This window comes from Pseudoalteromonas sp. NC201, assembly GCF_002850255.1.
GTDB lineage: Bacteria > Pseudomonadota > Gammaproteobacteria > Enterobacterales > Alteromonadaceae > Pseudoalteromonas.
Window position 1 is genome coordinate 2,645,416 of the sequence record NZ_CP022522.1, and the last position, 57,671, is coordinate 2,703,086.

Annotated in this window: 60 protein-coding genes (2 of these 60 only partly in view); 22 read left to right on the forward strand and 38 right to left on the reverse strand. The window is 44.0% G+C overall.

Features of this window, described 5'->3' with window-relative positions; genetic code table 11:
- The 9 genes from bamA to rpsB all read right to left on the reverse strand — a co-directional run.
- Positions 1-1,905 carry the 5' portion of an outer membrane protein assembly factor BamA gene (bamA, locus tag PNC201_RS11320; RefSeq protein ID WP_010606775.1) on the reverse strand. 567 nt of this gene lie to the left of the window's left edge, so only the first 1,905 of its 2,472 coding nucleotides appear in the window; the start codon lies at positions 1,903-1,905; the stop codon falls past the left edge of the window.
- Positions 1,906-2,071: 166 nt separating this feature from the next.
- Positions 2,072-3,424: a sigma E protease regulator RseP gene (rseP, locus tag PNC201_RS11325; protein WP_102057108.1), complete on the reverse strand. Its 1,353-nt coding sequence runs from the start codon at positions 3,422-3,424 to the stop codon at positions 2,072-2,074.
- 2 nt (positions 3,425-3,426) lie between these two features.
- Complete coding sequence (gene ispC, locus PNC201_RS11330; RefSeq protein ID WP_102057109.1) at positions 3,427-4,617, reverse strand: 1-deoxy-D-xylulose-5-phosphate reductoisomerase; 1,191 nt, start codon at positions 4,615-4,617, stop codon at positions 3,427-3,429.
- Positions 4,614-5,480, reverse strand: a complete 867-nt coding sequence (locus PNC201_RS11335; RefSeq protein ID WP_017216091.1) for a phosphatidate cytidylyltransferase — start codon at positions 5,478-5,480, stop codon at positions 4,614-4,616. Before PNC201_RS11335 ends, ispC begins: the two co-directional genes overlap by 4 nt.
- Positions 5,481-5,490: 10 nt before the next feature.
- On the reverse strand, positions 5,491-6,264 hold the full coding sequence (locus tag PNC201_RS11340; RefSeq protein ID WP_010606771.1) for an isoprenyl transferase: 774 nt from the start codon (positions 6,262-6,264) through the stop codon (positions 5,491-5,493).
- Between the two features lie 171 nt (positions 6,265-6,435).
- A complete protein-coding gene (gene frr / locus PNC201_RS11345) occupies positions 6,436-6,993 on the reverse strand; it encodes a ribosome recycling factor (protein WP_010371327.1) in 558 nt (185 codons plus the stop codon).
- Positions 6,994-7,085: 92 nt separating this feature from the next.
- The gene (gene pyrH, locus PNC201_RS11350; protein ID WP_010371324.1) at positions 7,086-7,823 is read right to left on the reverse strand and encodes a UMP kinase; all 738 of its coding nucleotides are present in this window, start codon (positions 7,821-7,823) and stop codon (positions 7,086-7,088) included.
- A gap of 139 nt (positions 7,824-7,962) precedes the next feature.
- Positions 7,963-8,814, reverse strand: coding sequence for a translation elongation factor Ts (gene tsf, locus PNC201_RS11355; protein ID WP_102057110.1), 852 nt, complete (start codon positions 8,812-8,814; stop codon positions 7,963-7,965).
- Positions 8,815-9,034: 220 nt separating this feature from the next.
- Positions 9,035-9,763, reverse strand: coding sequence for a 30S ribosomal protein S2 (rpsB, locus tag PNC201_RS11360; protein WP_010371318.1), 729 nt, complete (start codon positions 9,761-9,763; stop codon positions 9,035-9,037).
- A gap of 279 nt (positions 9,764-10,042) precedes the next feature.
- Here rpsB and map point away from each other — a divergent pair, with 279 nt between their 5' ends.
- On the forward strand, positions 10,043-10,828 hold the full coding sequence (map, locus tag PNC201_RS11365; RefSeq protein ID WP_102057111.1) for a type I methionyl aminopeptidase: 786 nt from the start codon (positions 10,043-10,045) through the stop codon (positions 10,826-10,828).
- 406 nt (positions 10,829-11,234) lie between these two features.
- Here map and PNC201_RS11375 read toward each other — a convergent pair whose 3' ends face one another.
- Positions 11,235-11,615 (reverse strand): hypothetical protein, encoded by a 381-nt coding sequence (locus tag PNC201_RS11375; protein WP_102057113.1) that lies wholly within the window; start codon positions 11,613-11,615, stop codon positions 11,235-11,237.
- A gap of 216 nt (positions 11,616-11,831) precedes the next feature.
- Between PNC201_RS11375 and glnD the strand changes: the two genes are divergently transcribed.
- Both glnD and dapD read left to right on the forward strand, forming a co-directional pair.
- On the forward strand, positions 11,832-14,450 hold the full coding sequence (gene glnD, locus PNC201_RS11380) for a [protein-PII] uridylyltransferase (RefSeq protein ID WP_102057114.1): 2,619 nt from the start codon (positions 11,832-11,834) through the stop codon (positions 14,448-14,450).
- A 10-nt stretch (positions 14,451-14,460) separates the two neighbouring features.
- Positions 14,461-15,288: a 2,3,4,5-tetrahydropyridine-2,6-dicarboxylate N-succinyltransferase gene (gene dapD / locus PNC201_RS11385; RefSeq protein WP_102057115.1), complete on the forward strand. Its 828-nt coding sequence runs from the start codon at positions 14,461-14,463 to the stop codon at positions 15,286-15,288.
- 49 nt (positions 15,289-15,337) lie between these two features.
- Here dapD and PNC201_RS11390 read toward each other — a convergent pair whose 3' ends face one another.
- The 11 genes from PNC201_RS11390 to rpoE all read right to left on the reverse strand — a co-directional run bounded on the left by PNC201_RS11390 (position 15,338) and on the right by rpoE (position 25,959).
- On the reverse strand, positions 15,338-17,392 hold the full coding sequence (locus PNC201_RS11390; RefSeq protein ID WP_102057116.1) for a TonB-dependent receptor: 2,055 nt from the start codon (positions 17,390-17,392) through the stop codon (positions 15,338-15,340).
- 81 nt (positions 17,393-17,473) lie between these two features.
- Positions 17,474-18,208: a pyridoxine 5'-phosphate synthase gene (gene pdxJ / locus PNC201_RS11395; RefSeq protein ID WP_102057117.1), complete on the reverse strand. Its 735-nt coding sequence runs from the start codon at positions 18,206-18,208 to the stop codon at positions 17,474-17,476.
- A 93-nt stretch (positions 18,209-18,301) separates the two neighbouring features.
- A complete protein-coding gene (gene recO / locus PNC201_RS11400; RefSeq protein WP_102057118.1) occupies positions 18,302-18,994 on the reverse strand; it encodes a DNA repair protein RecO in 693 nt (230 codons plus the stop codon).
- Positions 18,995-19,894 carry a GTPase Era gene (gene era, locus PNC201_RS11405; protein ID WP_010371295.1) on the reverse strand — a complete coding sequence of 300 codons (900 nt, stop codon included), beginning with the start codon at positions 19,892-19,894 and terminating at the stop codon, positions 18,995-18,997.
- Positions 19,884-20,561 carry a ribonuclease III gene (gene rnc, locus PNC201_RS11410; RefSeq protein ID WP_010371291.1) on the reverse strand — a complete coding sequence of 226 codons (678 nt, stop codon included), beginning with the start codon at positions 20,559-20,561 and terminating at the stop codon, positions 19,884-19,886. The genes era and rnc overlap by 11 nt, the downstream gene beginning before the upstream one ends.
- Before the next feature lie 2 nt (positions 20,562-20,563).
- A complete protein-coding gene (lepB, locus tag PNC201_RS11415) occupies positions 20,564-21,499 on the reverse strand; it encodes a signal peptidase I (RefSeq protein ID WP_010371286.1) in 936 nt (311 codons plus the stop codon).
- 12 nt (positions 21,500-21,511) lie between these two features.
- On the reverse strand, positions 21,512-23,299 hold the full coding sequence (lepA, locus tag PNC201_RS11420) for a translation elongation factor 4 (protein ID WP_010606762.1): 1,788 nt from the start codon (positions 23,297-23,299) through the stop codon (positions 21,512-21,514).
- 59 nt (positions 23,300-23,358) lie between these two features.
- Positions 23,359-23,817, reverse strand: a complete 459-nt coding sequence (locus tag PNC201_RS11425; protein WP_010606761.1) for a SoxR reducing system RseC family protein — start codon at positions 23,815-23,817, stop codon at positions 23,359-23,361.
- On the reverse strand, positions 23,814-24,764 hold the full coding sequence (locus tag PNC201_RS11430) for a MucB/RseB C-terminal domain-containing protein (protein ID WP_010606760.1): 951 nt from the start codon (positions 24,762-24,764) through the stop codon (positions 23,814-23,816). Before PNC201_RS11430 ends, PNC201_RS11425 begins: the two co-directional genes overlap by 4 nt.
- Positions 24,765-25,376, reverse strand: coding sequence for a sigma-E factor negative regulatory protein (locus tag PNC201_RS11435; RefSeq protein ID WP_102057119.1), 612 nt, complete (start codon positions 25,374-25,376; stop codon positions 24,765-24,767).
- A gap of 1 nt (position 25,377) precedes the next feature.
- A complete protein-coding gene (gene rpoE, locus PNC201_RS11440) occupies positions 25,378-25,959 on the reverse strand; it encodes an RNA polymerase sigma factor RpoE (RefSeq protein ID WP_010371267.1) in 582 nt (193 codons plus the stop codon).
- Between the two features lie 297 nt (positions 25,960-26,256).
- Between rpoE and nadB the strand changes: the two genes are divergently transcribed.
- Positions 26,257-27,858, forward strand: a complete 1,602-nt coding sequence (gene nadB / locus PNC201_RS11445) for an L-aspartate oxidase (protein ID WP_102057120.1) — start codon at positions 26,257-26,259, stop codon at positions 27,856-27,858.
- Between the two features lie 57 nt (positions 27,859-27,915).
- Here the strand turns inward: nadB and PNC201_RS11450 are convergent, their stop codons facing one another.
- Together PNC201_RS11450 and PNC201_RS11455 are read right to left on the reverse strand one after the other, a co-directional pair.
- Positions 27,916-28,269: a protein YgfX gene (locus PNC201_RS11450; protein WP_323054427.1), complete on the reverse strand. Its 354-nt coding sequence runs from the start codon at positions 28,267-28,269 to the stop codon at positions 27,916-27,918.
- A 40-nt stretch (positions 28,270-28,309) separates the two neighbouring features.
- A complete protein-coding gene (locus tag PNC201_RS11455; protein WP_010371260.1) occupies positions 28,310-28,561 on the reverse strand; it encodes an FAD assembly factor SdhE in 252 nt (83 codons plus the stop codon).
- Between the two features lie 160 nt (positions 28,562-28,721).
- Here PNC201_RS11455 and ygfZ point away from each other — a divergent pair, with 160 nt between their 5' ends.
- Together ygfZ and PNC201_RS11465 are read left to right on the forward strand one after the other, a co-directional pair.
- On the forward strand, positions 28,722-29,633 hold the full coding sequence (gene ygfZ / locus PNC201_RS11460; protein ID WP_102057121.1) for a tRNA-modifying protein YgfZ: 912 nt from the start codon (positions 28,722-28,724) through the stop codon (positions 29,631-29,633).
- Positions 29,634-29,644: 11 nt separating this feature from the next.
- The gene (locus tag PNC201_RS11465) at positions 29,645-30,130 is read left to right on the forward strand and encodes an FKBP-type peptidyl-prolyl cis-trans isomerase (RefSeq protein WP_010606755.1); all 486 of its coding nucleotides are present in this window, start codon (positions 29,645-29,647) and stop codon (positions 30,128-30,130) included.
- Positions 30,131-30,161: 31 nt separating this feature from the next.
- Here PNC201_RS11465 and PNC201_RS11470 read toward each other — a convergent pair whose 3' ends face one another.
- Genes PNC201_RS11470 through PNC201_RS11480 form a run of 3 tightly spaced genes read right to left on the reverse strand, consistent with a single transcriptional unit; the run spans position 30,162 to position 31,785 of the window.
- Entirely contained in the window at positions 30,162-30,611 is a 450-nt protein-coding gene (locus PNC201_RS11470; RefSeq protein ID WP_010606754.1) for a hypothetical protein, read from the reverse strand.
- Between the two features lie 11 nt (positions 30,612-30,622).
- Entirely contained in the window at positions 30,623-31,450 is an 828-nt protein-coding gene (locus PNC201_RS11475; protein ID WP_102057122.1) for a DUF481 domain-containing protein, read from the reverse strand.
- A 17-nt stretch (positions 31,451-31,467) separates the two neighbouring features.
- Complete coding sequence (locus PNC201_RS11480) at positions 31,468-31,785, reverse strand: DUF440 family protein (RefSeq protein WP_102057123.1); 318 nt, start codon at positions 31,783-31,785, stop codon at positions 31,468-31,470.
- 192 nt (positions 31,786-31,977) lie between these two features.
- Between PNC201_RS11480 and PNC201_RS11485 the strand changes: the two genes are divergently transcribed.
- From PNC201_RS11485 to PNC201_RS11500, 4 genes are all read left to right on the forward strand, one after another.
- Positions 31,978-32,775 carry a crotonase/enoyl-CoA hydratase family protein gene (locus PNC201_RS11485; protein WP_102057124.1) on the forward strand — a complete coding sequence of 266 codons (798 nt, stop codon included), beginning with the start codon at positions 31,978-31,980 and terminating at the stop codon, positions 32,773-32,775.
- A 111-nt stretch (positions 32,776-32,886) separates the two neighbouring features.
- Positions 32,887-33,255, forward strand: coding sequence for a CidA/LrgA family protein (locus PNC201_RS11490; RefSeq protein WP_102057125.1), 369 nt, complete (start codon positions 32,887-32,889; stop codon positions 33,253-33,255).
- A 1-nt stretch (position 33,256) separates the two neighbouring features.
- Positions 33,257-33,937: an LrgB family protein gene (locus tag PNC201_RS11495; RefSeq protein WP_233525251.1), complete on the forward strand. Its 681-nt coding sequence runs from the start codon at positions 33,257-33,259 to the stop codon at positions 33,935-33,937.
- A 17-nt stretch (positions 33,938-33,954) separates the two neighbouring features.
- Positions 33,955-34,776 (forward strand): mechanosensitive ion channel family protein, encoded by an 822-nt coding sequence (locus PNC201_RS11500; protein WP_102057874.1) that lies wholly within the window; start codon positions 33,955-33,957, stop codon positions 34,774-34,776.
- Between the two features lie 42 nt (positions 34,777-34,818).
- Here PNC201_RS11500 and PNC201_RS11505 read toward each other — a convergent pair whose 3' ends face one another.
- A complete protein-coding gene (locus PNC201_RS11505) occupies positions 34,819-35,715 on the reverse strand; it encodes a mechanosensitive ion channel family protein (RefSeq protein WP_069018601.1) in 897 nt (298 codons plus the stop codon).
- Positions 35,716-35,895: 180 nt separating this feature from the next.
- Here PNC201_RS11505 and PNC201_RS11510 point away from each other — a divergent pair, with 180 nt between their 5' ends.
- Complete coding sequence (locus PNC201_RS11510) at positions 35,896-37,419, forward strand: amidase (RefSeq protein WP_102057127.1); 1,524 nt, start codon at positions 35,896-35,898, stop codon at positions 37,417-37,419.
- 89 nt (positions 37,420-37,508) lie between these two features.
- Here PNC201_RS11510 and cysS read toward each other — a convergent pair whose 3' ends face one another.
- Positions 37,509-38,888, reverse strand: coding sequence for a cysteine--tRNA ligase (gene cysS, locus PNC201_RS11515; protein WP_102057128.1), 1,380 nt, complete (start codon positions 38,886-38,888; stop codon positions 37,509-37,511).
- Positions 38,889-39,087: 199 nt separating this feature from the next.
- Here cysS and PNC201_RS11520 point away from each other — a divergent pair, with 199 nt between their 5' ends.
- Positions 39,088-39,582, forward strand: coding sequence for a peptidylprolyl isomerase (locus PNC201_RS11520; protein WP_010371206.1), 495 nt, complete (start codon positions 39,088-39,090; stop codon positions 39,580-39,582).
- A 58-nt stretch (positions 39,583-39,640) separates the two neighbouring features.
- Positions 39,641-40,366, forward strand: a complete 726-nt coding sequence (locus PNC201_RS11525) for a UDP-2,3-diacylglucosamine diphosphatase (RefSeq protein ID WP_102057129.1) — start codon at positions 39,641-39,643, stop codon at positions 40,364-40,366.
- 9 nt (positions 40,367-40,375) lie between these two features.
- Here the strand turns inward: PNC201_RS11525 and miaE are convergent, their stop codons facing one another.
- A complete protein-coding gene (miaE, locus tag PNC201_RS11530) occupies positions 40,376-41,158 on the reverse strand; it encodes a tRNA isopentenyl-2-thiomethyl-A-37 hydroxylase MiaE (protein ID WP_102057130.1) in 783 nt (260 codons plus the stop codon).
- A 209-nt stretch (positions 41,159-41,367) separates the two neighbouring features.
- Here miaE and PNC201_RS11535 point away from each other — a divergent pair, with 209 nt between their 5' ends.
- Positions 41,368-41,967, forward strand: coding sequence for a Yip1 family protein (locus tag PNC201_RS11535; protein WP_010606742.1), 600 nt, complete (start codon positions 41,368-41,370; stop codon positions 41,965-41,967).
- Between the two features lie 195 nt (positions 41,968-42,162).
- On the opposite strand, the gene PNC201_RS11540 is transcribed toward PNC201_RS11535, so the two are convergent.
- From PNC201_RS11540 to pspA, 8 genes are all read right to left on the reverse strand, one after another.
- Entirely contained in the window at positions 42,163-42,507 is a 345-nt protein-coding gene (locus PNC201_RS11540; protein WP_010606741.1) for a 4a-hydroxytetrahydrobiopterin dehydratase, read from the reverse strand.
- Between the two features lie 10 nt (positions 42,508-42,517).
- Positions 42,518-43,315 carry a phenylalanine 4-monooxygenase gene (gene phhA / locus PNC201_RS11545; RefSeq protein WP_039497094.1) on the reverse strand — a complete coding sequence of 266 codons (798 nt, stop codon included), beginning with the start codon at positions 43,313-43,315 and terminating at the stop codon, positions 42,518-42,520.
- A 255-nt stretch (positions 43,316-43,570) separates the two neighbouring features.
- Positions 43,571-44,749: a trans-sulfuration enzyme family protein gene (locus PNC201_RS11550; RefSeq protein WP_010606739.1), complete on the reverse strand. Its 1,179-nt coding sequence runs from the start codon at positions 44,747-44,749 to the stop codon at positions 43,571-43,573.
- Positions 44,750-44,939: 190 nt separating this feature from the next.
- Positions 44,940-45,965, reverse strand: coding sequence for a TIGR01620 family protein (locus tag PNC201_RS11555; protein WP_102057131.1), 1,026 nt, complete (start codon positions 45,963-45,965; stop codon positions 44,940-44,942).
- The gene (locus PNC201_RS11560) at positions 45,962-47,374 is read right to left on the reverse strand and encodes a YcjX family protein (protein ID WP_102057132.1); all 1,413 of its coding nucleotides are present in this window, start codon (positions 47,372-47,374) and stop codon (positions 45,962-45,964) included. Before PNC201_RS11560 ends, PNC201_RS11555 begins: the two co-directional genes overlap by 4 nt.
- A gap of 48 nt (positions 47,375-47,422) precedes the next feature.
- Positions 47,423-47,824, reverse strand: coding sequence for an envelope stress response membrane protein PspC (gene pspC, locus PNC201_RS11565; RefSeq protein WP_010606736.1), 402 nt, complete (start codon positions 47,822-47,824; stop codon positions 47,423-47,425).
- Positions 47,821-48,054 carry an envelope stress response membrane protein PspB gene (gene pspB / locus PNC201_RS11570; RefSeq protein WP_010371190.1) on the reverse strand — a complete coding sequence of 78 codons (234 nt, stop codon included), beginning with the start codon at positions 48,052-48,054 and terminating at the stop codon, positions 47,821-47,823. The genes pspC and pspB overlap by 4 nt, the downstream gene beginning before the upstream one ends.
- 77 nt (positions 48,055-48,131) lie before the next feature.
- Positions 48,132-48,791, reverse strand: coding sequence for a phage shock protein PspA (pspA, locus tag PNC201_RS11575; protein WP_010371188.1), 660 nt, complete (start codon positions 48,789-48,791; stop codon positions 48,132-48,134).
- Positions 48,792-48,973: 182 nt separating this feature from the next.
- On the opposite strand from pspA, the gene pspF reads away from it, so the two are divergent.
- The 8 genes from pspF to PNC201_RS11615 all read left to right on the forward strand — a co-directional run bounded on the left by pspF (position 48,974) and on the right by PNC201_RS11615 (position 57,588).
- Complete coding sequence (gene pspF / locus PNC201_RS11580) at positions 48,974-50,065, forward strand: phage shock protein operon transcriptional activator (protein WP_102057133.1); 1,092 nt, start codon at positions 48,974-48,976, stop codon at positions 50,063-50,065.
- Between the two features lie 2 nt (positions 50,066-50,067).
- Positions 50,068-51,675, forward strand: coding sequence for an ABC transporter substrate-binding protein (locus PNC201_RS11585; RefSeq protein WP_442793307.1), 1,608 nt, complete (start codon positions 50,068-50,070; stop codon positions 51,673-51,675).
- 1 nt (position 51,676) lies between these two features.
- Positions 51,677-52,711: an ABC transporter permease gene (locus PNC201_RS11590; RefSeq protein ID WP_102057135.1), complete on the forward strand. Its 1,035-nt coding sequence runs from the start codon at positions 51,677-51,679 to the stop codon at positions 52,709-52,711.
- Positions 52,698-53,591, forward strand: coding sequence for an ABC transporter permease subunit (locus PNC201_RS11595; RefSeq protein ID WP_010371175.1), 894 nt, complete (start codon positions 52,698-52,700; stop codon positions 53,589-53,591). Before PNC201_RS11590 ends, PNC201_RS11595 begins: the two co-directional genes overlap by 14 nt.
- A complete protein-coding gene (locus PNC201_RS11600) occupies positions 53,591-54,598 on the forward strand; it encodes a peptide ABC transporter ATP-binding protein (protein WP_010606731.1) in 1,008 nt (335 codons plus the stop codon). The genes PNC201_RS11595 and PNC201_RS11600 overlap by 1 nt, the downstream gene beginning before the upstream one ends.
- Positions 54,583-55,344: an ATP-binding cassette domain-containing protein gene (locus PNC201_RS11605; protein ID WP_102057136.1), complete on the forward strand. Its 762-nt coding sequence runs from the start codon at positions 54,583-54,585 to the stop codon at positions 55,342-55,344. Before PNC201_RS11600 ends, PNC201_RS11605 begins: the two co-directional genes overlap by 16 nt.
- 18 nt (positions 55,345-55,362) lie before the next feature.
- Positions 55,363-56,391 (forward strand): helix-turn-helix domain-containing protein, encoded by a 1,029-nt coding sequence (locus PNC201_RS11610; protein WP_102057137.1) that lies wholly within the window; start codon positions 55,363-55,365, stop codon positions 56,389-56,391.
- Positions 56,392-56,460: 69 nt separating this feature from the next.
- Entirely contained in the window at positions 56,461-57,588 is a 1,128-nt protein-coding gene (locus tag PNC201_RS11615; RefSeq protein WP_102057138.1) for a nuclear transport factor 2 family protein, read from the forward strand.
- Between the two features lie 68 nt (positions 57,589-57,656).
- Here the strand turns inward: PNC201_RS11615 and PNC201_RS11620 are convergent, their stop codons facing one another.
- On the reverse strand, positions 57,657-57,671 hold the end of the coding sequence (locus PNC201_RS11620; protein ID WP_102057139.1) for a SurA N-terminal domain-containing protein. 1,896 nt of this gene lie beyond the right edge of the window; only the last 15 of its 1,911 coding nucleotides appear in the window; the start codon falls outside the window, past its right edge; its stop codon occupies positions 57,657-57,659.

The following is a 57,671-nucleotide window of genomic DNA, read 5'->3' on the forward strand; positions in this document are numbered from 1 at the left end:
ATAACCTAAGCCCGCTCTCGCTGAGAATACCCAACGATGGTCGTTACTGATTGGCCAGTAAAAACGTGAATCGTAATTAATCTTGAAGAAATTAAGATCTGAGTTTGGTGTAGTAATACTTAAGTTCAAGCTTTGACGAGAACCTGCGGTTGGGAACATACCACGGTTAACCGTTACACGTGACCAACCTGCGCTTAACTCATATTTGGTAAAGTCATAATCTGCGTTTGGATCGCTTTCGTTTAAGAAGCTCTCACGAAGTACGCGTGTTTGCTCAAAGTCTGAAATTTGCGAAAGGCTTTCTTCAATCCAACGAATACCAAAGTTAACACGGTTAATCGCATTGATTGGGAAACCAAAGTTAGTGCCGATACCGTAGCTCGTCGATTTATAATCTACAATCCCAAACTCACTTGCATCGAACTTACTATAGAAGATACTGCTGCCTTGCGACACACCATCAGGTGTAAAGTACGGATCGGTATAAGATACACTATAACGCTCTGAACCACGCGAAGTGTTAATATTGAAAGCAACTTGGTTACCAGAACCAAGGAAGTTAGACTCACTGACACCGATGTTAAACTGAAGGCCCGCATATGAACCATAAGCAACACCCGCTTGGAAACTGCCTGCAGGCTGTTCTTTTACTTTAAAGTCAACATCAACCTGATCTTCAACCCCTGGAATTGGCTTGACTTCAAACTCTACCGATTCCATATATGGCAAACGTTGAATTTGAAGCTTAGAACGCTCTAAGTTTTGGTTAGACAACCATGCACCTTCAAGCTGCGTCATTTCGCGACGTAACACTTCATCCGCTGTATTCTGGTTACCATTCACTACGATTCGACGCACATACACACGCTTACCAGGGTCTACCGATAGCGTTAGTTGTACTTCTTTATTTTCGTCATCAATTTCAGGGACTGTTCGCACTTCAGCGTTGGCATATCCAAAACGCGCCAAATAACTCTTAATGAAGTCTTCCGTCGCCGTTACAACTGAGCCATTGTAAAGCTCACCAGCGCGAAGTGGCACAATACCTTTAATTAAGTCTTCACGGCCTAGTAAGTCACCAATGAAATCAAATCCTTTAACGGTATACTTTTCACCTTCGGTGATGTTTGCCGTAACATAAACTGATTCACGTTCTGGGCTTACTGAAACTTGCGTTGAATCGATGTTAAAACGTAAATAACCACGGTCTAGGTAAAAACTGCGGATCTTTTCTAAATCGCCTTCAATGGTTTGTTTTTGATAACGGTCATTAGATAGGAAGCGCCACCACGGCAAGTCCTGCTGAGATTCAATTAGGTTAAGAAGTTCTTCGTCCGAGAACAGTTCATTACCAACAAGGTTAATTTGACGTACAGAAGCAGCATCACCCTCTTCAAACTTCAGCATCAACTTCACACGGTTACGTGGCAATTCTACAATGCTCACCTCAACCTTAGCATTGTATTTACCAATACTGTGGAAGAATTCCGTTAAGCCTTTTTCGATACTATCGAGTACCGTTCTGTCTAACGGCTCACCTTGGCGAATATTTTGCTGTTCTAAACTCTCATTTAGCTGCTCGTCTTTGATGTCTTTGTTGCCATCAAATTCGATTGAGCTGATAGTTGGACGTTCTTTAACCTTAAAAATAATCTGATTACCATCACGGAATACCGCAATGTTGTCAAAGTGGCCAGACTTATACAACGCCTTGATTGTGCGTGAAATAGTAAACTGATCGACATTGTCACCAACGTTGATCGGAATATGTGTCAATGCAGCACCTAGTGCAACTCGCTGCAGCCCTTCTACTTTTAAATCTTCTACGATAAAGGAGTTTTGCCCTAAGGCAGCAAAACTAGCGCCCAGTAAACTGGTTACTGCAATGTGTTTTTTTATAGGCATTTTATTATCTTTATCCTTTACAACAATTTTGGCGCGATACGCTAAGGCCCACTACATCACAACATTCAAACGTTACAGCTTTTGTATTATGTTATCCGTTGTATGCTTGAACAAAAATGCAAACATTTAAACTGCATATAATGTGCGCTTTTTAGCACCGCACGGCTTAAAGCCGAGAAACATCATTAAATAGTGCAAAAAACGTTAAGGCAAGAAGAAGCGCTGCTCCAATCTTAAACCCAAACTCTTGTGTCTTTTCAGAGACTGGTTTTCTGCGAATTAGTTCAATTAAGTAATACATTAAATGCCCACCATCTAGGACAGGGAGCGGTAATAAGTTAAAAACTCCTAAATTCACGCTGATAAGCGCTAAGAAGCCTAAAAATGCAACTAACCCGTAACTAACGCTATTTCCGGCACTAACCGCGATCCCCACAGGCCCGCTTAAGTTTTTTACCGAGACTTGGCCCGTGATTAAGTTGCCGATCATGTCGAAACTTAAGGCAATCAAGTCGTAAGTTTTACGAATGCCAAGCACCATACTATCTAGGATGCCATATTGTCTAGTTTCAATATAACCATTTGGCCATTTTTCCATCACAGGCACAACGCCCAAGTAGCCTTGTACGACACCTTCTGATGACGTTTTTGCCCGAGGGGTTACCGTTAGGGTTTGTGGCTTACCATCGCGCAGAATATCAATGCTTATGGCTTGATTTGCCGATTTTTGAACTCGGCTCACCAGCTGTTGCCACGACGCCAATTTGTCACCATTTATCGCAACTAGCGTGTCTTCTACTTGTAAGCCACCTTTGTCGGCAGCCGCACCTTCTTCAATATAACCGAGCTGCAGCGTCAGCGGCGGCCTATATGGCGTAATGCCGACTGAGGTCAGCGGCGCTTCGTCCTGCTTTTCCAGCTTCCATTCACTCAAACGTAGCGTGCGAATTGCTAAGCTACCCTTTTCATCTTGTACTTTGGCAACCAGTGATGGTTCACCTAAATGCGCCATCAATTCAAACGTAACGTCTTGCCATGAGTGCACTAACTCATCATTCAGTGCAATGATGTGGTCGCCTGATTGAAACCCTGCATCCGCCGCGATACTGGTTGGTGTCACAGCTCCAACGACGGGTTTTACTGATTGAACCCCTACCATATACATTGCCGCTAACGTGACAATGGCAAACAAAAAGTTCGCAATGGGGCCTGCAGCTACCACAGCGATACGAGAAAGTACTGGCTTATTATTGAAGGCAAGGTGGCGCTCCTGCTCTGGCACATCGTCGACACGTTCATCGAGCATTTTGACATAACCACCAAGTGGAATTGCGGCGATAACGTATTCGGTTTGGTGTTTGTCATACCACTTAACTAAAGGCTTACCAAAACCGATAGAAAAACGTAAGACCTTAACGCCGGCTTTTCTGGCAACCCAAAAATGGCCATATTCATGAACGGTAACTAAAATCCCTAAAGCAAGAATAAATGAGCCTAAGTGCCAGAAAAATTCAAACATGGTTACCTCAATGTGGCGATAATTTGCTGCGCTCGGTGGCGTGCCGTTCGGTCTGTTTCCATAATAGACTCAACGGATTCTAATACGCTTAGCTCACTGTGCTCAAGCGTTAAGGCATTGACTCGATAGATATCACAAAACCCTATCTTACCCTCTAAAAATGCCGCAACGGCAATTTCATTTGCAGCATTCACTGTTGTTGTTGCGGCCTGACCACTACGACATGCGTCAATCGCTAATTTGAGGTTGGGATAACGGTTAAAATCTGGTTTGGTAAAAGTGAAATCGACAATCTGAGAAAAATCTAATGGCTTGACGCCCGCGTCAATTCTGTCAGGATAGGCAAGCCCATATGCAATCGGCGTTCGCATGTCTGGTTGCCCCATTTGTGCCAGCACCGAGCCATCGCGATACTGCACCATAGAGTGGATCATGCTTTGTGGGTGTATCACCACTTCAATATCGTCAGCTGAACAGTTAAATAACCACTTAGCTTCAATAAACTCTAGCCCTTTATTCATCATGGTCGCAGAGTCGACAGAGATTTTTCTGCCCATAGACCAATTAGGATGTGCAACCGCTTCTTCTACCGTTACTGAAGCTAAGGTAGCCAATGAACGCTGCAAGAAAGGTCCACCTGAACCGGTTAATAAAATCTTACTAACACCGCTGTGGCTTAGATTTGAAGATTGTCCCGTTTGTATAGTCGTTGGTAGGCACTGATAAATGGCATTATGCTCACTGTCAATAGGGAGTAAAGTCGCACCATGCGCTTTTACTTTATCCATAAACAGCTGGCCACTCATTACTAACGACTCTTTGTTCGCCAGCAACACTTTTTTACCCGCTTCGACTGCCGCTAAAGTCGGTAACAACCCAGCTGCACCAACGATTGCAGACATCACGATATCCACATCCACGTGGCGAGCCATCTCAGCCATTGCTTCAACGCCATGGAGTACTTCGGTGGTAGTGTCCGTCAAACGTTGAGAAAGTTGCTGAGCTGCGTGCTCAGAGCTCATAACCGCGTATTTGGGTTGATGATGTAAACAAAGCTCAGCCATCTTTTCCGCGTTTTGCCCTGCGACTAAGGCAAATACACGATATTGTTCTGTATTGCGGCTGACGACGTCTAAGGTTGATAGTCCAATTGAGCCTGTCGCCCCCAGTACTACCAAGTTTCGCTCGCTCATAGCACTACCGTCCAAGCGTAGCAAAAAGCAAAAATGGGTGCTGCAGCCGTTAAGCTATCAATGCGATCTAGGATACCGCCGTGACCTGGCAAACAACGGCCTGAATCTTTAAGGCCTACTTCGCGTTTAAACATACTTTCAAGCAAATCACCAACGGCGGAAAATAGCGCGATAATAATGGTCATTGCAGCGTAAATTGGCCACATATTGAGATCAATCGCAGCGAAGTGACAAAACACCAAAACAAAAACAACCGCGGTGATCACACCACCAACTAGGCCTTCAATCGTTTTATTAGGGCTCACTTTAGGCATGAGCTTGTGCTTACCTAAATTCTTTCCAGCGAAGTAGGCGCCAATGTCTGCGCTCCACACTATACCCAATACCACCATGATAAGAACCGAACCTATGTGTTCGCCATCTTCGTATCCGGCACTACGCATCACGTTTAACGCAAGCCACAGCGGTACTAGTGTCAGTACACCAGCGATGGAGCGCATCATGATCCCTTCATTCCAAGCACGAGCTGCTCGTGGATATTTAACTACCAAGAAAGTAGCAACCAGCCACCACGCAAAAGCGAGCGTAAATACATAATTAGCATCAGCGACTAAGCGCCCTTGCTGCCATAAATCCTGTATTGGCCAGTGGGTGTTAAGCAATAGAATTAACACCGCCATGACGCCAACGAAAGTAAAACGCTGACGCTTTTGACATAGGCCCGCAAGCGCCGACCACTCCCATGCACCAAGCAAAACGATTAGTGCGGCAATCGTACTAAACATTGCCAGCGGTGTATAAAACACCAAAAGTAGAGCCAGAGGTGCAAGCACCGCTGACGTTAGAATACGTTGTTTTAACAAATTTGAACCCTTAACTTGTTGCGTCTTTCTCTGCGAGGAGCTGCTTTATCTGCTCTCCTGTGCATCCGAAGCGTCGCTCTCTAGACACGTAACAAGCAATGGCTTCAGAGAATGCTTGCTCGTCAAAATCAGGCCAAAGCGTGTCGGTAAAATAGAGTTCGGCATACGCAGCTTGCCATAGCAAGAAGTTACTGATGCGGAAGTCGCCTCCCGTTCTGATCAGCAAGTCGAGATTCGCTTGATCGGCCATCGTCATCTGCTCTGTCAAGGCATCTTCGGTTATATCACTTGGTTGCAATTCACCCGCTGCAACTTGTTTTGCGAGGTGTTGTGCTGCCTGTGTGATATCCCAACGTCCACCGTAATTTGCTGCAATGTTTAAGTTAAGCCCTGTATTGTCCTGGGTCAATGTTTGAGCTTCATGAACACGCTTTTGGAGGCTGTCAGGAAAACGAGAAAGTTCGCCAATAATGGTTAGCTTTACGTTGTTCTTATGTAATTTTTTAACTTCTTTAGTCAGCACATAAATAAATAATTCCATTAACGTGCTGACTTCATCTTCTGGCCTACGCCAGTTTTCACTACTAAAGGCAAATAGCGTCAGAGACTCTATACCTAACTTGGAACAGAATTGTACAGCACTACGAACAGAATCTACGCCCTTCTTGTGTCCGAAGGCGCGTGGACGCCTGCGAGCTTGAGCCCAACGACCGTTGCCATCCATTATTATCGCAACATGTTTTGGCAATGATTGCTGCGAAATAACCTCTGCTTTTAAAACCATAATTCCAATTTAAGTGAAAAAAAACGCCGCCTAGTATACCTTAGGCGGCGCTTCAAACCTAATAAATTTGTCAGTGTACCTAGCCCAAAAAAACCTAACTGCTCAGAAACAAAGCAGAATTTTCTGCAATACGTAAACAGTGCGTAAATATAAACGCTAGGATAAAGACATTTAGATTTCCATCAACTCTGCTTCTTTCGCGCTTAGTTGAGTATCCATTTCTTTGATGAACTTGTCAGTCAGTTTTTGGATATCATCTTCAGCTTGACGCGCTTCGTCTTCAGAAATTTCTTTGTCTTTTAGCAATGATTTAATATCACCGTTTGCATCACGGCGAATGTTACGTACTGCAACACGACCACCTTCAACCTCACCACGTACGATCTTGATGAGATCTTTACGACGCTCTTCAGTTAGTGGAGGAAGTGGAACACGGATCACAGTACCTGCTGACATTGGGTTTAGGCCTAAGTCAGAAGACATAATTGCTTTTTCTACCGCTTGTGCAAGTGACTTGTCGAATACGCTGATAGCCAGCGTACGAGAGTCTTCCGTCGTTACGTTTGCTACTTGGTTTAGCGGTGTATCTGCACCGTAGTATGAAACAGAGATACCATCTAGTAGTGCTGGGTGTGCACGACCTGTGCGGATTTTAGAAAGCTGGCTTCCAAGTGCCGCCACACTTTTTTTCATGCGCTCTTGAGCGTCTTTTTTAATATCTTCGATCACAATACTTTCCTAGTCTGTTCTTGTTATGCCAGATTATACTCGCAATTTAGAGATTCGCTACTTAACTGCGAGTTGCTGAAATAGTCGTCAGATTATTCTGCTGCTTGAGAAGAGATAAGGGTACCTTCCTCTTCACCCATGATGACATTTTTCAATGCACCCGGTTTATTCATGTTGAATACGCTGATTGGCATATTGTGGTCACGTGCCAATGTAAATGCAGCTAAATCCATCACTTTCAATTCTTTATCGATCACTTCGTTGTAAGTCAACGTGCGGTATAGCGTAGCATCTGGGTTTTTCACCGGATCGTCACTAAATACCCCTTCAACCTTAGTGGCTTTAATCACGGTATCCGCTTCAATCTCTATACCGCGCAAACATGCTGCTGAGTCTGTAGTAAAGAAAGGATTGCCCGTACCTGCTGAGAAAATAACAACACGGCCAGATTTTAATAGGCTAATTGCTTCTGCCCAATTGTACGCATCACACACACCATTTAGCGGGATAGCAGACATCAAACGTGCGTTTACAAAAGCACGGTGCAGCGCATCACGCATCGCAAGGCCATTCATGACGGTCGCCAGCATGCCCATGTGGTCGCCCACCACTCGGTTCATGCCCGCTTCTGCAAGTGAACCACCACGTAAGAAGTTACCGCCACCGATAACCAAACCCACTTCTACGTCGAGCTCTACTAACTCTTTGATTTCTTGTGCCATACGATCCAATACTTTTGGATCGATACCAAAGCCTTCATCTCCCATTAAAGCTTCACCACTAAGCTTTAAAAGAACGCGTCTAAAAACAGGTTTTTTATTGATAGTCATAATATCCGGGCCAATTAAAAGTGAGGTAAAAAATAACCGCGCTTATGCTAGACATAAATGCGCGGTTATTTTAGAGAATTTTCAGCAATGACGCAAAGCTAATGTCAGCTTTTACGTCATTAGGCATCACAATAAGTGATTACTGACCTTTTGCTGCAGCGATTTGTGCTGCAACTTCTGCTGCGAAATCTTCTTCTTTCTTCTCGATACCTTCACCTACCTCTAGGCGAACGAATGAAGAAACAGATGCATTCTTCTCTTTAAGGTAGTCACCCACTGATTTCTTAGGTTCCATGATGAAAGCTTGACCAGTAAGAGAGATCTCACCAGTGAACTTCTTCATACGACCAACAACCATTTTCTCAGCGATTTCAGCTGGCTTACCTTCGTTCATTGCGATTTCAACTTGAACCGCTTTTTCTTTTTCAACTACTTCAGCAGGTACGTCTTCTGGGTTTAGGTAGTCTGGCTTAGAAGCAGCAACGTGCATTGCAACGTGCTTAAGTGTTTCTTCGTCAGCATCACCAGCTACAACAACACCGATACGCTCGCCGTGACGGTAAGCAACTAGCTTGTCACCTTGAATGTAAGAAACACGACGGATGTTCATGTTCTCACCGATTTTAGCTACTAGTGCAACACGAGTCTCTTCAAACTTAGCTTGTAAGTCTTCGATAGTTAGTTGCTCAGCTACAGCTGCGTCAGCAATTTCGTTAGCAAATGCAAGGAAGCTTGCATCTTTTGCTACGAAGTCAGTTTGACAGTTAACTTCTACTAGTGCAGCAAAACCTTCGCCTTGCTTGATGATGATTGTACCTTCAGCAGCGATGTTGCCTGCTTTTTTAGCAGCTTTAGCAGCACCACTTTTGCGCATGTTTTCGATTGCTTGATCGATATCACCGCCAGTTTCTGTCAGTGCTTTTTTACAATCCATCATACCAGCGCCAGTGCGGTCACGAAGTTCTTTTACTAGGGCAGCAGTTACAGCCATTAGAATATCCTCAAATCTGAATTCAGTTCTTGATAAAACCAACCTTAGGTTGGCTGAATATCAAATCAAGTACAGCTCGCCTCAATTTGATAAAAATCCGTTATCTTTCAAGGTCTGCTTGGCAAACAACGGGATAAGCAGTTAATCACTTATAAAGAATATCAAGTCTTCATCAATAATTTGATGAAGACTTGATGACAGCTAATACCTAATCAGGTAATTACTCAGCTTCAACGAAGTCGTCGTTTTCTGCTTGAGCAACGATGTTGCTTTCACGACCTTCAGTGATAGCAGTCGCTACTGCACCAGTGTATAGCTGGATTGCACGGATAGCGTCGTCGTTACCAGGGATGATGAAATCAACACCATCTGGGTTAGAGTTAGTATCAACAACAGATACTACTGGGATACCTAGGTTGTTAGCTTCACGGATAGCGATGTGCTCGTGGTCAGCGTCGATAACGAAGATAGCGTCAGGAAGACCGCCCATATCTTTGATACCGCCAAGGCCTTTTTCAAGCTTTTGCATTTCACGAGTAAGCATTAGCGCTTCTTTCTTAGTAAGCTTCTCGAAAGTACCGTCTTGGCTTTGAGTCTCAAGCTCTTTAAGACGCTTGATTGATTGACGAACTGTTTTCCAGTTAGTCAACATACCACCTAACCAACGGTGATTTACGTAGAACTGCTCACTTTGGATAGCCGCTTCTTTAACTGCTTCGCTTGCAGCGCGCTTAGTACCTACGAAAAGGATTTTGCCTTTGTTAGATGCTACGTTCTGTAAGAACTTAAGAGCATCGTTGAACATAGGAACAGTTTTTTCTAGGTTGATGATATGAACGCGGTTACGTGCACCGAAGATGAACGGCTTCATCTTAGGGTTCCAGTAACGTGCTTGGTGACCGAAGTGAACACCAGCTTGAAGCATATCGCGCATTGAAACGTTTGCCATTGTATATTTCCTCTAAAAGTTAGGGTTAGGCCTCCACATATCCCATAGCACCAACACGAAGTTTTTATAACTGCATGCACCCAAGTGTATGTGTCGATATGTGTGTGTGTTAATATTAATAAGTGTGTTGTCTTAACTACAAACATTCATTCTCATCGTGTGAGGAAGAATTATTTGTAAAAAGACGGCGCGCTTTATACCATATATAAAGAATTAACTCAATCTTATGCGTAAAATTTGTGCATAATAAATGTTCATCTAAATTGACTTGGAGTCTAAATGAGTGCTGTGATCAAAACCCCTGAAGAAATCGAAAAAATGCGTGTTGCCGGGCGTTTAGCCGCGGAAGTACTGGAAATGATCGAGCCGTATGTTAAGCCAGGGGTGACCACCGACGAATTAAACACCATTTGTCACAACTACATTGTTGATGAGCAAGGTGCCATTCCTGCACCGCTAAATTATCACGGCTTTCCGAAGTCTATTTGTACCTCAGTTAACCACGTTATCTGTCACGGAATCCCGAACGATAAACCGCTAAAAGAAGGCGACATTATCAATATCGACATCACTGTGATCAAAGATGGGTATCATGGTGATACGTCAAAAATGTTTTATGTTGGTACACCAACGATCCAAGGTAAGCGCTTAAGCGAAATCACGCAAGAAAGCCTATACCTTGCGATAAAAATGGTAAAACCGGGCGTGCGTTTGGGTGATATTGGCGCTGCAATTCAAAAGTATGCAGAAGGCTTTAACTACTCTATCGTGCGTGAATATTGTGGTCACGGTATCGGTAAAGAGTTCCATGAAGAGCCGCAGGTAATGCACTATGGCAAACCAGGTACTGGCGAAGTGCTCAAAGCTGGCATGTGTTTGACTATCGAGCCTATGGTTAACGCCGGTAAGCGCCAATGTAAGCTACTAAAAGACGATTGGACTGTTGTTACCAAAGACCGCAGTCTTTCAGCACAGTGGGAACACACGCTGCTTGTCACCGATAATGGCGTTGAGATCTTAACGCTACGTAGTGATGAAACAATAGACAGAATCATCGAACATTAAACACAATTATTTAAAAAGAATGCCAAGTAATACTAGGGCCTGTTGATCTTTCAAGTTTGTTTTTGCAGCAGTGTGATTGGTATTTATACAAGGCAGAGCCAGCGTAGCATAGTCATTCTATGTAAGTCTGGCGATAACACAGTAGAAATGCTAATCAAGCGCTGCCCTTTGGGTTCATCTGAGTGCGCTTTGCTCATTGTTGCTCAACTTTTGCCTAGATTACTAGGCGGAAAGTCGAGCGTCGCGACCAAAACACACTCAGAAGAACAAAAATCAAACAGCAAAGGTCAACAGGCCCTAGCTGAATTCGTTTGAAGCGAACAAACGTGATACTTGGCATCTTTCAAGCTAAGGTTTCATATTTCAGTAGCTACTTTGAGTTGATCTAAATAGCTTTGAAACTGGTTTATATTCGGCCCCAAGCAGTACATTGCCAACCTGGACCTATACCAATGTAATCACAGCTCACAGATGGAACTCTTGAAGATCCGGTTCTTGATTGCCATGCAGCAACCGCATTTGCTGCGCCATTCGTTTCTGAATACCCGTATGCGGACACCCTCACGATTGTACCGCCTGTAGAAAGAAGCCTGCCAGTACACTGCCATGGCGCTCCCATTTGTAACCTACTACAGGTGATCGAAGCAGCTCGACCATTAGCCCAATTAAGCACAGCTTGCCGAGCCTCAAGTTCCGTAGAGCCATAAGCGCTGTATGTTGTCGATGCGCTGGCCAAAGATGAAATCAGCAACGTGCTTGCTATTGCTATTCCGGTACTTATGTTCATTTTTCCGTCTCCTTGATTAAAGTAGTGTTTAATAATTACTCACACCATAGGGAGAAGTAAACTGCCGAGACTTGAATAATATTCACCTTTTAGTACCTTGATAGTGCTCGCTAAATGTTCGAGTGATGGGATGTTCAACGGCGTCACTCGCAATTCTTATTTATTTAGTGTAAAACAGGACTCTACTGTTTTTGCGCGCATGACACAGGATCCTAAGTGGCATTACCGAACAAAGTGAAGACGCTTCTTGACGAAGCACAAGAACTTACCGATTACCGTGATTGTCTTGCTTTTTTCTACAAATGGTTAAGCAATCAATTTGCCAAGCAACCCGTTAGAAATCTAATTAACTCTCGAGCCGAATTTATCGATCGATTGTTGATTAAATTGTTTAATGAAACTGGGCTAGCGCACCAACCAGACTTGTCGTTAATCGCCATTGGTGGTTATGGCCGTGGTGAGTTACACCCGTTCTCTGATATCGATTTTTTGGTGCTGACCAAATCCGTTCCCTGTGAAGAAGTGACCAGCTGCTTAGAGCGTTTTGTCACTTATTTATGGGACTTAGGTCTAGATATTGGTCATAGCGTAAGAACCCATGAACAAGTCCTAGAACAAAAACAAAATGACGTTCACTTTGCCACAAGCCTGCTGGAAAGCCGCCTCATTTGTGGTAACCATATTGAATATGAACGCCTCAAACGACATATTGTTGAAACCCCAATTTGGCAATCTAGTGACTTTTTTATCGCTAAGGTCAATGAGCAGAATATTCGCCATAAAAAATGCCATGGTACCGCCTACAACCTTGAGCCTAATATTAAAGAAAACCCCGGTGGCCTGCGCGACCTGCAAACCATTTTTTGGGTCGCTAAAAAACACTTCCGCGCTGAAACTTTGGAAGAGTTAATCAATCACGGTTATTTGACCCATGAAGAATATCAAGAGCTGTTAGAGTGCATCGAAAACCTGTGGAACATTCGCTTTGCGCTGCACTTAGCCGCTGGTCGCAGTGAGAACCGCTTACTGTTTGACCATCAACCACATGCCGCAGAGCTCCTCGGTTTTGGCTCTGAAGGTAAAGCCTCGGTCGAGCGTATGATGAAACGCTTATTTAGGATCATGAGCCGAGTGCGCGAAATGAACCAGATGCTGCTTTCCTATTTCGAACAAAGTATTCTTCCTGAGCAGTTGGAACAAGAAGCCGTGCCACTTGACAGAAACTTTGAGCGTATTGGCAATAAAATTCGCGTTAAAAACCCCTCGGTCTTTTTCCGTCGAGAGAATTTGTTTGTCCTCTTTGAACATATTGCAGACAACCCTAAAATTAATCAGATTGACCCCAGTACCATACGTACTATGCGCCAAGTCAGACGCCGTTTATTAGGCGATTTGCAAGATTACGCAGGCTGTCGTGACGCTTTTTTAAGGTTATTGAAACACCCTAATGGCATGGGACGAGCGTTTACTCTGATGCACAAACACGGGATCATCGCTGCCTATTTACCGCAGTGGCGTAATATTTTTGGACAAATGCAGTTCGATCTGTTTCACGCCTACACGGTAGATGAGCATACCCATAAACTCATCAATAACATCTACCGCTATTTCGATAAAGAGCATATTAGTGAATTCCCGATTTGTTCTGAGATTGTTGCCCGCATGGACAAACCAGAGCTACTCTACTTGGCTGGGATCTTTCACGATATTGCCAAAGGTCGAGGTGGCGACCATTCCGAGCTTGGTGCCGTTGACGCCATGGCATTTACCAAAATGCACGGTTTTACCGCTTCCGACGCTAAATTGGTAGCTTGGCTGGTGCAAAATCACCTCCTGATGTCTGTCACAGCCCAGCGTAAAGATATTAACGACCCCGATGTTATTGCAGAATTTGCACAAAAAGTGAAAAACGAACGTCAGCTAGATTATCTCTATTGCTTAACGGTTGCCGACATTCGTGCCACCAACGACAACCTCTGGAACGACTGGAAAAACACCCTCTTACGCGAGCTATATCTACATACTCAACGGGCATTGCGCTTGGGTCTTGAAAACCCAATGGATATGCGCGACCAGATCCGTGATAAGAAACGCCAAGCCAAGCAACGACTGATTAATTTGGGCTACTTCGAAGAGTACATTGACCTTATTTGGTCACGCTTTAAGGCCAATTATTTTACTGCCTTTAGTGAACAGCAGATCTCTTGGCATACTGAGCACCTATTACAGTCTGATGATTTAAGTCAGCCAAGCGTGATCGTCTCTAACAAGCCCATGCATGGCGGGACGCAAGTATTCGTATACAGTCCTTATGAGTCGGCGCTATTCGCCAAACTAGTCAGTGTAATTGGTTCTAAAAAAGCACAAATCCAGCATGCTCAGGTCATGACCACAAAAGATGGCTATGTTGTCTTTAGTTTTGTTATCCTAGAAGTGAATGGCGACCCACTCAGCACCAGTCGTGCAGCGGGGATCAGGAGAGGCTTAGAGACACTCTTAAAAGACCCAAAAAAGAAAATCAGAGTCAAAAAGAATCGCTCACAGAAGTTTAAAGATTTTAATATTAGGCCAAAAATTATCTTGCGCCCTCATGCTAGAGCAAACCGTAGCCTTATTGAAATTCAGGCCATTGATATTCCGGGGTTACTGACTAAAATTGCTGAGGTATTTCAGGCCTATTCACTACATATTCATGCCGCACGCATTACAACCGTCGGCGAACGCGCAGAAGACTTTTTCGTCGTCTCAAACAAAGATTACAAGGCACTAGATGAAGTACAAAAAGCTGAGCTTCATCGCGCCCTACTCAAAAAATTAAATGCTGAAACAGATTAACGAGGAATTTATGTCTGATTTAAAAACGACTATTGAAACCGCGTGGGAAAACCGCGATACCATTACTCCAACCACGGTATCAGACGAAGTAAAACAAGCGATTGTCAACGCATTGGAAATGCTAGATTCAGGTGCAGCGCGTGTTGCTGAAAAAATTAGTGGTGAGTGGGTTGTACATCAATGGTTGAAAAAGGCGGTACTCCTGTCTTTTAGAATTCGTGACAACCAACCAATGAACGATGGCGTTAACCAGTTTTACGACAAAGTACCATTAAAATTCTCAGACTATACGCCAGAGCAGTTCCAACAAGGTGGTATGCGAGTAGTACCAAACGCGGTAGCGCGTCAAGGCAGCTTTGTCGGTAAGAACGTGGTACTTATGCCGTCTTACGTTAATATTGGTGCTTACGTCGACGAAGGCACCATGGTAGACACTTGGGCGACCGTAGGCTCGTGTGCACAGATCGGTAAAAACGTACATCTATCTGGTGGTGTGGGCATTGGTGGCGTTTTAGAGCCGCTACAAGCCAATCCAACGATTATTGAAGACAACTGTTTTATCGGCGCACGTTCTGAAATCGTAGAAGGTGTGATTGTTGAAGAAGGTGCCGTCATCTCCATGGGTGTCTATATTTCACAAAGTACTCGTATTTACGACCGTGAAACAGGCGAAACCCATTATGGCCGCGTACCAGCCGGTGCAGTGGTAGTACCAGGATCGCTACCAAGTAAAGATGGCTCTCATAGCCTGTATGCAGCAATTATTGTGAAAAAAGTAGATCAGCAAACCCGCGAAAAAGTTGGGATCAATGCACTACTTCGCTCACTAGACGATTAATTGTCACGATAGTTTCACAAAGGGAGCTTTCTGCTCCCTTTTTCATGTATTACCAACGGTAGTCCAGTGACACTAGAATGTTTCTTGGTCTTCCTGGAAAATACCTTTCACCACTAAATGAAGTGTAATCGGCACGCTCAGCATAACGTTCGTCGGTTAGATTTTTCACTCTCATCGTCAACGCCAAATGCGGATTTACCTGCCACTTTCCTCGTAAACTCAGCAAATCGTGACCAGAATAACGATGAAGATTTTCGGGGTCAGTAAAATACTCTCCTACATGGTGCCAAGCTAAAGACCAACTGAGATTATCCCGTGCTTGCCAGTGTAATTGGGCGTTAATGACGCTCCTTGGTGCTGAATCTAGATCGTTGCCGTTAATATTGATGCCACCAAGAATATTATCTTGTTCATAGGTATGCTTAGCACGCGTTGCGGCAAGATCTAGTTGCCAATGTGCTGAGAATGAGTAACTCAGCTCCAACTCCACACCTCGGTGTCTTGAGCGACCATCGTTGATATAGAAAAAGTCACTATCTCGGAAGAGCAAATTTTCTTTTTCCATGTCATAAATCGCGACCTGATAGCCAAGACTATCTGCACTCCCTTTTAGGCCAAGCTCGATATTGTCCGCCTTTTCTTCCTCTAGCGATGCTTTTACCTGCTCTCGCTGCAATTGGTAAAGCTCGGCAGTTTGTGGTGCGCGATAGCCTTGAGACACGTTAGCATAGGCAATATTTCGCTCAGTGAACACATAGCTTAGGCCAAATTTTGGTGAAAAATAAGCAAAGCTATCTCTGCCACTGGCTGGGCGACTATAACGACATCCTCCCATTGCACACACCGAGCCATCTTCTTTGGTGCGCCCAGTAGGCAAAAAGTTGCGATAATCGTACTTCATTGACTCAAAACGAGCGCCCAGTTCAACTAACCAGTTACCCTGTCGCCAACTGAGATTTGCAAAAGGCGCGAGTTGCCTTGCATCTACTTCATAGTCGTAATGCTTTCCTGTAGGAATAGTTAAGCGCAAAAATGCAGAGCCTTCAGTCGGCGTAGGCTGATACTGCAACATCTCGCCTTGGGTATATTCCGCATCCATTCCCCAATCTAGTTGTATTGAGTCACTTAATTCAGTGTGTATAAGCGTTTGCAGCCCCACACCAGTTTGACCATTTTCTTCAAACGGCTTACCCGGCAAGAAATGCTTAACAAATTCCATCTCTTGCCAGCGTACATAAGGTTTTATCAGTACGGTGTTACTATCATCAAAGTGCCCGGTTATTTCTGTCCAAGCTCTAAATGACTCTGCCTTTCTAAATGCTTCAGGGTTTTCGTTTTGCTTTGCCAATTGCTTATTTTTATAGCTGTCCACTCCGGTTACATAACCCGCAGTTTGCTGATCTAAGTGGGTGTATGTCATTCCAGATACGACACCAACCTTCTCACCTTCATATTGGTGTTTGACGCTCAACTTTTGTTGCTCAACGCTTTCATCCTCACGATAACCCGTATCTTTTGTAAGGGTTAACGCTGCGCCCAAGCCAAGGGCTTTATCGCCAGCTTGTATCCGAGTTCGGCTATAACCATAGGAGCCGATATCTAATGCAATCCTAGGTGTCTTTTGAATGCTGTTTGAAGTAATCACATTAACCACTCCATGCACCGCATTAGAGCCATACAATACGCTGTTTGGCCCTTTTAGCACTTCTATACGCTCAGCCGCTTCAAAGTGCGATTCAAAGAGTTCATTAATATTACAAAAGCCTGCGGCTCTGAGTGCAATACCATCTTCAGCCATTAAAATGCCGCCACATGCGCCTGCACCAGAGAGCACTTGTGAGCGCAATGCAGGTAGATACTCTTGACCATTACCATGTTGTACATTTGCGCCAGCAACGAGCCTCAACGCCTTTTCGATATGCGTGACGCCTGTATCATCTAATTGAGCTTCTGTTAGCAAAGAGAGGCTTACAGGACGCTCTCCTGCCGTCTCAGCCAATCTGGATGCCGTAGTAGTGATGATTTCAAATTCGTTGTTCTCTGTCGCTTCGCTAAGTTGTGGTGCAAGGGCACAACTTGCAAAGACCAACACCATTTTTTTCATTTTGATACCAACTGTATTAACTCGATTACAAGGCAAAAAGAAAGGGCTACACAGCCCTTTCGTTTTCTTTACCACTAAACGTTATGCTTGTCTCGCCTCTAACATCAAACGCTTCATATCTCGTACTGCCTTTTCCAGCCCATCAATTGCCGCTCGAGCAATAATGGCATGACCAATGTTAAGTTCGTAGATTTCTGGCATTTGTGCAATCAGTTTAACGTTATGGTAATGCAAACCATGACCAGCGTTAACGATAAGACCTAGGCCATGGGCATACTGAACGCCTTCACGAATGCGTTCAAGCTCAGCGCTCATTTCGATGTCGTTCTCAGCATCAGCATAAGCACCAGTGTGGATTTCAATGTAAGGCGCACCGCTTTGCTTTGCGGCATCTAGCTGCTTTTTATCTGCGTCGATGAACAAGCTTACTTTAATACCCGCATCAGCTAGGCGCTGAGTTGCCGCTGTGATCCTATCAAGATTACCCGCAACGTCTAAGCCACCTTCCGTGGTTAACTCTTCGCGCTTTTCTGGCACTAGGCAAACATATTCAGGTTTTACTTCGCAAGCAATGTCGAGCATTTCGTCAGTTACTGCGATTTCTAGATTCATACGTGTTTGGATGGTTTTTGCCATCACGTAAACATCGCGATCTTGAATGTGGCGACGGTCTTCACGTAAGTGAATAGTAATGCCGTCGGCACCTGCGTGCTCAGCTACTGCAGCTGCATGTGCTGGATCAGGATAGCTAGTGCCACGCGCCTGACGAAGCGTTGCAATATGGTCTACGTTGACGCCAAGTAAAATATCTTTCATCGTTTATCCCTTGATAATATGACGTAGCAAGTGGATCACCCACCTATTACTGCGATACCAATTTACCGATTTATACTTTTGATTAAATTGGTATTATTTCTTTGAAATAAATAGTTCTCTACTTTTCAGCCCTTGCTTACCAACCAGCGGCGCCATTAATTTTCGTGTTAATAGCTTAGCCGCTCTTCTCACGGCAAGGTCTTGGAAATCTTGATTGGCAATGGCCAATAACATACTGCCCGGTATCGTATCAGGTTCACGACCGACTGCAATAAAACCGTACTCAGATACGTACTTATACGCGGCTTTTGGCCGCACTGGATTACCTTCAGCGTCAAATTCCAGTTCCACCCCGAAACCCAGCTCACCTAACAATTGCAACTCAAAGCTACGTAAGATAGGTTCCACATCTTCATCTTGGGCCAAACGCATTAAATGTAGCTGATAGAGCGCAAAGATCTGCTCTAGCGGTTCGTTGGTTGGTACCACGCGTTGCGTTAATTCATTGAGATACAAACCACAATATAGCTGCCGCCCAACGAGTTGGATTTGGTTGTCTGTGGGTTCAAAACGGTTTAGGTATTTAAAATCGTATCTGCCTGCATATTGCAGTAAAAGTAATGAAAATGGCCGCAGCTGGGCATTATGTTTGAGGGATTGCTTGCCCTTGACTCGGGCAAGCATTTTAAGTTGTCCAATGCCTTCGACCAGCACGTCAAGCAGTACCTGAGAATCGCTGTAAGGTCTGCGATGTAACAGATAGGCCTGTCGAAAGTCGCTATCCAATCAGTCTTCTCCGTACCCTAAGCTACGAAGAGCACGTTCGTCGTCTGCCCAGCCAGATTTCACTTTAACCCAGCATTCGAGATAGACCTTGTTGTCTAGCATGTTCTCAAGATCTTTACGCGCTTCGCGACCGATAACTTTGAGCTTTTCGCCTTTGTTGCCGATCACCATGCGTTTTTGCGATTCGCGCTCAACAAGGATCAACGCGTTGATCTGCCAAACGCCGTTGTCTTGCCACTTAAACTGTTCGATCTCTACCGTCACCGAGTACGGTAACTCATCGCCCATAAAGCGCATCAACTTTTCACGCACGATCTCTGCCGCCATAAAACGCATCGAGCGATCGGTAACATAATCTTCAGGGAAATAGAATTCACACGCAGGTAAACGCTTGTGCACTTCTTCTCTGATCATATCAACGTTTTTACCTTGCTTCGCAGAGATAGGTACGATCCCGATAAAATCCCCCTGTTCACTCAACCACTGAATATGTGGCATCAACAAGTCTTTATCTTTTACCTGATCGGTTTTATTCATCACCACCAAGATAGGACGACCGCTGTCTTTAACTTTAGCCAGTACCATTTCGTCATCAGGCGTCCAATGCGTCCCTTCTACGACAAAAATAACCAGTTCAACATCGCCGATTGAGCTTGATGCTGCTCGGTTCATTAAGCGGTTAATTGCACGCTTTTCTTCAATATGAAGTCCTGGCGTATCAACGTACACCGCTTGATAGTTACCCTCTGTATGGATCCCCATGATGCGGTGACGAGTGGTTTGTGGTTTACGCGAGGTAATACTTACCTTTTGCTCAACCAATTTATTTAATAGTGTCGATTTACCTACGTTAGGTCTACCGACAATGGCAATCATGCCGCAATGTGTATCAAGCGTCATTCTTTAATATCTTAAGCGCTTTTTCGGCAGCTTTTTGCTCAGCTTTACGTCGCGAGCTGCCTACTGAAATTATACTTTCCATCCCTTCCACTATACATTCGACCGTGAATGTTTGGTTGTGAGCTTGCCCTTTGGTATCTATTACAGTGTAGCCCGGTAAAGGTAATTTTCGAGCTTGTAGATACTCCTGCAGCAGCGTCTTCGGGTCTTTTTGGTTATGACCAGGTGAAATCGCAGTTAAGCGTGATTCGTACCAACTTAGTACCAAATCTCTACACACGTCGATGTCAGAGTCTAAGAAAACGGCACCAATTATGGCTTCTACTGCATCTGCGAGCGTCGACTCACGGCGAAAACCGCCGCTCTTCAGCTCACCTGGACCTAGGCGCAGATAATCACCCAGCGCGAACTCCACACCGAATTCCGCCAGAGTTTGACCACGCACTAACGTTGAACGCATGCGGCTTAAATCACCTTCACGCGCTTTTGGAAACTTGTGATACAAAGCATTTGCAATCACAAAGCTTAAAATAGAGTCGCCCAAAAATTCGAGACGCTCGTTGTGCTGGCCTTTGTGACTGCGATGCGTCAAAGCCTGCTCAAGCAGCGCCTTATCAGAGAAGTTGTACCCTATTTTATTATAAAGTTCTTCTACGTTTCTTTTCATTTTTACTGAATACTACCTAGGCGTTCAAAACGAACACCAGTTGGAACCCACCCTGGCAAAATGCTGTCTGGGCCATTATCAAAATCAAAACTTAACCAAATAAATACCGCTCTTCCAACCAAGTTTTCATCAGGTACAAAACCCCACATACGACTATCTTGGCTGTTATTACGGTTATCACCCATCGCAAAATAACTTCCCTCTGGTACTACCCACTCATCGCGGCGAGTACCTGGTTGTTGATAGTAGCGATCTGTTAACTCTAACACTTCAGGATTAATTAAAATATCATGTTCTACGTTTGGCAAATGCTCGGTTAGACGCACTAACTGCATTGGACCTTGCGTAAACTCGTCACGATTTACAATGTCTACATCAATCTTGTTATATTCGCCACACGTCAACCCGTTTGCTTCGCTCTGCCCGTCTTCACACTTAGGTTTAATGTAAAGCTGACGATTGCGATAAACAATATGGTCGCCCGGTAAACCAACAATACGTTTGATGAAGTCAATTCTCTCGTCTAGCGGAAACTTGAACACCGCAATATCACCGCGCTCAGGGGTACCCGTTTCAACGATTTTGCTACGCCACACTGGGTCTTTAATCCCGTAAGCATATTTTTCCACGAGAATAAAATCGCCATCCAATAAGGTTGGCATCATTGAGCCGGATGGAATTTGAAACGGTTCAAAAATAAACGAACGGAAAATCGTGATTGCGGCAATCATAGGAAAAATTGATTTCGCGTTTTCAACAATGGCAGGTTCAGGTGCGATTTCCGCAATGATGTCGGCATCTAACTGAGTGTCAGACGCACCTTGCGCAATAGCAAGCCTAGCTTGTCTTTTTGGTGCATACACCAAATGATCGATCAACCAAATAAGGCCTGAACCGACCGTGAGTAGCACCAATAAAATTGAAAAATAACCTGCCATTTGTATTTCCTGTTACTTACCTACTTTCAATATTGCTAAGAATGCGTCTTGTGGCACTTCAACGTTACCAAGTTGCTTCATACGCTTCTTACCTTCTTTTTGCTTTTGCAGTAGCTTTTTCTTACGGCTCACGTCACCACCATAACATTTTGCGATTACGTTTTTACGTAACTGCTTAACTGTACTACGCGCAATGACGTGATTACCAATTGCAGCTTGAATAGCAATATCAAACATTTGGCGAGGGATCAATTCTCTCAGTGCTTCAGCTAACTGACGGCCACGCGTTTGTGAACCATCGCGGTGAACAATTATTGCAAGTGCATCAACGCGGTCACCATTGATCAGAATATCCACACGCACCATGTCTGATGCTTCAAAACGCTTGAAGTTGTAATCAAGTGATGCAAAACCACGGCTGGTAGACTTCAACTTATCAAAGAAGTCCATCACCACTTCTGACATCGGCAATTCATAGGTTAACGCAACTTGCTTACCGTGATAGGTCATCTTGGTCTGCATACCACGCTTTTCAACACATAGCGTGATCACGTTTCCTAAATACTCTTGCGGAACGAGAATATTTGCTTCAACAATTGGTTCACGAATTTCAATAATGTCGTTTACTGGCGGTAAATCCGATGGATTATCGATTTTCACCACACCGTGCTTAGTTTCTACTTCATAGATTACCGTTGGAGCTGTGGTAATAAGATCCATGTCATATTCACGTTCAAGGCGCTCTTGAATAATCTCCATATGGAGCATACCTAAGAAACCACAACGGAAACCAAAGCCCAGTGCTGTTGAGTTTTCAGGCTCGAAGAATAGTGATGCATCGTTGAGGCTCAATTTATTAAGCGCATCGCGGAAGTTTTCATAGTCATCAGATGAAATTGGGAACATTCCCGCGTATACCTGAGGCTTCACCTTTTGGAAACCAGGCAAACGGTCTGTTGCAGAATCACGAGCCATGGTAATGGTATCACCAACTGGTGCACCATGGATGTCTTTGATACCTGCGATAACAAAGCCTACTTCACCTGTTTTCAACACCCCGGTATTGGTCTGCTTAGGAGTAAAGATACCAACCTTATCTACTTGGTGAGCTTGCTCTGTAGACATGATCTTAATCTTTTCGCCCGCTCTTAATTCACCGTTTTTAATACGCACCAATGACACTACGCCTTGGTACGGGTCAAACCATGAATCGATAATCAGTGCCTGTAGTGGCGCATTTGGCTCACCTTCTGGCGGTGGAATATCACGTACGATCACTTCGAGTACTTCATCAATGCCGATCCCCGTTTTCGCACTACAACGAACTGCTTCTAATGCTTCAATACCAACGATATCTTCAATTTCTTCGGCAACGCGAAGTGGATCAGCCTGTGGTAAGTCAATTTTGTTCAGAACCGGAATAACTTCCAAGTCCATCTCAAGTGCGGTGTAACAGTTCGCTAGTGTTTGTGCTTCTACACCTTGACCCGCATCAACAACCAATAGCGCACCTTCACAAGCGGCTAGAGAGCGTGAAACTTCATAAGTGAAGTCAACGTGTCCCGGTGTGTCGATAAAGTTTAGCTGGTAGGTTTCACCATCTTTTGCTTGATAGTTAAGCGTTACACTCTGTGCTTTGATGGTAATGCCGCGCTCACGTTCGATGTCCATCGAATCCAGTACCTGCTGCTGCATTTCGCGGTCTGTTAAACCTCCACAAACTTGGATTAAGCGGTCTGATAGCGTCGATTTTCCATGGTCAATGTGGGCAATAATAGAAAAGTTACGGATATGCTTCATATACTGGATTCAATACTTCTGTTAGTCACAAATAGAGATTAAGGCCTCGATTTTACATTTTATTTAGTACAATCACCATCTATTTGCGTTATTGGTAGGCTAATTGGGTAAATTTTTATCACTTTTACCTGATGTTTGAGTTTATCCCCTTGGACTCTGGCGAAAAATAAACCGAGTGCAGCACTCGTAAATGCAATAAGTATCTGCAAAGGTTCATTGAGACCAAGTACGAGGGCTGCGATAAACATGCCAGCAAAAGCAAAAAGCAATGGCATCATGTAAACATAAAACGCATGTTTCACTACATTAGAGTCATCTAATGCCAACTTAATTTTTTGGCCAATTTCGACAGATTCCGTCAAATCTACAGGGAATTGTTTTTTGTGGGTGCCAAAGAGTTTGGCGAATACTTGGGAGCCGCATTTGCCGTTACAACCTTCACAGGCGGGCTTTGGCTGTGCTTCTAAGTAGACAGTTGCGCCTTTTATGGCGGCAACTGTCAGAGTTTGTTCTATCATAAAGGTCTTTTCACAGACTCAGCGATTGCTTTTGCGGTCATTGCTGGAATATTTCCAACTACAGATACGTCAAACGCACCTGTGTTGTGTACGTACACCGTTGTCGCACCTGACGAAAGCGCTCCACTTGGGCGCTGGCCCGGTAAAGGACGTTGTACAAATACCGAAATATCGACAAGGCCGTCGGAAAACAAGTAGTAGTCTGCCAGCTCATTATTTAAATCTAACTTATGTCTGTCAGATTTTAGCAGCTCAAAGCCCTGAGGTAACCAACCAATTTGCCAATTGTTTTTTGTGCCATTCTCAAGTGTCTTCAACAACCCAGATACGGCTTCAGGAAATTGTTTTTGGGAAAGTTCTAACAATTGCTCAGCAGGAGTTTCAGTCACTCTGATATGGGTAAGCTGAAGCTGTTCTAACAACTCGCCTTGTTGGTTTACGTAAGCGGATTTTAGCAACAGAGATGACTCGGTATCGATCCACAACCAATAGTTGTATTTAGCGTCGTCCTTTGCTTCTAACCTGACAAGCTGAGCAGGTCTGTCAACGATCCGACCTTTTCCACCTAAGACAAAATCATAGCTTTCTTTGAGGCTGTCGATATTTTTGAATAAAACTTCGGGAATTGGACCTGCTATCGAATCTGTTTGGATGGTGTAAGGCTCAGACTTTGGTTCAAAATAAGTCACTTTGTCACCAATGCGGATCATTTCAAGTCCAGCACCATTGAGCAAACTTAAAAGCTCAAATTCAGTCCCATCTTGGTTACCATGAAGCCAACGGTAAGGCTCCATAGATTTTCCTTTCACCACGACAAACGATGCATCAAAGTTTCTATGATGCACCGCTTCGGCCATGTCTTTTAGCAGTTGTTTGGCTGATACGCTTTCATTTGCCCACAGCCAACTAGAGAAAAATACACTTACTACAACTAACAGTGCTCTCATTTATTGCTCTTTTTCCTCTTGCTTTTTAGCGGTGTTGTTTTCACCAGATTGCTGCAGCGCATACGCCATACGTGACTGTCTTTGATGCTCTAGCACCAATGCACCAATACGTTGCTGCTGTAACTCTCTAATGCCTTTAGCCGCTGATTCAAGCGCAGGCTCAGTTGATAAGCTTACAGGAGAAACGCCTCCGGCAAAAGGAGTTGATTGCAACTGTAACGTATCGCCCGCAGGTAAAGTCGCGTCAGTGCTTAACGTATTAACCCCAAGCACAGCAAACAATGACACACTTGCCGCGATAGCCACTTGTGCAAACGGCTTACGCCATGCACTTAGCTCAATCACATTGCTCTTCGGCGTCGTTTCTTTCACTTGCCCAACGGCCGGATCACTATACGTTTGCTCTTGTTCAAGTGCCGCTGCAAAGCTGCTGGTGATATCAATGCAAGGTGTGTCTTGCTTTTGACTACGCATTACATCACCAATCAAGGCATACCGAGCAAACTTTTGTTCGTCTAAACGAACATCAGTTTCAGCGTTGAGTGACAGATCACCGTCAAAAATTTGCGATGTCGTTAAATCTTCTGTCACTTGTTTTTCAGCTTGTGCCATATTAAGACTCACCTATTAATGGGTTCAAATTGTTATCTATCGCTTCCCTTGCGCGAAAAATTCTCGAACGAACTGTACCAACCGGACAATCCATAATGACAGCTATTTCCTCGTAGCTCATACCTTCGATTTCACGCAAAGTAATTGCGGTTTTTAAATCGTCAGGCAAGCGCTCGATAGTTTTGAAAATCACTGCTTTCACTTCGTCGCTTAACAATAGATTTTCCGGTGAAGCGTTCGATCTTAATTGGTCTGCACCATCATAAAACTCGGCTTCTTCCGCATCTACGTCGTTTGCTGGCGGCTTTCGACCAAGCGCCACCAAATAATTTTTTGAACAGTTAACCGCGATTCTATACAACCAAGTATAAAATGCGCTCTCGCCCCTAAAGTTAGGCAACGCTCGATAAGCTTTAATGAACGTTTCCTGTGCCACATCTGCCACATCGCCTTGATTCGCTACATAACGAGAAATCAGCGCTGCGACTTTATTTTGATACTTGGCAACTAACAGGTTGAATGCGTTTTTATCTCCCTGTTGAACGCGTTTAACTATATCTAGATCTAAATCCTGCTCGCTCATTCGAGCCGGTACTCCTCTTTTTGCTTTTCTAAATCGTATCTAGTTGCCATCATTCACAGCTACTCTGACTTAGTACTGAATAAAAAGTTCTGTTTTTTTGTATTTTTTTTTAAAATAAACGAATTCATCCATCTTTGCGTACTAGTTTCTTGGCTGCTTTTTAGCATTATTCCATTAGCAGTCACACAAAATGTTCTAAATGATTCTCATTAAACGGAACAAACTCTCTGCCTTCTATGATAGCAGATGTGGTATAAATAGCAGAATTAAACGCAAAAACAGTAAAGATCTTCGAATATGAAAAATACGACTCACCACAATACTGATGTAGTCATTATTGGCAGTGGCGCTGCTGGACTCTCTCTTGCGCTCTCTTTAGCAAACCACTGTAAAGTTACCGTGATAAGCAAAGGGGCGTTAAAAGAAGGCTCCACACTTTATGCTCAAGGTGGCATTGCCGCAGTATTCGATAAGAAAAATGACAGTATCGAATCACATGTCGAAGACACACTTGCGGCAGGCGCTGGCTTATGTGACCGCGATGCGGTGCACTATACCGCCTCAAATGCAAAAAATTGCTTGAAGTGGCTGATTGAGCAAGGCGTACCATTTGATATGGAAGTGGATAGCAAAGGGAAAGAGCGCTTTCATTTAACCCGCGAAGGTGGGCATTCACATCGTCGTATATTGCACGCAGCTGACGCAACGGGTAAAGCCGTTCAAACCACATTAATTAGCCAAGTACAGTTACACCCAAAAATTAATATATTAGAGCAATACAACGCCATCGATCTCATTAAAGATAAATATGGTGACTCAAGCGATATTAAAGGTGTTTACGTCTACAATCGCAAAGCAGATAGAGTTGAGAGCATCTCGGCTAAGTTTGTCGCTTTAGCAACGGGTGGCGCAAGTAAAGTTTACTTGTATACCTCAAATCCAGATGTTTCTTCAGGTGACGGCATCGCAATGGCGTGGCGTGCGGGTTGCCGTGTAGCCAACATGGAGTTTAACCAATTTCACCCGACCAGCTTATACCACCCTGAGCTACAAAACTTTTTAATAACCGAAGCCATGCGCGGTGAAGGCGCGCTGCTTAAACGTCCTGACGGCACACGCTTTATGCCTGACTTCGATGAACGCGAAGAACTTGCCCCTCGCGATGTAGTCGCCCGTGCCATTGACTATGAGATGAAGCGATTGGGTGCAAATTGCGTCTATCTGGATATCTCACATAAAGACAAAGAGTTCATCATTGAGCACTTCCCTACGATTTATGCTAAGTGCTTAAGTGTTGGTTTAGATATCACCAAAGAGCCAATCCCCGTAGTGCCAGCGGCGCATTATACTTGCGGTGGTGTTATGACTGACTTTAACGGTCGTACTGACATCGACAATTTATATGCAATTGGCGAAGTGGCTTACACAGGTCTACACGGCGCAAACCGCATGGCGAGTAACTCGTTGTTAGAATGCATTGTGTTTGCCCACGCTGCCGCAAAAGATATTTTAGCTAAAATCGATAATCGTCCTGAGCCATCTAAGTTACCAGATTGGGACGAAAGCCGTGTCAGCGACTCGGATGAAGAAGTAGTTATCACCCACAACTGGCATGAACTTAGATTGTTTATGTGGGATTATGTTGGCATTGTTCGCTCAACTAAACGGTTAGAACGTGCGCTACGCCGCGTTGAGTTATTGCAGCAAGAGATCCACGATTATTACGCCAACTTTAGAGTGAGTAACAACCTGCTCGAATTACGTAACTTAGTACAAGTAGCTGAACTTATTATTCGCAGCGCGTTAGAACGTAAAGAAAGTCGCGGACTGCACTACACCATTGACTTCCCTGACATGGCTGAAAACTCCACACCGACCGTTTTGTCACCGACAAAATAATAATATTTGCATGTAGAGTATGTGCTGATTTTTATCGCCATGCTCTCGTTGCTTTTTCTAATTGGCTTGCAGTACGGTGCGACAAAGTAAACGCCAGTCCGCTTCTGGTATTGCCCGTCGAGTCAAAAATATCTGCTGCTTAGCTTGGTTCGCATCCATGATTTTTAGCGCTATTTGACTATCAAACCATATGGTCGCACCAATAAGCTGCCCTTTGAAATTTATCGTTTTCGACTGTATTTCAATGAAGTTTTCCTTCGGGATCAAGAGTACAGTACCCGCCTTTGGTGTACGAGATAGAACAGTTTGCCAACTGCAATAACCCGTCACGGCAAATACGATTGCGACTAACCACCACAGCGCTGGAAACAGCAGAAAAAGGATAAAAGTGAGGCAAGAAAAAAGAACCACAAAGAAGGTGTGGTTCTGAAGATTGTGTTGAAAGTCGATTCTATACGCGGATCCGATCAAGGATTAACTTAACCATGCGTTTTAGCTCTGGATCTGGACATTCTTCATGACCCATAAACCAAGCAAATAAATCTGGATCCTCACAGGTAACTAGACGCTGAAACACGTACTTACCTTCGTCGGATAGCGCGTCATAAGCCTGCTCAACAAACGGCTCTAAAATAACGTCCAGCTCTAACATGCCACGACGGCAAGCCCATTTAACTCGAGCTTTAGGCAGTAACTCAACCATAAACTGATTAACCCCTCATAAACTATTGAGAAAATTATACCCACTGTGCAGGACATATGCCATAAAACTTATAGAAATGGCACATTGAAATCGTCCGTCCCTATCTCCACTTATGATTTTACGGTAACATTACGAAAACACTTTAATAGGGATCAACATTATGTCAATTGCTCGTGCTTATGCGCTTCCGTTCAAGGTTATTCGCATTTCAGGACAAGATAAACTTAGCTATTTGCACGGTCAGGTTACTCAAGACATTAACCTTATCAAAGAAGATAATTTTATGTGGTCTGGGCATTGTAGCCCTAAAGGCAAACTTTGGTCTGTGTCGCGCTTAACTCGCTATCAAGACGACTACTTAATGCTTGCAGGTGTAGCCGAAGCTGAAGCATCACTTCGTGAGCTAAAAAAGTACGGCGTTTTTGCCAAAGTTGACATTGATTTTGCTGACTGCGAAGTCTTTGGCTTAATGACTCAGGACAGTAAAGCGCTTGCTACTGCCTTTGGCGTTGAGCTTTCGTCTGACACAAGCGCTGTAGATGTTGCCAACGGCAAGCTGCTAAAACTCGCAGACGAGCGCTTTGTTTTCATCGCGTTCGAAGGCGCAAGTTTACCCGCGGACGTGGAACAACAAAGCAATCCAGCACCGTTTATTGCGGCCAGCATTTTAGCAGGTGAGCCAAGCCTTGATGCAGATCACGTGGACGAATTTGTACCACAAATGGTTAACCTTCAGGCCCTTAACGGGATCAGCTTTAAGAAAGGTTGCTATACTGGTCAAGAAACCGTAGCTCGGATGCGCTATCTTGGTAAAAACAAACGTGCCATGTACATAGTGACAGGCAATGCTGCAGAGCGCATCGAAGAGGCAGACATTGAACTGCAGATTGAAGACAACTGGCGTCGTGGTGGCAAGGTTATTCAACAAACCTTTGATGCTAACAGCAGCCGTTATTATGCGCTGGCTGTGATGCCAAATGACACACCACAAGACGCAGTGCTAAGAGCAAAAAATTCACCAGAGGTGAGTCTTACTATTCAACCTCTACCTTATTCTTTAGAAGACAACTAACGGGATCTTATATGATTATTGGCCCTAACTCGGTAGTGACAATCCACTACTCAGTTCAAGACAAAGACAACAACACGATTGATAGCACATTTGATGATGAGCCTGTGATAGCGATGCTTGGCTCAGGTTATCTGATCCCAGGTCTTGATGATGCCCTACAAGGCAAACAAGCTGGTGACACTTTCAGTGTGACCATAGAGCCACAAGAAGGTTATGGTGAGCGCTTTGACGAATTGACTCAAGCTGTTCCTAAGTCAATGTTTGAAGGCATGGAAATCGAAGTGGGTATGCAATTTAGAGCTACCACCGACGAAGGCGACCAAATCGTTGTGATCATTGGTATCGAAGACGAAGAAGTCATTGTTGACGCGAACCACCCACTTTCTGGGATCACACTGAATTTTGACGTTGAAGTGCTTGAAGTACGTGAAGCAACAGCAGAAGAAGTTGCCCACGGCCACGTTCATGGCGAAGGCGGTTGTGGTCACGACCACTAAGGTTAGTCGAGTTACTAATAAAAAGCGCTGATCATTCAGCGCTTTTTTCTTGTTTAAGTTTACTTTCCATTGCCGTAACCAAGTTAGCTTGGTCATTTGTACCCAAGCGATATTTAGTGCCATCCTTCATCACCACTTCGAGTGCCTTGAATCCGGCAACTGTGTATACCCAACCGTCTGTGCTGATCCGCATGCCAATACCATGGCGTAGAGAATTAGTCACAGGCTGAACATAATCAATATCGTCAAACTTTAAGGTCATTTTGGCCACCGACGGTCCAAACCACCAGCTTAACGTTTGTTGCTCTTGGTTCACTTGAATGGTTAAGCCGTAAAAAATAAACGCAACAAGCGCGAGGATCACCAAAAAGCCAACAAAGGCGAGATTGCTACCAGCTAGGAAAATTGCCAATATGGTAAAACTGGCGATAAAGGCTAGAAACAGCCATATAACCCATGCAAACTGTGTATTTTTATACATCGATAGTCTTCTTAATCAAAGCTGTAAACTAATGTAGCACCAAGTTCGGTGTCTACCTTTTCTTTTTCATTTTCTGGCTGCGAATTATAACGGTAAATAAACGCAAACTTCAGCGCAATCCCGCCAATCACTTGTGTGACTAGCGCAGACTCAGCAAACAATCTGGAGTTTAAACCTGACAGCGATTGTTCAAAACTAACGTCTTGATTAAAGCGGGTGCGCTTTGACACGTTTCTTTCCCACTGCAATGCCATACGCAAAAGCTGGCCTTGCTCCGTTCTATCTTCTTCCGGCTCAAGCTCGATTTCGTTATCCACACGAGAGATAGACATACCGGGGCCGATGTCGACATCTACCGTGTTCTTTCGTCCCTCATACACACGATTGCCATAACCGAGCGCAAATGTCGTGGTATATTCCTTGCCATTAAACCTGTCACGCTCATAGTCACCGTACATAAAGAACGAAGCGTTATCGTCTCCTAGCTTGTAGTTACCTTGCGCAGAGCCAAAGTAGCGCGACGCTGAGACATCTTCGACGTCTGTTTCTGTATTTTGCTCGCGGCGATAAAGGCCATTAAATTTAAATTGATTACGCCACTTGGGGAAATCTTGGTAAAGGTTACTTTTAAACTTAAATGACGTGTTTTGCGTATTACCTTTGTTAACGATAAAGCCAAATTCAACGTCACCGTACAGCATTTCGCCCTTGTGTTTTTGATGAATTTCGTCATCGGGCATTTTGCCATATTCGTGAAAATCTTCGAATGGATCCGTAGCTAAGCTTGGTAGCGAAACCAAGCCAATTGCAAATAAGGCGAAAGTTCTAAAAAACGGCACTGGCAACTACTTTCCGGTTATTGCTTCCATATGATATGACAAAACGGTGCATCTAAATCTCTGCTAATCAAGATTTTTGCGTACACCTGATCCGAGTCATCAAACTCGATACCAACCAAAACCTGTACGAAATGCTCTGGTTCTGCTTCTTGTTCATACGCAGTGATGCTCGACCAACTCTCGTCCGGCTCACTTTCTTCAATGAAGCCACGCTCTTCGCGATGTTCGTTGAACATATTAATATCGTGTTCTTCAAGATTATCCGGGGCCAACTCAAGGAAGATATCATATGCTTGGTGAGTGGCTTCTTCGATGCTACAAAGTCTCGCTGTCATGGACGCTAGCCTGTTGTTTTAAAGTTGGCGCAATGATAGCAAAATGAGGTAAAACATAAATACATAGTCGCGATAATCAAACAGAAAATAACGCTAAATGACGAACAAATTATCGGTAAAAGTTGAATGTTACGTCGCTTTTGAGTTATTACTCTAAAACTATCGCATAAAACCCGCAGGGAGCATCTCATCATGATTTCATTTTCCGAAGCGAACAATATCGCATTTGTGACCTTATCTCGACCAGAAAAACAAAACGCGCTGTCTGTTGACATGTTTGTTGGTTTAGATAATGCGATAAAGAAAATTAGAAAAAGCAAATCAATTAGGGCTGTCGTTCTCCAAGGTGAAGGCGCACATTTTTGTGCTGGCCTAGATGTAAAAAGCGTGCTGAATAAACCTTCTGGGATCATCAAGCTACTTAAAAAGTGGTTACCTGGCAATGCTAACTTAGTACAAAGAGTCGTACTCGGCTGGCAAACTTTGCCAGTTCCTGTCATCGCCAAGATCACAGGCAATTGTTTAGGCGGAGGCTGTCATATTGCATTAGGTGCAGATATTCGTTTAGCCGACAGCAGTGCGCAGTTTGCCATTATGGAAGCCAAATGGGGACTTTGCCCTGACATGGGCGGCAGCTTACTTTTGCCTGCCACAATGAACAAGGATAAGGCATTGCTAATGACAGTCCATGCACAGCGAATAGACGCCCAGCAAGCACTAAAGGACGGTCTCATTACCGAGATCTGTGATGATGTTGACGCTAGACTCTCAGAGTTACTCTCTCAATTTAGCGCACGCTCGCCAGATGCCATTGCAGCAATTAAGAAAGTGTATAATCGAGCCTACAACCAGCCCGCACGTAAACTATTGTGGTTAGAAACGTGGTCACAAATTAAATTGCTCGCCGCTAAAAATACCAAAATTGCAATGAAGAATGCCTCTGTAGCAGATGATAATAAAAAGCCATTTTTGCCTCGCATGAAGTGGTGACGCTAGATTGAATGCCTGTTTGCCCAAAGTATAATGGTCATCGCAATACGAAAGCGTACAATGAGCCATCATACATACTAGAGCCATTACAGCGCTAAGGATTTACATTTAATGGTACACAGAGCGAAGTTGATATTACAATTTGCACTAGGCTTTGCCATCATTTTAGCGTGCCTCTTCAGCGCTAAGTGGATAATTCAGCTTAGTGCTTTACAGATCCCAGCCGCCCTACTTGGCATGGTGCTTCTTGTCATACTCCTTGCCACAAAAATCATTAAAGTAGAATGGTTAGCCCCCGCAGCAGAGCCCATCTTAAAATACATGGCGCTGTTTTTTATTCCAGCGGGAGTGGGCTTGGTAGAACATCTCAGTTTGTTTCAATCCCACTGGCTTATGCTACTGTTATTGCTAGTTGGTGTACCAACAATAAGTCTTGTATTGTTAAGCCCTATCGTTAAGAGCATCAAGTTTCGTGATTAATATGATTATGGCGTCAGCGCTTACTGTGCTGTTATTTTTTAGTGCTCGCAAACTATATCAGCGTATCTCCTTACCGATATTAAACCCTGTGCTGATCTGCATTTTGGTCATTTCGGCATTTCTACTATTCACGAAGTTCGACTACAAGATATATCAACAAGCAACGCTACCAATTCATTACTTGTTAGAGCCAGCGGTCGTTGCACTCGCTTACCCTTTGTATAAACAATTTCACCAAATTAAACCGGTATTTTTTGCATTGTGCTTAACCAGTTGGTTGGGTGTTTCACTGTCTACGTTAAGCGCTTTTCTTATTTGCCAGTTTTTCGCAGCCGATCCACAGCTCTCAGCTTCAATGGCGGCCCTGTCGGTTACAACACCAATCACTCTACTCATTAGTGATTATCTCGGGGGGATCCCTGCTATTGCAGCGATTATGGTGATACTAATTGGTGTATTTGGTGGCGTGTTTGGGCTACATATCTTGCACTGGTGTAAAGTTGACCATATGCAAGCGAAAGGCACTGCGCTTGGTGTTGCTTGCCATGCGATAGGCACAACCGCAGCGATAGAGCATCACCCCATGGCTGGCGCTTTTGCTTCAGCGGCGATGACAATTACCGCCATGATAACTGCACTTTGGGTGCCTTTGTTTTATCATTGGTTGGCTACTCTAATTTAATAACTCGGGATATGACTGTGATCAATCAAGAAATCGAGCAAATAGAACACTATTACAACATTATTCGAGAGTATCTGGTGACGTACAGTTTCCAATTGCTCGCTGCGATATTCATCTTCCTTCTCGGTTTGTGGTTATCAAGAAAGCTGTCTAAAGCGACTGAAAACTTGATGCTAAAACACAATATCGATCCTGCTTTAACCAACTTTATTGGCAATGTGATCAAGGTGCTTATCATTGCCATGTTTGTGATTATTTCTCTTGGCAAGGTTGGCATCAGTATCACACCATTTGTCGCCGCCATCGGTGCCGCGTCTTTAGGTGCAGGTCTTGCACTGCAAGGTATGCTAGCAAATTATGGCGCAGGGCTTGCCATCATCGCTACCCGCCCATTTGTGATTGGCGATACCATCAGCATCAAAGGCGTTAACGGCCAAGTTAAAATGATTGAGCTTGGACATACCACGCTCATCAACGAAGACAAAGTAGAGATCACAATCCCAAATAAACATGTGGTGGGAGAAATTCTCCATAACTCGTTTGCAAACTCTTTGGTTAAAGGTGAAATAGGAATAGCTTATGATGCTGATTATCAAAGTGCATTAACGCTTATCAATAAAGTACTCGCTGATAATGCTAAGGTCAGTCAAGACCCTAAGCCGCAGGTGGGGATTGAGGAATTTGCCGACAGTGCAGTGATATTGAGCTACCGCTACTGGGTGCCTACGACTTCACTTATCGAAACTAAATTAGAAGTGAATAGAGCGGTGTTTGCCGCGATTAAAAATGCGGAAATCGAAATTCCATTCCCGCAACGAGTGGTTAAAATCATTCACTGAGTAAACTCAATAACGGCTAGCACCCTAGCCGTTATTCTACCCTCAGTTTTCATCAGGCTTTTCCATAGAAAAGCCACTGCGTAAATGAAGATCGCGCTGTGGAAACGGGATCTCGATTTGATATTTTCGAAAGGCATCATCGATAGCCCAGAGGTAATCAGAAACCAGCGCTGTTGGTCGCTTTACCTGCTCAGGTTGCACCCAAACTCCTAGCGTGAAATTCAAGCTACTATCACCAAACCCTGTCATCCATACCGTTGCTTCTCGCCCCGGCGTATTCAAGGTATATTGGACATTTTTGGCCGCTTCCAATGCGGCACGCTTCACCTTCTCTTTGTCGCTGCCGTAGGCCACCGAAAAAGGAATACGGAAACGACGATATTTATCCGACATTGTCCAATTGGTAATTGTATTTGACACCATTTCCGAGTTTGGAATAAGCAGGTCGACGTTGTCATTTGTACGGATCCAAGTTGAGCGCATGTGAATGGCTATCACTTCCCCCACCACCCCGTTGGTCAGCTCCACAAAGTCCCCAACTTTGACGGTTTTCTCTAGCAGTAACACCAGACCTGAGACAAAGTTATTCACCAGACCTTGTAGGCCTAAGCCAATCCCAACGCCGAGCGCACTGGCAACAAGCGCTAATTCAGTGATCTCTATTCCTAACGCCGTCAGCGCAATAATAAGACCAATAAATAACACGATGTAGTGAATGATCCTGCCTATCACATAGGCTGAGGTATGCTGGATCACCCCTTGTCTTGACGCGAGACGATTAAATGCTAGTCGTAGGATCTTGGAGATCACCAAAGTCGCAACGATCACCGCGATAAATGAGAGTGCTTCTCCCACCTCTAATGAAAATTTACCTAATGAAAATAGCTTTTGGTCAAGCCACGGAATATCTACGTCTATATCTATTGGTGCTTTTATCATGGTTATATTTTTTGTTATCTCGTGAAGTTAAGTGTGTGTGGCTAGCAGCAAAAATACAAGTTTTAAAGACGCCTAAATCATGCTTTGTTCAGGCTACTCGCTTGACCTTTTACAGGGCTCGTGACTAAATAAAGGACAAATAAATAACAACAATACTACTGCGGATTGGTAAAATACGTCATGAAAAAATCCCTACTCGCTTTAACCACTTGTCTCGCGCTTGCGTTGCCAGCTTATAGTCAATCGCTTGCGGACCTTACCACGCTCGAAGCACAAACCAAAATACAAAATCGAACTTTATCAGCAACGCAACTCACTGAGTTTTATTTAAAAAGGATTTCACAACTTGACGACAGTGGCCCTATGCTCAATGCAGTGATCACGCTCAATCCCAACGCTTTACAAGACGCTAAAAAGCTTGATGCCGAACTACGCGCGGGAAAATACCGAGGGCCACTTCATGGCCTGCCAGTTATTGTTAAAGATAATATCGACACCAGGGCGCCAATGGCAACAACCGCAGGCGCGCTCGCCCTGCAACACAACGTCAAAACCCAAGCTGCACCGCTTATCATCCAGTTAGAACAAGCCGGCGCTATCATCCTTGGCAAAGCCAATTTAAGTGAATGGGCAAACTTTAAATCAAGTTTCAGCTCGAGCGGCTACAGCACGCTCGGTGGTCAAACCAAAAACCCGTATGTGTTAGACAGAACACCATGTGGCTCAAGTTCCGGCTCTGCTGTTGCCGTCTCCGCAGGTCTTGCACTGCTCGCCATTGGTACGGAAACTGACGGTTCTATTGTTTGTCCTTCAGCACATAATGGCGTTGTAGGTATTAAACCGACTGTCGGTTTGGTTTCTGGTGAAGGCATTATTCCTATTAGTCATAGCCAAGATAGCGCTGGCCCTATGGCAAAGTCGGTGATGGGCGCCGCCTTATTGCTCAATGCTATCGTTAGCGATGCAAAACAGCCGATTGATTTTACCCAAGGCTTAAATGCAGCCAGTTTCAAAGGCAAACGAATTGCTATCACCAGTCATCTAGGTCAGTTTCCACCAGCAGTTCAAGCGGTATTTGCAAAAGCCGTTGCAACCATGAAAGCAAATGGCGCAGAAATAATTGAAGGGTTAGACTTACCTGAGCTGGAAGCTTTAGGCTCCGCCGAATTGGATATTTTGCTCTATGACTTTAAACATGATCTCAATGCTTACCTTGCCAAGACACCAGAGCAGGTAAAAGTAAAAAACCTAAACCAGCTCATCCAATTCAACCAGCAACATCCCTCCACCATTAAGTACTTTGATCAATATTTGATAGAGGAAGCCGCAAAGAAAGGCGATATCACAGAACACCGATATCAAGAAGCCCAAGCTTTGGTTAAAAAATTTGCCCGCCAACAAGGCATTGATAAAATAATACAAGAACATCGCCTTGACGCATTTATCGCACCAACGAATACCCCAGCTTGGAGTATCGATATCATTAACGGTGATAATTTCTCCGCTTCCTCGTCATCTCCTGCCGCGATTGCAGGATATCCAAGCATTACAGTACCGATGGGTTTTCATCATGAGCTACCGCTGGGTATTTCTTTCTTCGCTGAGGCTTATAGCGAAGCGAAATTAATCAAGCTTGCCTATGCTTTCGAGCAGTTGACTAATGCACGCAAAGCGCCTGAGTTTAAGGCGACATTAACGCCTTAAAAATAATAGTAGTGTTATAAATAAAAATGCCTTCACACCGATTGATGTGAAGGCATTTTTATTTGCGTATCGTGTTGGTACCAAGAAGGTTAAGCTTTACGCCAAGTTGTTTTGCCCGCGCTATCTTCTAACACAACGCCTAAGGCAGTTAGCGCATCACGCGCTTCATCCGCTGCAGCCCAATCTTTATTTTCGCGAGCGCTGCGGCGCTTTTCAATCAATGCTTCGATTTGCGCTACTTCGTCGTCGTCTTGTTCACCTTGTAAGAAAGATTCAGGGTCTTGTTGCGCAATACCTAAGACTTCCGCGAGTTTCACAAGAATAAATGCATGCTCACCTGCAGCTTCTGCGTCACTCTCTTTTAAGCGATTCACTTCTTTTGATAATTCAAAAATCACTGGCAGTGCTTCTGGCGTGTTAAAGTCGTCGTTCATTGCTGTCTCAAAACGTTCAGCGTAAACATTACCTTTAAGCTCGACTTCCACCAGCTCAACGCCACGTAGCGCAGTGTAAATACGCTCAAGCGACGAACGTGCTTGTTCAAGGTTTTCTTGTGAATAGTTTAGCTGGCTACGATAATGACCATTGATCAAGAAATAGCGTACTGTTTCTCTATCAAAAGCTTTTAGCACTTCACGTACGGTAAAGAAATTGCCAAGAGACTTAGACATTTTCTCTTTGTTAACTTGTACCATGCCGGTGTGGATCCAGGTGTTCACATAACGGCCATTATTTGCGCAGCAAGATTGGGCAATCTCGTTTTCATGGTGCGGGAATTGCAAATCTGAACCCCCACCGTGAATATCAAAAAATTCACCCAAATGCTTTGAACTCATTGCGCTACATTCAATGTGCCAACCCGGACGACCTTCGCCCCACGGAGATTGCCACGCAGGTTCACCCGCTTTGGCTTTTTTCCACAATACAAAGTCGAGTGGATCATCTTTGTCTTGTGCGACCTCAACGCGTGCGCCCGCTTGTAGCATTTCTAAATCTTGCTGAGATAACTGACCATATTGCTCAAACGTTGAGACATCAAACAATACATCCCCATCCTTCGCAACGTAAGCATGGCCTTTTTCAATCAAGCGCGCGATCATCTCGATGATTTCATCCATATGCCCTGTTACCGTCGGCTCAATATCCGCAGGTAGCATATTCAACGCAGTAAAGTCTTCATGCATGGCTTTGGTCATGCGAACGGTTAGATCATTAATCGACTCTTTGTTTTCCGCGGCGCGTTTAATGATTTTGTCATCCACGTCAGTAATATTACGCACATACGTGACGTCATAACCTAAATAACGTAAATAACGGTTCATTACGTCAAATGAAACGTAAGTGCGTGCGTGTCCTACATGACAGAAATCATAGATAGTGATACCACACACGTACATATCAACCTTGCCTTCTTTGAGCGGTTTAAAAGGGGCTTTTTGGCGAGTGAGTGTGTTGAAAATCTGCAACATGTAGTTTTCTTCCTAAGTACGGTTCATTTTTTAACAAAAGTGCTTTTAATCATACCACCTGCATAGCAGCGCCTCTAGATTTTAATAACAAATTACGACAGTTTTTTGATTTTTTACGCTGATTTTTAAGGAATGCTTTTTCACAAAAGCCCAGTTGATATAAAATAGGGTTTTATCATTCAACACGATGGACACTAACATGGTTGTTTTAGAAACAAATCACGGCGAAATCCGTATTAATCTTTTCGCTGACAAAGCGCCTGAAACGGTAGCTAACTTCCTAAACTACGTAAACAGCGAGTTTTATAACGGTACTATTTTCCACCGTGTAATCGACGGCTTTATGGTTCAAGGTGGCGGATTCGCATCGGGTATGGAGCAAAAGCCAGTTGAAGCACCGATCAAAAACGAAGCAAACAACGGTGTTGCAAACAAAGTGGGTACTCTAGCAATGGCACGTACGCCAGATCCACACTCTGCAACTGCACAATTTTTTATCAATGTTAACGACAATGACTTCCTTAACTTCTCAAGCGAAACATCGCAAGGTTGGGGTTACTGTGTATTCGGTGAAGTTGTTGAAGGCATGGATGTGGTAAATAAGATTAAAGGTGTTGCTACTGGTTCTTCTGGTTTCCATCAAGACGTACCGCTTGAAGATGTGATCATCGAAAAAGCATACGTTGCTGAGTAATATACAACTTTTTATTCAAGGCCAGTATTTATGCTGGCCTTATTAGTTTTGAGGTCCCATGGGTAAAACCTATTTTATCGCCGACTTGCATTTAACCGAGCACCGCACTGATATCACCGACGCATTTTTCGCTTTTCTCGACCATCATATGACCGCCGATGTCGACGCTTTATATATTCTGGGTGATTTTTTTGAAGTGTGGATTGGAGACGATGAAAAAGACCCCTACGCCCTAAGTATTGCACAAAAACTGCGAAGCTTGAGTCACCTTGGCATTAAAGTCTTTTTTATTCACGGTAACCGTGATTTTTTAATCAAACAAGCCTTTGCTGACGAATGCCAAATGACTTTGCTACCTGAACAAGCGGTGATAGATCTATACGGCACACCAACGGTGATTTTGCACGGCGACGAGATGTGTACACAAGACGAAGCCTATCAAAAGTTTCGTAAGAAGAGCCGCGGTTGGTGGTGGCCAAGACTGATGCTTGCTATGCCACTTTGGTATCGTCGCAGAGTCGCTGCAAATGCAAGACGTAAGAGCATTGAAAACCAAAAAGGCAAGCCCCTCGAGATTCTAGATGTCACCGAAGAAGCAGTGGCAGACATGTTCGCAAAACATGGCGTAGACAATATGATCCACGGCCACACCCACAGACCAAAGGTGCACACATACCAAGGCGGTAAGGTACGCACTGTGCTTGGCGATTGGTATTCACAAAGTTCATATATCGTCGTTGATGACAGTGGCAAACAGCAGCTCCTTTGCCACCCTTTTGAATAAATTTAGTGCTTAAATAGGCGCACCTGAGTGGAACTTGAAATCAAGGTCCGGTGAGCGGATAAGCTCGTTTTCCACTTGCTGAAATAGTTGAATGCGCCCAGCTACGTCACAGCGCTTAGGATCTGTTGCGTTGGCAACTTGATGCGCTAAATCAATATAGTCTTGGTAATGTCTGGCTTCTGAGCGCAATAGCGACACATAAAACTTAGCAATTTCTTGATCTAAGTGTGGCGCAAGTTTAGCGAAACGCTCACATGAACGAGCCTCAATGTAGGCACCAATGATCAGTTTATCAACCAGAGCTGCGGGTTCATAAGTGCGAATGTGTTTAATCATTCCAGACGCATAGCGAGATGCTTGTACGTACTCAACAGGAATATCACGTGCCCTTATGATTTCTAGCACCTGTTCGAAGTGATGTAGCTCTTCTTTGATAAGCCTCACCATCTTACTCAAAATATCTTGATTGTAAGCATATTCAGGTCGTGCAGTTAGCTCACCAATCAATTCATTTTTACTGCCTGAAAACTCGCCATCACCAACACTGCGATAAATAAAATCTTCGTAAGGTTGCAACCAACTTAACAATGTTTTTGCAGACGCATCATCTATTGCATATTTACGAATTAAGAAGGCCGCGCTTTGTGCCGCTTTTAACTCACAATGCATATGATCGATAAGCAACAATGGTAAGTGCTCGCTTTGTTTTGCTTTTTCAATCCAAGCTTGCGGGGTTTCACAGCCTAAAAATTGGTTAATAGGCGCAAGTAAATCTGTGTACTTTTCTAACATAACAACAAAAGACTAATGTGTTTGCGCCATTTTATCATAACTTCTCGCTACAAGGTGCACCACTAGGCTATTCCCCAAGAAGTTTTAGATCATTCTGAAAATAGTAATATTGCTATTCAACTACATTTTCTTGACAAAAATTAACTCATCTCTCATAACTTAATTGAATTGTACAAAAATAGTACAAACCTATATTTGAGGGGCTAACTATGATCTTTAATCATCTATGGGGCTTATATGCTCACCCGCACGAAGAGTGGCAAACAATTGATAACCGTCACGAAAGTATGTTTTACAGTTTGTCACATATTGCACTTGTTGCGCTGATCCCAAGCATTATGGGGTATTATTCTTCAGTCTACTTAGGCTGGAGTGTTGGTACTGGGGATGCTGTCTATTTAACTCATGAGTCGGCAATATTAATTGGTGTTGCAATGTACTGCGCATTAATTGCAGGCGTCTTTATTCTGGCGTATCTCGCCCACTGGATGGCCATCACTTTTGGCTCAACACCGACCTATACACAGACTCTAGAGTTATCGGCTTACACGGCAACACCAATGTTTATGTCGGCTTTTGCGGCATTTTATCCTGAGCTTTGGTTTGTCGTATCGGTTGGGATGGTTGCACTGGCGTACTCCGTTTACCTGCTTTATACGGGCGTGCCTATTCTTATGCATATTCCTGAGGAGCGTGGGTTTATTTATGCCAGCTCGGTTGTGACTTGTGGCCTAGTGCTGTTAGTCATCATTCTTGCTGCAACCGCTATCTTGTGGACTAATGGTATAATTAGCCCTACGTTTACGTAGCCTGAGGGTGGGATAAAAATAGATTAATCTATGTCTGCTAACGCTAGTTGTATTTGCTTGGAAAATGAAAAGACGAACGTTTTCTTGGCTTTTATCCTAAATGATGAATAAAAACGGCGCTTGTTTAGCGCCGTTTTTATTTTGTAGGTCGAAATATGACATGGGTTGTCGATATTTGTCGACATAAATGTCGACCTACTGTGCTGCGAATACTTCGTCAGTTTTAGCGGCACAAATAAAATCGTTTTTATGAAGACCTTTAATAGAGTGGCTCCACCACGTTACCGTCACTTTACCCCATTCGGTAAGTAGACCTGGGTGATGGCCTTCTTCTTCAGCCATATCACCCACCTTGTTTGTGAACGCAATTGCTTGTTTAAAGTTTTTAAACTTGTAAACACGCTCAAGCTGCATAATACCATCGCGTACTTCAGGTACCCAATCAGGGATCTGTTTGATCAGAACCGCTAGTTCTTCATCTGATACTTTAGGCGCATCCGCACGACACGCTTCACATTTTTGTGCACTTAAATCAGACATTGATAATTCCTTAACTTGCTAGTTTTTCTTTTGGCGGAAACTTAGGTTCAAATAACCCTAGCTCTTTTGCTTGTTCAACCAGCGACATGATATCCATTTTAGAGATCTCAAATAAGTCGTTGATTGAGTTAATTGTATAGTAAACAGGTTGCATAATGTCGATGCGATAAGGTGTACGTAACACATCTAACACGTTAAGTGGATTAATTTCTGGTTTGTCAGAGTAGACATATTGAGTCTCACCTGGACTTGACAGCACACCGCCACCATAAATACGCAGACCTTGCTCTGTTTGCATCAAACCGAATTCGACGGTAAACCAGTATAAGCGTGCAAGGTATACGCGGTCTTTCTTCTCCGCGGCGTAGCCTAGCTGACCATACTTGTGTGTAAACTCAGCGAATGCTGGATTCGTTAGCATTGCACAATGGCCAAAAATCTCATGGAAGATATCTGGTTCTTGCAGGTAATCAAACTCTTCTCTTGAGCGAATAAAGGTCGCTACAGGAAACTGCTTGTTGGCAAGCAATCGAAAGAACTCATCAAAATCAATCAGTGCGGGCACTGGCGCTACCTGCCAACCCGTTTCTTTCGCTAGTGCTTCGTTTAACTCACTTAGTTGTGGAATGCGGTCTTTTGGTAAGTTAATTTTCTCAAGGCCTGCCAAATATTCATCACAAGCTTTGCCTTCGATACACGCTAGCTGACGTGCAACTAACTCTGACCAAATTTGATTCTCTTCATCTGTCCAAGCGATAACACCATTTTCATCTGGCTGCTTAGATACATATTTACTTGCTTTAGCCATTTTACATTCTCACTTACTTCACCCCGAGTTGATGATCTTGCAATTTCAATTGCTGTCCTGTTGATGGTTCGGAGCGCTTCAACTTGTGACTTTGATACTAAGTAAAAGTGAAGGAAAGTTTAATAGTGAGCACGTTTATCACATTTCGCACAACAAGCATTTTCGTAAACTATAAAATACACACCTGTAAAACTAAAATTACACACATAATAAAAAGGGGCTAAACCCAGCCCCTTTGTAAAAATTAACTTACAGCTATATTTTATCAAACGCCTGCTTAAGATCGTCAATAATGTCTTCTACGTCTTCAAGCCCCACTGAAATCCGAATTAGTCCATCAGAAATTCCCGCAGCTAACCTTTCCTCTTGTGTATAAGGAGAGTGTGTCATTGATGCCGGATGTTGAATGAGCGTTTCCGGATCACCTAGACTTACCGCTAACGTACACAGCTCAGTCGCATTGATAAATTGCTCACCCTGCTCTAGCGAGCCGTTGATTTCAAAAGCAATTACCCCACCAGCCCCTTTCATTTGTTCACCAAGAAATTGGTAACCAGGATGCGAAGGTAAACCTGGGTAGTAGACTTTATTCACTTTAGGGTGCGCTTCTAGGAACTCAGCTACCGTTTGTGCGCTTTGACAGTGGCGTTGTACACGCAAAGCTAAGGTTTTCAACCCTCGATTGATTAACCAAGCATCATGAGGACTGATTGTAGCGCCAATGTCTTTTAACACGGTTAATTTGATAAGTTCTATGTGCTCTTTTGAACCGCACACGAGCCCTGCTACCACATCTCCATGACCATTTAGGTACTTGGTTGCGCTATGCACAATAAGATCAGCACCATAATTCACAGGCTTTTGTAAAAGCGGCGTCATGAAAGTATTGTCAACGACAAACAAGAGCTCGTGCTGTTTAGCGATCTCCCCTAACATTTTCAGATCTAATACCGTCATGTTGGGGTTGATTGGCGTTTCAGCAAACAATAGTTTTGTATTTTCCTGTACCGCATCACGTAACGCTTGTTCATCGGTTAAGTCAACAAATGACACCTCAATACCGAATTTAGGCAACATATGCGCAAATAGTGCGAAGCTACAGCCATACAATGCGCTTGATGCAATCATATGGTCGCCTTGCTGTAAAAAGCTCAGCACCGATGCAGACACGGCACCCATACCAGTGGCGGTCGCCGCAGCATCTTCCATTCCCTCGAGTCGAGCTACTTTTTCTTCTAGCTCTCGCGTCGTAGGGTTGCCTAAGCGAGTATAGATATAGCCGGGCTCTTCACCGGCAAACCTTGCGGCTCCTTGCGCTGCGTCTTTAAAGTGGAATGTTGAGGTTTGATACAAAGGAGCGGTTAACGCCCCATGTGGGTCGTCAAAATGATTGGGTCCGTGAATACACTGACTGTCATCTCTTAATTTTTTCATACTTGCCTGCTGGTTTTATTATTGCCAACCAAATAAACATGGTAGTGAATTGATTAGCGTCGTTTTTGTGTAATAACCAATATGTAGGGCAGTTTAGAAAAATAGACAAGCATGCCAGATGGGGAGACGGCTAGTTCACTTATTGTGACTAGCCAGTTTTACTTAAAGAGGTGTATAAAATTGTTGCCGCTTAATCTTTTTTGCTACGCCTTAATAGCACATCAACGACTGAGCTAATCGCATTTTTTAAAAGACTTTGTTTGTGCTCCAAGCGTGGCAATGGTCGACAAAGTTCCATCGCCTTATAGCCCAAGCGGGCTGTGAATATCCCAGCACTTAGGCCCTGTGCCGAACGGGTAGAAAGCTTGCCAAGTAATTCAGCCCCCACACTGGTCGCAGCAAGGTCGCTTACCAGTTCACTTGCGCCAACAAATACCATTTGCTTCAACAACATTTTATACAAGGTGATGCGGCTACGATACGCTAATCGAATACCATAATGTTTGCTGATCTTTTCCACCAGCACGACTCCGCGCCAAAGCACCGCCAGCATATCCACAAGTGCAAGTGGACTTAAAGCAACTAAGAGCGCCGATGTTGTTGCATGCTCCTGAATTAGCTTTTTAGCTTCAGCATCTTGGCCTCGGAGCAAAGTTTTTTCATATAAAGTGATGACTTCTTTGTCTGTGTGGTGAGGCTGTAACGCCTCTTCAAATGCGGCAACCTTTTGCTCTGGATGCGCTTTTAATAGTGGCCCAAGCCAAGCTCGCGCCTCGCCAATTTGGTCACTCTGTAATAAGCGCAGGGCATCATGCTTAATTTGCTGATGTTGTTTTAGCTTGCTAAGTGCGATGACTTCCGAAAATAAGAACTTAAATAGCGCAAGCAACCCAAGAGACAACACGGTGGTGTATAGACTAAACAGCAGAATATTTTGCTCATAGCTCTCTATCAAGGTCAGTGCTGTTTCCACAATGATAAGTATTAATAGCGCAAGCAAAAAGCACTGCTTAAACCCAAATCGCCAAGGCGATTCGTAAATACGTTCAATTTTCGGTAACTCGGGTTCAGGCACAGCATCAAGGCTTTCACTCACAACCAGCTCGTTGCCGAGAACTTTGCCTTCACCACCCAAATGTTGAGACTCATCTTGGCGTTCAGTATCGATGTTTAAGCGCCTACCCGAGCCTTGGTAAGATTTTGTCTGATCTGTCATCTTAATTTATCTCCAATTAAGAACTGCAAAGCATGATCAAGCCTGATATGCGATAAGTTTCCTTGCCTCGCAGGTAGCGGTTCAAACGCTAAAAACTCAAACCCACTTTGGGGCCAAGCCTGCGCTTTTGGAACGTGATCAGGCGGGGTTGGTGGTACATAATTAATAAACTGCTGCTCGCCGACTGGCTTGCCGTAGATACATTGCACATGTTGCGTCCCCTCTTTCACCGCCCTTGACTCAACACTTCTCACCGAAGAAAGAGACATCGTATCCACGGTTACCCCGTTGAAGCGAAGCTCATTGGCACTGTCCACCAGCATTTCATTTAACAACCTTGTCAAATTGGTTTGCTGCTCGTTCAAGACGCCATCACATTTGTTGGCGGCAAATAGCACCTTATCTATTTTTGGGTTAAATAAACGAGACAAAAAGCCACTTTTACCATGGGAAAACATGGCGAGGATCTGCTTTAACGCATCTTCTTGCTCTTTCAGTGTGTCATAGCCATCACTTAGGCTACCCAATAGATCAACTAACACGACTTGGCGGTCAAACTGACAAAAGTAATCTTTGTAAAATGGCGCGACGACTTGCTTTTTGTAGGCTTCAAAACGCTCCACAAGCTGTTGATATTGTGAATGCTCGGTAATGTCGTTTGGGTGAACTTGTACCGGGAAAAACAGCAATATTGGCGCTCCCTCAAGGTCACCTGGGATCAACGCTCGGCCAGGTTGCAGGTTAGATAAACGAGTATTCCGCTGCAACTGCGCTAAAAGCGCATGGTAACTTTGTGCAAGCATTTTCAGCTTACTTTCATCCACCGCTTCCGTCCCATCAAACTGCTTGAGGAGCTGTAAAAACGTTTGTGCAAATGGCTGGTATTTAGGCTTATTTAATAATGCAAATTGCTGCTCACACCACTCGGGAAAAGTCATTTTAAGTAGCGGCAAGTCCATTAACCATTCACCTGGGTAATCATATAGTTCAAGGTATAGTGTATGGGTTTGCGCTAAGTGCTGTTTGAGTCCGCGTTCACTATGATACCTAAACGCCAGTGTTAAGGTGTTGATACGTTTGGTTGACGCAGGCCATGTTGGCGGCTCTTCCAACAAACAAGTTATCGCTTGCTGATAGTCAAAAGTTGGTACCGCCAGTGCCTTCTGCGGCTCAGGACGACACGCAACAAGACGACCTTCACTCACGACATCTAAAAACGGTAAGTTGTCGGTGCTCGTTTGGGTAGTCAGATGCTTGATAAGAGCCGTGATAAATGCGGTTTTCCCGCTGCCACTAAACCCGGTTACGGCAAGCTTTATATGCTTATCAAAAGAGCGGTGGAGCGTTTTTTTGGCTTGTTGTTTTAACTTATCTAGGGAAGATGGGGTTCGAAAACGTGACGTAGTCATAAGTAGAAAAGTGCCCCTCAAGAAAATGCCAAGGCGGCCAATACCGCCTTATAGCTTGTCAATTTCTCTGCTAACCGTAAATTCAGGGGAAGTTACGTAGCGTTCCATGTTCTGAATGCGACCATCAAGTCGTGATAATCTGTCTTTTAGGTCATAAAGTGCCTGTCTTGGCGGCTCGCCTTTTTGCCACACCTTAAACTTCACCGATACTTTATCCTCATCTTTCGCATCAGGCGAACGGTTTGGTGTCACTTCACGTTTATCTAAAATAAACCAGCATGCCACATACACGACGATAAATAATGGGCCACCAGATAATAGCACGGCTGTGATGAATAAAATCCTAACAAGCCATAACTCCATGTTGAAGTAATCGCTAAGACCTGCGCATACCCCTGCTATCTTGCCGCGACTTGGGTCACGATATAGCTCTCGCTTTACTCTACTCATAACTTGCGTCTCCATTGTGGTGACTCTTGATCAAGTAAAGCTTCTAACGTTTCAACACGATCTGCCATTTTTTCTGCCTTGCTGGCTAATTCGATAAGCTGACGATGCTCGTGTTCACTTAACCCTTGGCTTACCTGCTTTTTGCTACGGTAGTGCAAAATCAACCAAAGTGGTGCCACGATGACCATAAAAATAATCAACGGAGCCATTAAAACTTCTGCGTCAAACATAATCTTCTCCTGCCTTCAACCTGGCTGTTATTATTGTAGTTGGTTAGCACCTACCCTGACAGTAGGTGCGACTATTTTCACTTTTCAGCCATTTTCTTTTTCAGCTGTTCAAGCTCATCGTCAATCTTTTCGTTCTTTTGCAGATCAGCAATCTCATCCGCTAAAGATTTCTTACCTAAATCGTAAGATTCGATTTGCGACTCTAGGCCATCGATTTTGCTCTCATAACGCTCAAAGCGATTTAGGGCATCATCTACTTTACTGCTGTCGAGTGCCTTTTTCACCTCTAAACGAGATTCTGCTGAGCGCTGACGTAGTACAATCGCTTTTTGGCGCGCTTTTGCGTCGGCCAGTTTATCTTGTAATGTACTGACTTCTTGCTGCAGCTTTTCAATGTGCGTGTCTACATGCTCTAGCTCTTTTTCAAGGGCTGCAACATCTTCCGCAGACTTTTGCTTTTCAAGTAAAGCAGCACGTGCTAAATCTTCACGTTCTTTACTTAATGCAAGCTCTGCTTTGGTTTGCCAATCATCTACCTGTGCTTTTAGCTGATCTAGACGGCGTGTTAACTCCTTTTTCTCAGCGAGTGTTTTTGCTGAGGTCGATCTTACTTCAACTAGTGTATCTTCCATTTCTTGGATAATTAGGCGAACCATTTTTTCTGGATCTTCGGCTTTATCCAAAATAGCATTAATATTAGAATTCACTATGTCTGCAAAACGAGAAAAAATTCCCATAGTGGTTACCTCTTTGGTTAATAGCTAAATTGCTTACTTCTATGTATCAAATAGCTTGCCAACTTTAACAAAATTAAAAATATAATAAAATCATAAGGTTATTTTATTTTTAAAAAGCCTTTAGTTATCACTTATTTTAAAATACACTAGTTATTAGTAAAAACCACTAAGAGTTAGGCAATATGAGCCGTTTTCGCCAACAGGATAATTTATTAGGCCAATCTGACAGCTTTTTAGCTGTGCTAGACAAGGTTTCACAGCTCGCTCCTTTAGAAAAGCCCGTGCTTATTATTGGCGAGCGTGGCACAGGTAAAGAGTTAATTGCGGCACGTTTGCATTATCTCTCAGAGCGGTGGGATCAGGAATACGTCAAACTAAACTGTGCAGCCCTAAACGAAAACCTTTTAGAGAGTGAATTATTTGGTCACGAGAGCGGTGCCTTTACTGGTGCAAGCAAGCGCCATGAAGGTCGATTTGAACGCGCTAACAGTGGCACACTGTTTTTGGATGAGTTAGCTAATACCTCTGCAATGGTGCAAGAAAAGCTCTTGCGTGTAATTGAATACGGTGAGTTCGAGCGAGTTGGCGGCAAGCAAACCGTAAAAGTAGATACTCGACTGGTATGCGCTACCAATGAAGATCTCCCCACTCTTGCCGATGCTGGAGAGTTCAGACACGACTTATTGGACCGCCTCGCATTTGACGTCATCACCTTACCGCCATTAAGAGCGAGAAAAGAAGACATCTTATTATTGGCCGAACATTTTGCGATAAATATGGCTCGGGATTTAGGATGGGAGTTATTTAGCGGCTTTACCCGCAAAGCCATCGAAAAGCTGCTTGATTACCCGTGGCCCGGCAATATCCGTGAGCTCAAAAATGTAGTTGAACGTAGTTTATATCGTCATGGCAATGATCAAATTCCGGTTCATGATATTGTGTTTGACCCCTTTGCTAGCCCATTTAGGCCGAGCCAACGGATCAAAGCACCAAATGCCCAGCCAACAACTGCAGCCACTCATAAAGTTGAGCCGTTGCCTACGGCGCAACCGAGTAATGAACAACAGGCAGATCCAGCCCTCGAGTTCGACTTCCCTTGTGATTTAAAATCGCTTTCCAACGGCTATGAAATCACAATGCTGCAAAAAGCGCTTGAATTTAGTCAATTTAATCAAAAGAAAACTGCACAAAACCTTGGTTTGACGTATCATCAACTTAGAGGTTATTTGAAAAAATACAACCTACTGGACCAAAACCAAAAACAAGAGGCATAGTGGTGCGTAAATTGTTTTTTGGTGTGCTGTGTACCGCTTTATTTGGCTGTACGGATCAGACGCCAAATAAAGTGAATGATAAGTCACAAGGCTTAGTATATTGTGCAGAAGCGAACCCTGTGTCATTTAATCCACAAGTGACCACAACAGGGTCTACGATTGATATTATTGCCAATCAGCTTTATGACACCTTGATCAGTATTGATCCTGAAAACGGCGAATTCTTACCTGAGTTGGCAACGTCTTGGCAGGTCAGCAAAGACGGTAAATCTTTCACTTTTACCCTGAGGGATGATGTCCAATTTCACGATACCCTCTACTTCACACCAACAAGAAAAATGAATGCCGATGATGTGGTATTCTCATTTAACCGTTTATTTGATGTTTACAATCCGTACCACTTTGTTGGTGATGCAAATTATCCTTATTTTCAAAGTATTGGACTCGACCAACTGATCCGCCAAGTAAAAAAAGTGGATGAACATACCGTTCGCTTTGATCTGTTCAACGCGGAAAGTAGCTTTTTATCCAATATCGCCACAGACTTCGCTGTCATTCTTTCTAAAGAATATGCCGATCAGCTTATACAGCTTGAACATAAGCAAGATTTTGATCAAAAGCCCGTAGGCACAGGTCCGTATAAGTACCGTGAATTTTTACGTGATAACCTGATCCGATATTATCGCCATGAGCATTACTGGAAACACCCGGTATACATGGAACAATTGGTCTACGATATCACCACCAATGGCACTAGCCGCATCGCAAAAATGCTAACTAAAGAATGTGATATTACGGCGCACCCCAGTGCTACCCAGCTCACCGTGCTTGAGCAAAGAAAAGACATAGAAGTTGAAAAGGCCGCAAATCTGAATATAGGCTACTGGGCATTCAACACCGAAAAGCCACCATTTGATAATCCGTTGGTCCGCAAAGCGCTGGCGCACAGCATAGATTTTGAAAAAATCATGCAAGCGGTATTTTACAACAATGGAATTTTAGCCCGCTCGATGCTTCCCCCTTCTTCATGGGCATTTGAAGCACAGCAAAAAATGCCAACATATGACCCTGAAAAAGCCAAAGAGTATTTGAAACAGGCTGGTCTTGAGGGTGGTTTTTCCATGACCTTATGGGCCATGCCGGTGTCGCGAATTTACAATCCTAACGCGCGGAAAATGGCTGAGCTTATTCAACGTGATTTACGTGATATTGGCGTCAATGCCAGAATCGTCGAGTACGAATGGAATACCTTTATTGAACGCGTTGGCCGCCATGAGCATGATAGCGTGTTGTTAGGCTGGGCAGCAGATACACCTGATCCAGACAATTTCTTCAGCCCATTATTGAGCTGCACTGCAACATTTAGTGGCAAAAACCCTTCCAACTGGTGTAATCCGGAGTTTGACTTATTGCTCACTCAAGCGTTAGACACCAACAATATGGAAGAAAGAAAATACTATTATCAGCAAGCACAAAAAATGGTCATTGAGCAACTGCCTCTCGTTCCAATTGCGCACGGGCTAAGGTTCCAAGCAACTAGCTCTGATATCAAGGGCGTCTCATTACGTCCATTTGGTGGTATTTCGCTCGCTGAGGCAAGGAGAGACTAACATGTTCGCAAAATATGCTTATCGACGACTGAGCTTGCTTTGCTTTATGTTGTTTACCCTAACGATTTTTACTTTCGCCCTCAATTATCTGTTTCCTGGTGAGTTGATCACTAACTTCAGTGGTGAAGTCAACTCGAGTTATGCCCAAACGCAGGCGCTAGTTGAAAAATATCGTATTGAAGAAAATATCTTTGTGCAATATGCCGCGTTTATGACTCGTATGTTTGAAGGCGACTGGGGTTTATCTTTATCATCAGGGCAGCCCGTGCTTTCTCATGTGAAACATCTATTTCCAGCAACGCTTGAGCTGTGTTTATATGCTTTGACGGTTGCAGTCTTGATTGGTGTACCAAGTGGAGTAATAGCCAGCGCTTATCATAAAAAGTGGCCAGATAAGCTCATTAACTCATTAAGCTTGATGGGATTTTCCATTCCAGTTTTTTGGTTAGCCCTGCTGCTTATTATGGCATTTTGTCTGGGCCTTGGGCTTTTCCCCATGTCCGGTAGAATTGGCTTACTTTATGAAATACAGCCCGTTACTCATTTTATTCTGATTGATATTTATCTTGAAGATTTTCCCTATGGTGGTGCCGCATTTTGGGATGCACTTCATCATTTAGCGCTGCCGACAATTGTGCTGGCTATGTACCCAACGACAGTTTTGATCCGCTTTACTCGCGACTCTATGCTCGAAGTCCTCGACCAGAACTATATTAAAACAGCTAGAGCAAAAGGCCTTAATCGCAGCCAGCTTATCATCCACCACGCGCTGAGAAATGCGCTGCTTCCAGTGATAAAACAAATTGGTCTCCAATTTAGCACGCTCATCACACTTGCGATGATCACTGAGGTGATATTCTCTTGGCCTGGGATCGGTCGATGGTTAATTGAAAGCATCTATCAACGTGATTTCCCCGCCATCCAAGGGGGACTGCTCGCGGTGTCTTTCTTTGTTATCATTGCCAACATGTTGTCTGATTTTATTCACTCGATACTCGATCCGCTCGCAAGGAATCAGGCTCATGGCAAAGTTTAATCTATTTACCGAAGAGTCTAATCGCTCACCTTTATTTAGGTTATGGCGTAAATTCCGCTCAAACCACGTTGCGCTAGTGGGTTTATGGCTGTTTGTTGCTCTGACGGTGTTGGCTTTAACAGCGCCGCTGATCGCGCCCTATGGTGTTAACCAGCAGCATGCTGATGCCCTGTTGCTACCACCTTCTTGGCATGACGATGGCGATGTGCGCTTTATACTCGGTACAGATGATTTAGGGCGAGACATCTTATCGCGCTTAATGAATGGAGCAACCTACACGTTTGGTTTATCTATCATTGCAGCCTTGGTTACCACGGCGCTCGGCGTCGTACTTGGTACGCTTGCTGGCGCCAGTCGAGGCTTAAAATCCAGCTTTCTTAATCACTTATTGGATATTACGCTCGCCATTCCTTCGTTATTGCTGGCCATTATCATCATTGCTATATTGGGGCCAGGTTTGATGAATACAGTGTGGGCGATTATCTTCGCGCTATTGCCACAATACATCCACTCGATTAGAAACTTAGTGGTCACTGAGCTGAGTAAAGACTATATCATCGCCTTTAAGCTTGATGGTGCAACACGCTGGAAACTGCTCGTCCGTGGCATACTGCCTAACATTTACGAGCATATCGTGGTTATCTTCACCATGGCGCTGTCGACTGCTATTTTGGATATTGCGGCACTTGGTTTCTTAAAGCTCGGTGCGCAGCCTCCATCGACCGAATGGGGTGCTATCCTCCAAGAAAACTTAAGTTTAATTTATCTCGCGCCTTGGACTGTAGGCCTCCCAGGTGTATTGCTTTTTTTGGCAGTACTGTCTACCAACTTGGTTGGTGATGGACTGCGTGAAGCGCTGAAACAACGTAAGGCAGATTAATGCAATTACTAGACATTAAGAACCTCACCATTGAACTACGTACCGAAGACGGTGTTATTCGCGCGGTTGATAAGGTCAACCTTAGCCTTAAAGAAGGCGAAGTTCATGCACTTGTCGGTGAGTCTGGCTCTGGTAAAAGTCTGATCGCCAAAGCCATTGTAGGGGTACTCAATCAGCGCTGGACAGTAACCGCAGACCGCATGCACTGGCGTGGCGTTGACCTTATGCGTTTATCTTCAGAAAAGCGCAGAAAGCTCGTCAGCCAAGATATTGCGATGATTTACCAAGAGCCAAGTCGAAGCCTTGACCCAACCGCTACCATTTTCGACCAAGTCGCGGAATCTATTCCCGATAGCGTCTTAAAAGGTGGCTTTTTTGGTCGTAGAAAAGCACGAAAAGAAAAGGTCCGAGCGCTATTGCACAAAGCTGGGATCCGAGACGATAAAAAGATCTGTAGCAGTTACCCACATGAGCTTTCTGAGGGGATGTGCCAAAAAATCATGATTGCGATGGCCATCGCCAGAAGCCCTAAATTACTTATTGCCGATGAGCCAACCACCGCACTTGAGAGTACCGCCCGCGCGCAAGTATTTCGATTGCTCAAGGCATTAAACCAGCTTAAGAACATGTCGATATTAATGATTTCGCATGAGCTAGAAGAGATCTCCGACTGGTCCCACGCAATGCATGTGCTCTATTGCGGACAGATGGTTGAAGCAGGTCCTACTCAGGCTATTTTTAAACAGCCATTACATCCCTACACCCAAGCGCTAGTTAAGAGTTTACCTGACTTTGGTCAAGGGCTCGGCCATAAAGAAGCATTTTATGCCTTGAAAGGCACTATTCCCCCATTACAGCATTTACCCATCGGATGCCGCTTGGGGCCGAGATGCCCTCAAGCACAAAAAGAATGTGTCGTCACGCCAAGACAAAGTCGCTCGCATGGCCATAGTTATGCTTGCCACTTTCCGTTAATTAAGGTGAAGCAAAAATGCAACCCGTCTTAAAAGTACAGTCCTTAAACAAGTCCTACACTTCTCGTCAAGGGCTGCTCAGACGCCGCTCGATGCAGGTACTCAGAGATGTGTCGTTTGCGCTTGCTCCCGGACAAACCCTCGCAATCATAGGCGAGACTGGCTCTGGTAAAAGTACGCTCGCCAAAGTACTTGCCGGTGCCGACATGGCAGACTCAGGACAAATATTACTAAACGGCCAAATTGTAGAAGACGCTGGTATTCGCAATCATGACTGTCGTACTATTCGCCTTATCTTTCAAGACCCAACTCGCTCGCTCAACCCGGGTCTCACCATTGGGGATATGCTTGATGATTGTCTACAATACAATACTGAACTCACCGAAGAGCAGCGTTATAAGAAAATCCGCATCACACTCAGCCGCGTCGGGCTACTTGGCGAACACATAGACTATTATCCTCATATGTTTAGTGGCGGGCAGTTACAGCGGGTTGCCTTAGCGCGGGCCCTTATTTTAGACCCAAAAGTGCTGGTATTGGATGAAGCGTTGTCATCATTAGACCCATCCGTACGGGCGCAAACCGTAAATCTGCTGCTAGAGCTACAAGCAGCAACGGGACTTGCGTACGTGCTTATCACACATCATTTGAGTTTGGTTCGTCACATGAGTGATGAGATTTTGGTATTAAATCGCGGTAAAGTCGTCGAATATGGCGAAACCGAACGTGTGTTCAATACTCCAAAATCTAAAACCATGCAGAAGCTGCTATCTGCTTAATTTCGCGGGGAATAAGTAATGGATTTTAGTGCCCATCTGTTATTTTTCTTCTCACTTATCGGGGTGTTTAATGGCTTTATTCTCAGCGTCCTACTGCTAATAAAATTTCAGGAGGCAAAAGCACTGCGCTGGGTGTCGGTGCTTCTCATTTTACTTTGTATTCGAATTGGCAAATCAGTCCTTTTTTACTTTAACCCAGAGCTGGATAAAACGATTCTGCAAATAGGTTTGAGTGCCTACTTTTTGCTTGGCCCCTGCCTGCTTAATTTTGTACTTGCAAGCTACAGTGAAACCAAAAATCGTTATCTAACAATACACTTTTTGGCATTAAGCGGTTTTATTATTGGATTTGGTATACTTATGCCCTATCAGCTTCACCCTGAAATTTGGCAAATGTGGGGTTACAAAGGCACATCCTATTTTTGGCTAGGTTATTTACTGATAAGTTCTTATACTTTTTATCGTCTAGCTACAGACAAAAGCGCCAATGGCAACGCTGAGTTTCATCTAACTTTGGTTGTGATCTGCGGTTGCTGGCTCATTTGGGCCGCGTATTTCTTTTCGTCATTCACTTCTTACATCACAGGAGCACTCACGTTCAGCTTTGTGCTCTATTTAAGCATCCTTTTCGCACCCAAATTACTACGAAAACCAACTGCTAATGAAAAGAAATATGCCAATACGCACATAAGCGACGATGAATACAATCAGCTCATAGCCAAACTTGAGTCGTTAATGTCAGAAAGCAAGCTATTTACTGAGCCGGATTTAACGCTCCCCCGATTGGCCAAACGATTAGGCACGAGCCACAACAAATTATCGCAAATAGTAAATCGCCACTATCATTGTAACTTTAAACAATATCTCAATGGCTTGAGAGTTGAATATGCGAAACACTTGCTTTCGAGCACCAACATGCCGCTGGAACACCTTGCACTGGAGTGTGGTTTTAATTCTGCATCCACATTTTTTGCCGCATTTAAGAAGCTCACGGGGTACTCTCCAAATAGCTTTAAGCACTCCGAGAACATACTCTCAGACTCCTAAAATATACTCTAGGTGACTGCTTTAATTAAATAAGTTTATGTTTCTTCTGAGTCATTACAGGAGAAGCTTATGACCCTATCAAAACTAGTACCATTGTTATTTTTACTACTTATCCAAACCAGCATCGCCATCGCTTTTGAGGATGAGACCGCTAAAATTACCGCTACATTAAACCACTACATCGGTGGCACCGCGAATAACCAGCCTGAAATGATAAGAAAAGCGTTTCATCCCGATGCGATGCTTATTTTAGAAAAGTCAGACCAAGCGATGTGGCAAGTCCCGTTGAAAGAGTATTTGAGTTGGTATAAAGGCTCGAAAAAAGACACAGGCAGGCGCGCAAAAATTCTAAATATCAGCGTGAATGATCACCTTGCACAGGCCAAAATCCGCATTGATATATTGAAGTCAAACGTGCAGTACATCGATCACCTACTCCTAAAGAAAATAGCTGGCACATGGAAAATCATCAGTAAATCTGCGCAGCAAACCACGCTAACTTCCGAGCAAGTAACGAACTTAGGTCGCCGAGTGCTCATTGTCGCGTCAAGCAAGGCCTTTCACGGCGATAGTCAGCTGCCAGCTGGCACGAGCTTCGAAGAGCTACTCAGTGCCTATGACGTATTTACTCAAGCAGGACTAATTGTTGATTTTGTCAGCACACAAGGTGGCGCGCTAAACCTGAGCTATATAAATACTTCAAACGGTGAACATAAAAAGTACCTTTACCAACCTGACTATATGTATGCGCTCAGCAACACAATGCGTCCAGCTGAAATCGACCCTAGCCAATATGCGGCAATCTATTATGTTGGCGGCAGTAATGCCATGTATGAAGTAGCAGAAAACCTTACTCTACAGCGTATTGCTATGCATATATATGAACAAAACCAAGGTGTTGTTGCCGCTGTATGCCACGGCACAGCTGGTATCATTAATTTGCGCTTGAAAAATGGCGAGTATCTCATCAAAGGAAAACAAATCACTGGTTACCCTACCGCATTTGAAAATCCAGATAGAGCGTATTTCAAGCATTTTCCTTTTCAAATTCAGCCTAAAGTGGAAGAGCTTGGAGGGAATTTTGTATATGGAGAGCGGGATGCGTCTTTTATCAAGGTAGATAGCCGCATAGTGACGGGCCAGAATTATCAGTCTTCACAAGCGGTTGCAAGCACCGTACTTGAGCATATTCAATAATACCGATATCCCTGTCACAAGGCATAAAAAAGGCGCCGTGTTGGCGCCTTTCTGCTATCTAAAAACGATTATTGCTGCTCTGT

Excerpts from the sequence above, each read along its gene's own strand:
- rseP (WP_102057108.1), bottom strand. The coding sequence starts at position 3,424 with ATGTTTGAATTTTTCTGGCACTTAGGCTCATTTATTCTTGCTTTAGGG.
- ispC (WP_102057109.1), bottom strand. The coding sequence starts at position 4,617 with ATGAGCGAGCGAAACTTGGTAGTACTGGGGGCGACAGGCTCAATTGGA.
- PNC201_RS11340 (WP_010606771.1), bottom strand. The coding sequence starts at position 6,264 with ATGGTTTTAAAAGCAGAGGTTATTTCGCAGCAATCATTGCCAAAACAT.
- pyrH (WP_010371324.1), bottom strand. The coding sequence starts at position 7,823 with ATGACTATCAATAAAAAACCTGTTTTTAGACGCGTTCTTTTAAAGCTT.
- tsf (WP_102057110.1), bottom strand. The coding sequence starts at position 8,814 with ATGGCTGTAACTGCTGCCCTAGTAAAAGAACTTCGTGACCGCACTGGC.
- rpsB (WP_010371318.1), bottom strand. The coding sequence starts at position 9,763 with ATGGCAAACGTTTCAATGCGCGATATGCTTCAAGCTGGTGTTCACTTC.
- map (WP_102057111.1), top strand. The coding sequence starts at position 10,043 with ATGAGTGCTGTGATCAAAACCCCTGAAGAAATCGAAAAAATGCGTGTT.
- PNC201_RS11375 (WP_102057113.1), bottom strand. The coding sequence starts at position 11,615 with ATGAACATAAGTACCGGAATAGCAATAGCAAGCACGTTGCTGATTTCA.
- dapD (WP_102057115.1), top strand. The coding sequence starts at position 14,461 with ATGTCTGATTTAAAAACGACTATTGAAACCGCGTGGGAAAACCGCGAT.
- PNC201_RS11390 (WP_102057116.1), bottom strand. The coding sequence starts at position 17,392 with ATGAAAAAAATGGTGTTGGTCTTTGCAAGTTGTGCCCTTGCACCACAA.
- pdxJ (WP_102057117.1), bottom strand. The coding sequence starts at position 18,208 with ATGAAAGATATTTTACTTGGCGTCAACGTAGACCATATTGCAACGCTT.
- era (WP_010371295.1), bottom strand. The coding sequence starts at position 19,894 with ATGACGCTTGATACACATTGCGGCATGATTGCCATTGTCGGTAGACCT.
- rnc (WP_010371291.1), bottom strand. The coding sequence starts at position 20,561 with ATGAAAAGAAACGTAGAAGAACTTTATAATAAAATAGGGTACAACTTC.
- lepB (WP_010371286.1), bottom strand. The coding sequence starts at position 21,499 with ATGGCAGGTTATTTTTCAATTTTATTGGTGCTACTCACGGTCGGTTCA.
- lepA (WP_010606762.1), bottom strand. The coding sequence starts at position 23,299 with ATGAAGCATATCCGTAACTTTTCTATTATTGCCCACATTGACCATGGA.
- PNC201_RS11425 (WP_010606761.1), bottom strand. The coding sequence starts at position 23,817 with ATGATAGAACAAACTCTGACAGTTGCCGCCATAAAAGGCGCAACTGTC.
- PNC201_RS11430 (WP_010606760.1), bottom strand. The coding sequence starts at position 24,764 with ATGAGAGCACTGTTAGTTGTAGTAAGTGTATTTTTCTCTAGTTGGCTG.
- PNC201_RS11435 (WP_102057119.1), bottom strand. The coding sequence starts at position 25,376 with ATGGCACAAGCTGAAAAACAAGTGACAGAAGATTTAACGACATCGCAA.
- rpoE (WP_010371267.1), bottom strand. The coding sequence starts at position 25,959 with ATGAGCGAGCAGGATTTAGATCTAGATATAGTTAAACGCGTTCAACAG.
- nadB (WP_102057120.1), top strand. The coding sequence starts at position 26,257 with ATGAAAAATACGACTCACCACAATACTGATGTAGTCATTATTGGCAGT.
- PNC201_RS11455 (WP_010371260.1), bottom strand. The coding sequence starts at position 28,561 with ATGGTTGAGTTACTGCCTAAAGCTCGAGTTAAATGGGCTTGCCGTCGT.
- ygfZ (WP_102057121.1), top strand. The coding sequence starts at position 28,722 with ATGTCAATTGCTCGTGCTTATGCGCTTCCGTTCAAGGTTATTCGCATT.
- PNC201_RS11465 (WP_010606755.1), top strand. The coding sequence starts at position 29,645 with ATGATTATTGGCCCTAACTCGGTAGTGACAATCCACTACTCAGTTCAA.
- PNC201_RS11470 (WP_010606754.1), bottom strand. The coding sequence starts at position 30,611 with ATGTATAAAAATACACAGTTTGCATGGGTTATATGGCTGTTTCTAGCC.
- PNC201_RS11480 (WP_102057123.1), bottom strand. The coding sequence starts at position 31,785 with ATGACAGCGAGACTTTGTAGCATCGAAGAAGCCACTCACCAAGCATAT.
- PNC201_RS11485 (WP_102057124.1), top strand. The coding sequence starts at position 31,978 with ATGATTTCATTTTCCGAAGCGAACAATATCGCATTTGTGACCTTATCT.
- PNC201_RS11490 (WP_102057125.1), top strand. The coding sequence starts at position 32,887 with ATGGTACACAGAGCGAAGTTGATATTACAATTTGCACTAGGCTTTGCC.
- PNC201_RS11495 (WP_233525251.1), top strand. The coding sequence starts at position 33,257 with ATGATTATGGCGTCAGCGCTTACTGTGCTGTTATTTTTTAGTGCTCGC.
- PNC201_RS11505 (WP_069018601.1), bottom strand. The coding sequence starts at position 35,715 with ATGATAAAAGCACCAATAGATATAGACGTAGATATTCCGTGGCTTGAC.
- PNC201_RS11510 (WP_102057127.1), top strand. The coding sequence starts at position 35,896 with ATGAAAAAATCCCTACTCGCTTTAACCACTTGTCTCGCGCTTGCGTTG.
- cysS (WP_102057128.1), bottom strand. The coding sequence starts at position 38,888 with ATGTTGCAGATTTTCAACACACTCACTCGCCAAAAAGCCCCTTTTAAA.
- PNC201_RS11520 (WP_010371206.1), top strand. The coding sequence starts at position 39,088 with ATGGTTGTTTTAGAAACAAATCACGGCGAAATCCGTATTAATCTTTTC.
- PNC201_RS11525 (WP_102057129.1), top strand. The coding sequence starts at position 39,641 with ATGGGTAAAACCTATTTTATCGCCGACTTGCATTTAACCGAGCACCGC.
- miaE (WP_102057130.1), bottom strand. The coding sequence starts at position 41,158 with ATGTTAGAAAAGTACACAGATTTACTTGCGCCTATTAACCAATTTTTA.
- PNC201_RS11535 (WP_010606742.1), top strand. The coding sequence starts at position 41,368 with ATGATCTTTAATCATCTATGGGGCTTATATGCTCACCCGCACGAAGAG.
- PNC201_RS11540 (WP_010606741.1), bottom strand. The coding sequence starts at position 42,507 with ATGTCTGATTTAAGTGCACAAAAATGTGAAGCGTGTCGTGCGGATGCG.
- phhA (WP_039497094.1), bottom strand. The coding sequence starts at position 43,315 with ATGGCTAAAGCAAGTAAATATGTATCTAAGCAGCCAGATGAAAATGGT.
- PNC201_RS11550 (WP_010606739.1), bottom strand. The coding sequence starts at position 44,749 with ATGAAAAAATTAAGAGATGACAGTCAGTGTATTCACGGACCCAATCAT.
- PNC201_RS11555 (WP_102057131.1), bottom strand. The coding sequence starts at position 45,965 with ATGACAGATCAGACAAAATCTTACCAAGGCTCGGGTAGGCGCTTAAAC.
- PNC201_RS11560 (WP_102057132.1), bottom strand. The coding sequence starts at position 47,374 with ATGACTACGTCACGTTTTCGAACCCCATCTTCCCTAGATAAGTTAAAA.
- pspC (WP_010606736.1), bottom strand. The coding sequence starts at position 47,824 with ATGAGTAGAGTAAAGCGAGAGCTATATCGTGACCCAAGTCGCGGCAAG.
- pspB (WP_010371190.1), bottom strand. The coding sequence starts at position 48,054 with ATGTTTGACGCAGAAGTTTTAATGGCTCCGTTGATTATTTTTATGGTC.
- pspA (WP_010371188.1), bottom strand. The coding sequence starts at position 48,791 with ATGGGAATTTTTTCTCGTTTTGCAGACATAGTGAATTCTAATATTAAT.
- pspF (WP_102057133.1), top strand. The coding sequence starts at position 48,974 with ATGAGCCGTTTTCGCCAACAGGATAATTTATTAGGCCAATCTGACAGC.
- PNC201_RS11590 (WP_102057135.1), top strand. The coding sequence starts at position 51,677 with ATGTTCGCAAAATATGCTTATCGACGACTGAGCTTGCTTTGCTTTATG.
- PNC201_RS11595 (WP_010371175.1), top strand. The coding sequence starts at position 52,698 with ATGGCAAAGTTTAATCTATTTACCGAAGAGTCTAATCGCTCACCTTTA.
- PNC201_RS11600 (WP_010606731.1), top strand. The coding sequence starts at position 53,591 with ATGCAATTACTAGACATTAAGAACCTCACCATTGAACTACGTACCGAA.
- PNC201_RS11605 (WP_102057136.1), top strand. The coding sequence starts at position 54,583 with ATGCAACCCGTCTTAAAAGTACAGTCCTTAAACAAGTCCTACACTTCT.
- PNC201_RS11610 (WP_102057137.1), top strand. The coding sequence starts at position 55,363 with ATGGATTTTAGTGCCCATCTGTTATTTTTCTTCTCACTTATCGGGGTG.
- PNC201_RS11615 (WP_102057138.1), top strand. The coding sequence starts at position 56,461 with ATGACCCTATCAAAACTAGTACCATTGTTATTTTTACTACTTATCCAA.